General features: G+C 55.6%; 44 protein-coding genes (1 of these 44 only partly in view). 33 read left to right on the top strand and 11 right to left on the bottom strand.

The window, feature by feature from the left end; all coding sequences use genetic code 11:
- The 12 genes from PV407_RS08275 to PV407_RS08220 all read left to right on the top strand — a co-directional run.
- A partial coding sequence (locus tag PV407_RS08275; protein WP_332089438.1) for an IS3 family transposase occupies positions 1-577 on the top strand: 577 nt, incomplete at its 5' end.
- Positions 578-733: 156 nt separating this feature from the next.
- A complete protein-coding gene (locus tag PV407_RS08270) occupies positions 734-2377 on the top strand; it encodes a GMC family oxidoreductase (protein ID WP_332089437.1) in 1644 nt (547 codons plus the stop codon).
- A gap of 275 nt (positions 2378-2652) precedes the next feature.
- Complete coding sequence (locus PV407_RS08265; protein WP_332089436.1) at positions 2653-3780, top strand: hypothetical protein; 1128 nt, start codon at positions 2653-2655, stop codon at positions 3778-3780.
- A 212-nt stretch (positions 3781-3992) separates the two neighbouring features.
- Positions 3993-4553, top strand: a complete 561-nt coding sequence (locus PV407_RS08260; protein ID WP_332089435.1) for a dihydrofolate reductase family protein — start codon at positions 3993-3995, stop codon at positions 4551-4553.
- Positions 4554-4822: 269 nt separating this feature from the next.
- Entirely contained in the window at positions 4823-5254 is a 432-nt protein-coding gene (locus PV407_RS08255; protein WP_332089434.1) for a VOC family protein, read from the top strand.
- A 400-nt stretch (positions 5255-5654) separates the two neighbouring features.
- A complete protein-coding gene (locus PV407_RS08250) occupies positions 5655-6074 on the top strand; it encodes a GyrI-like domain-containing protein (protein WP_332089442.1) in 420 nt (139 codons plus the stop codon).
- A 127-nt stretch (positions 6075-6201) separates the two neighbouring features.
- Positions 6202-6594, top strand: a complete 393-nt coding sequence (locus PV407_RS08245) for a VOC family protein (protein WP_332089433.1) — start codon at positions 6202-6204, stop codon at positions 6592-6594.
- Positions 6595-6649: 55 nt separating this feature from the next.
- Entirely contained in the window at positions 6650-7075 is a 426-nt protein-coding gene (locus PV407_RS08240; RefSeq protein WP_332089432.1) for an NUDIX hydrolase, read from the top strand.
- A gap of 74 nt (positions 7076-7149) precedes the next feature.
- Positions 7150-7683 (top strand): cyclase family protein, encoded by a 534-nt coding sequence (locus PV407_RS08235; RefSeq protein WP_332089431.1) that lies wholly within the window; start codon positions 7150-7152, stop codon positions 7681-7683.
- Between the two features lie 53 nt (positions 7684-7736).
- Positions 7737-8762, top strand: a complete 1026-nt coding sequence (locus tag PV407_RS08230; RefSeq protein ID WP_332089430.1) for a hypothetical protein — start codon at positions 7737-7739, stop codon at positions 8760-8762.
- A 41-nt stretch (positions 8763-8803) separates the two neighbouring features.
- Positions 8804-9127 carry a DUF2834 domain-containing protein gene (locus PV407_RS08225; RefSeq protein WP_332089429.1) on the top strand — a complete coding sequence of 108 codons (324 nt, stop codon included), beginning with the start codon at positions 8804-8806 and terminating at the stop codon, positions 9125-9127.
- A 173-nt stretch (positions 9128-9300) separates the two neighbouring features.
- Positions 9301-10149: a GNAT family N-acetyltransferase gene (locus PV407_RS08220; protein ID WP_332089428.1), complete on the top strand. Its 849-nt coding sequence runs from the start codon at positions 9301-9303 to the stop codon at positions 10147-10149.
- Positions 10150-10291: 142 nt separating this feature from the next.
- Here the strand turns inward: PV407_RS08220 and PV407_RS08215 are convergent, their stop codons facing one another.
- On the bottom strand, positions 10292-12337 hold the full coding sequence (locus tag PV407_RS08215; RefSeq protein WP_332089427.1) for a hypothetical protein: 2046 nt from the start codon (positions 12335-12337) through the stop codon (positions 10292-10294).
- 258 nt (positions 12338-12595) lie between these two features.
- On the opposite strand from PV407_RS08215, the gene PV407_RS08210 reads away from it, so the two are divergent.
- The 3 genes from PV407_RS08210 to PV407_RS08200 all read left to right on the top strand — a co-directional run bounded on the left by PV407_RS08210 (position 12596) and on the right by PV407_RS08200 (position 16296).
- Complete coding sequence (locus PV407_RS08210) at positions 12596-12946, top strand: hypothetical protein (protein ID WP_332089426.1); 351 nt, start codon at positions 12596-12598, stop codon at positions 12944-12946.
- A gap of 215 nt (positions 12947-13161) precedes the next feature.
- On the top strand, positions 13162-14505 hold the full coding sequence (locus PV407_RS08205; protein ID WP_332089425.1) for an extracellular solute-binding protein: 1344 nt from the start codon (positions 13162-13164) through the stop codon (positions 14503-14505).
- Positions 14506-14856: 351 nt separating this feature from the next.
- The gene (locus PV407_RS08200; protein WP_332089424.1) at positions 14857-16296 is read left to right on the top strand and encodes an RtcB family protein; all 1440 of its coding nucleotides are present in this window, start codon (positions 14857-14859) and stop codon (positions 16294-16296) included.
- A 120-nt stretch (positions 16297-16416) separates the two neighbouring features.
- On the opposite strand, the gene PV407_RS08195 is transcribed toward PV407_RS08200, so the two are convergent.
- Positions 16417-17121, bottom strand: coding sequence for an aldo/keto reductase (locus tag PV407_RS08195; RefSeq protein ID WP_332089441.1), 705 nt, complete (start codon positions 17119-17121; stop codon positions 16417-16419).
- Complete coding sequence (locus PV407_RS08190) at positions 17102-17437, bottom strand: aldo/keto reductase (RefSeq protein ID WP_332089423.1); 336 nt, start codon at positions 17435-17437, stop codon at positions 17102-17104. Before PV407_RS08190 ends, PV407_RS08195 begins: the two co-directional genes overlap by 20 nt.
- A 21-nt stretch (positions 17438-17458) precedes the next feature.
- Here PV407_RS08190 and sigZ point away from each other — a divergent pair, with 21 nt between their 5' ends.
- Together sigZ and PV407_RS08180 are read left to right on the top strand one after the other, a co-directional pair.
- A complete protein-coding gene (gene sigZ, locus PV407_RS08185; RefSeq protein ID WP_332089422.1) occupies positions 17459-18145 on the top strand; it encodes an RNA polymerase sigma factor SigZ in 687 nt (228 codons plus the stop codon).
- Positions 18146-19103: 958 nt separating this feature from the next.
- Entirely contained in the window at positions 19104-19901 is a 798-nt protein-coding gene (locus tag PV407_RS08180) for a TetR/AcrR family transcriptional regulator (RefSeq protein ID WP_332089421.1), read from the top strand.
- Positions 19902-19981: 80 nt separating this feature from the next.
- Here PV407_RS08180 and PV407_RS08175 read toward each other — a convergent pair whose 3' ends face one another.
- The gene (locus PV407_RS08175) at positions 19982-21529 is read right to left on the bottom strand and encodes an MFS transporter (protein WP_332089420.1); all 1548 of its coding nucleotides are present in this window, start codon (positions 21527-21529) and stop codon (positions 19982-19984) included.
- 115 nt (positions 21530-21644) lie between these two features.
- On the opposite strand from PV407_RS08175, the gene PV407_RS08170 reads away from it, so the two are divergent.
- The 3 genes from PV407_RS08170 (at position 21645) to wsfD (ending at position 24813) form a co-directional block, all read left to right on the top strand.
- On the top strand, positions 21645-22334 hold the full coding sequence (locus PV407_RS08170; RefSeq protein WP_332089419.1) for an RNA polymerase sigma factor: 690 nt from the start codon (positions 21645-21647) through the stop codon (positions 22332-22334).
- Positions 22321-23247 (top strand): hypothetical protein, encoded by a 927-nt coding sequence (locus PV407_RS08165; RefSeq protein ID WP_332089418.1) that lies wholly within the window; start codon positions 22321-22323, stop codon positions 23245-23247. The genes PV407_RS08170 and PV407_RS08165 overlap by 14 nt, the downstream gene beginning before the upstream one ends.
- A 108-nt stretch (positions 23248-23355) precedes the next feature.
- Positions 23356-24813, top strand: a complete 1458-nt coding sequence (gene wsfD / locus PV407_RS08160; protein ID WP_332089417.1) for a glycan biosynthesis hexose transferase WsfD — start codon at positions 23356-23358, stop codon at positions 24811-24813.
- 70 nt (positions 24814-24883) lie between these two features.
- On the opposite strand, the gene PV407_RS08155 is transcribed toward wsfD, so the two are convergent.
- A complete protein-coding gene (locus PV407_RS08155; protein ID WP_332089416.1) occupies positions 24884-25183 on the bottom strand; it encodes a hypothetical protein in 300 nt (99 codons plus the stop codon).
- A 125-nt stretch (positions 25184-25308) separates the two neighbouring features.
- On the opposite strand from PV407_RS08155, the gene PV407_RS08150 reads away from it, so the two are divergent.
- Entirely contained in the window at positions 25309-25653 is a 345-nt protein-coding gene (locus PV407_RS08150; RefSeq protein WP_332089415.1) for a PadR family transcriptional regulator, read from the top strand.
- Between the two features lie 889 nt (positions 25654-26542).
- Here the strand turns inward: PV407_RS08150 and PV407_RS08145 are convergent.
- Positions 26543-27952 (bottom strand): extracellular solute-binding protein, encoded by a 1410-nt coding sequence (locus tag PV407_RS08145; RefSeq protein WP_332089414.1) that lies wholly within the window; start codon positions 27950-27952, stop codon positions 26543-26545.
- A 428-nt stretch (positions 27953-28380) separates the two neighbouring features.
- Positions 28381-29277: a helix-turn-helix domain-containing protein gene (locus tag PV407_RS08140; protein ID WP_332089413.1), complete on the bottom strand. Its 897-nt coding sequence runs from the start codon at positions 29275-29277 to the stop codon at positions 28381-28383.
- A gap of 132 nt (positions 29278-29409) precedes the next feature.
- On the opposite strand from PV407_RS08140, the gene PV407_RS08135 reads away from it, so the two are divergent.
- From PV407_RS08135 to PV407_RS08125, 3 genes are all read left to right on the top strand, one after another.
- A complete protein-coding gene (locus PV407_RS08135; RefSeq protein ID WP_332089412.1) occupies positions 29410-30708 on the top strand; it encodes an alpha-glucosidase/alpha-galactosidase in 1299 nt (432 codons plus the stop codon).
- Positions 30709-30792: 84 nt separating this feature from the next.
- Positions 30793-32019 carry a sialidase family protein gene (locus PV407_RS08130; protein WP_332089411.1) on the top strand — a complete coding sequence of 409 codons (1227 nt, stop codon included), beginning with the start codon at positions 30793-30795 and terminating at the stop codon, positions 32017-32019.
- A gap of 450 nt (positions 32020-32469) precedes the next feature.
- Complete coding sequence (locus PV407_RS08125) at positions 32470-33804, top strand: ABC transporter substrate-binding protein (RefSeq protein WP_332089410.1); 1335 nt, start codon at positions 32470-32472, stop codon at positions 33802-33804.
- Between the two features lie 115 nt (positions 33805-33919).
- On the opposite strand, the gene PV407_RS08120 is transcribed toward PV407_RS08125, so the two are convergent.
- Positions 33920-34372: a YhcH/YjgK/YiaL family protein gene (locus tag PV407_RS08120; protein WP_332089409.1), complete on the bottom strand. Its 453-nt coding sequence runs from the start codon at positions 34370-34372 to the stop codon at positions 33920-33922.
- A gap of 223 nt (positions 34373-34595) precedes the next feature.
- Between PV407_RS08120 and PV407_RS08115 the strand changes: the two genes are divergently transcribed.
- From PV407_RS08115 to PV407_RS08105, 3 genes are all read left to right on the top strand, one after another.
- A complete protein-coding gene (locus tag PV407_RS08115) occupies positions 34596-36698 on the top strand; it encodes a glycosyl hydrolase family 28-related protein (RefSeq protein ID WP_332089408.1) in 2103 nt (700 codons plus the stop codon).
- Between the two features lie 194 nt (positions 36699-36892).
- Positions 36893-37018, top strand: a complete 126-nt coding sequence (locus tag PV407_RS08110; RefSeq protein WP_332089407.1) for a hypothetical protein — start codon at positions 36893-36895, stop codon at positions 37016-37018.
- A 99-nt stretch (positions 37019-37117) separates the two neighbouring features.
- On the top strand, positions 37118-37924 hold the full coding sequence (locus PV407_RS08105; RefSeq protein WP_332089406.1) for a methyltransferase domain-containing protein: 807 nt from the start codon (positions 37118-37120) through the stop codon (positions 37922-37924).
- Between the two features lie 70 nt (positions 37925-37994).
- Here the strand turns inward: PV407_RS08105 and PV407_RS08100 are convergent, their stop codons facing one another.
- Genes PV407_RS08100 through PV407_RS08090 form a run of 3 tightly spaced genes read right to left on the bottom strand, consistent with a single transcriptional unit; the run spans position 37995 to position 40817 of the window.
- Positions 37995-38294 carry a DUF6171 family protein gene (locus PV407_RS08100; protein WP_332089405.1) on the bottom strand — a complete coding sequence of 100 codons (300 nt, stop codon included), beginning with the start codon at positions 38292-38294 and terminating at the stop codon, positions 37995-37997.
- A complete protein-coding gene (locus PV407_RS08095) occupies positions 38291-39769 on the bottom strand; it encodes an alpha-N-arabinofuranosidase (RefSeq protein WP_332089404.1) in 1479 nt (492 codons plus the stop codon). Before PV407_RS08095 ends, PV407_RS08100 begins: the two co-directional genes overlap by 4 nt.
- A 19-nt stretch (positions 39770-39788) precedes the next feature.
- The gene (locus PV407_RS08090) at positions 39789-40817 is read right to left on the bottom strand and encodes a GntR family transcriptional regulator (protein WP_332089403.1); all 1029 of its coding nucleotides are present in this window, start codon (positions 40815-40817) and stop codon (positions 39789-39791) included.
- A 237-nt stretch (positions 40818-41054) separates the two neighbouring features.
- On the opposite strand from PV407_RS08090, the gene PV407_RS08085 reads away from it, so the two are divergent.
- The 6 genes from PV407_RS08085 to PV407_RS08060 form a co-directional block, all read left to right on the top strand.
- Positions 41055-41948 (top strand): helix-turn-helix domain-containing protein, encoded by an 894-nt coding sequence (locus PV407_RS08085; protein ID WP_332089402.1) that lies wholly within the window; start codon positions 41055-41057, stop codon positions 41946-41948.
- Positions 41949-42067: 119 nt separating this feature from the next.
- A complete protein-coding gene (locus PV407_RS08080; RefSeq protein WP_332089401.1) occupies positions 42068-42484 on the top strand; it encodes a VOC family protein in 417 nt (138 codons plus the stop codon).
- Between the two features lie 360 nt (positions 42485-42844).
- A complete protein-coding gene (locus PV407_RS08075) occupies positions 42845-43813 on the top strand; it encodes a Gfo/Idh/MocA family oxidoreductase (RefSeq protein ID WP_332089400.1) in 969 nt (322 codons plus the stop codon).
- A gap of 210 nt (positions 43814-44023) precedes the next feature.
- The gene (locus tag PV407_RS08070) at positions 44024-44860 is read left to right on the top strand and encodes an HpcH/HpaI aldolase family protein (RefSeq protein WP_332089399.1); all 837 of its coding nucleotides are present in this window, start codon (positions 44024-44026) and stop codon (positions 44858-44860) included.
- On the top strand, positions 44857-45645 hold the full coding sequence (locus tag PV407_RS08065) for an SDR family NAD(P)-dependent oxidoreductase (RefSeq protein WP_332089398.1): 789 nt from the start codon (positions 44857-44859) through the stop codon (positions 45643-45645). The genes PV407_RS08070 and PV407_RS08065 overlap by 4 nt, the downstream gene beginning before the upstream one ends.
- Positions 45646-45667: 22 nt before the next feature.
- A protein-coding gene (locus PV407_RS08060; protein WP_332089397.1) for an SDR family oxidoreductase crosses the window boundary here: on the top strand, positions 45668-46015 show its beginning. The gene runs 423 nt beyond the window's last position; 348 of the gene's 771 nt are visible here — the first part of the coding sequence; its start codon is at positions 45668-45670; the stop codon falls past the right edge of the window.

The raw sequence follows: 46015 nt of genomic DNA, 5'->3' as shown, positions 1-46015 counted from the left end.
AGAGCTTGGAATCCGGTCAGTTATTCGCAAGAAGCGTCCGAATGCCGGACGTAAACCTTCTGTCGTGTTTGCAAATGTCCTGAACAGAGACTTTCACGCAGACGCTCCATTCACCAAGCTGGTCACAGATATTACCTATGTACGGATCGGCCACGATTTTAACTATTTGTCGACTGTAATGGATCTGCATAACAATGAGATTGTCGCTTGGGAGTTTTCAGAGCGTAATGATTTGCAACTTGTGCTCGACACCGTTAAGCAGCTCGGTACCCGTAAGGATGCGGTTCTACACTCCGACCAGGGGTTTCAATACACGCACAAAGCTTACGAGACTCAACTATCGGCTCAAGGACTACAGGGCAGTCACTCCAGAAGGGGCAACTGTTTTGACAATGCATGTATGGAGTCGTTCTTCTCTCATCTGAAGACCGAGCAACTGTACCTCAAGCGCCCGAACGATGGGCATGCAGCACGTCGTCTCATTGCAGAATATATAGAGTTTTATAACCATGAACGCTTTCAGAAAAAACTCGGCGACCGCTCTCCGGTTGAGTACCGAATGGCGATCGCCGTATAAATTAACCTCTTTTTTTACTGTCTACTTGACGGGGGTAAGACCACTTCCGAAAGGGAAGCTCGCTCTTTTTTTATGAAAAGCTGACACAACAGATCTCCGAAAGCAATACACTGCATTAGCCCAAGACAGACATAAACAACCAAGGAGATCAACGGAATGAGTCGCGTGCAGAGGAAAACGAAATGGATATTCGATTACATTGTGATCGGAACCGGTCCGGCCGGAGCCGTCATGGCCAAAACGCTGTCGGACGATTTCAAAACATCGGTCCTTGTATTGGAAGCGGGAGAAAATAAAAATAACGACGCTCCGATTAAGGACTCCGCCTTCGCGCTTGAGCTTGAAGAGCTTTTTTTTCCGCAATATTTCTGGCAAGGCGAGGGCGTACCTCAGGAGGAAGTTGACGATCGTACCTTCGAATGGACGACGGGACGGGTTTTAGGCGGCGGTTCTTCCATCAACACCCAGCAGTATGTAAGACCGACTTCGGCCGTATTCCGGGAATGGGAAACATTGCTCGGGCCCCTGTGGTCGCCGAAGCGGGCGATCAATCGGTTCAAGCAGCTGGAGAACTATAACGGGATAACCGAAAATCCCGGCGCTCGCGGATTTCACGGCCGGATCGATATAAGACAAGCGCCGGTCAATTCATCCGTTATAGCGGAGAAGCTGGTTTCGGCCATAGAACGGGCGACGGGGTTTCAGGAGATTGTCGACTATAACGATCCGGATACGCCCCTCGGTCCGTTTACCCGTTGGCAGCTATACCAAAAACCGAACGGTCGTCGGGAAAGCTCGTCTACGGCCTTTCTTTCGGCCGATATTATGAATGCAGCCGGACGCGGCGTTGACGGCCGAAAGCTGCGCGTATTGTTTAAATCGACGGCGCTTCGCGTCCTGTTTTCGAACAGACGGGCTGTCGGCGTAGAGTTTCTAAAGGAAGGGAAATGCGTCCGTGCCTACTGCCGCAAAAAAGTGATAATATCCGCGGGAATCAATAGCGCTCAGCTTTTGATGCTTTCCGGCATAGGACCTTCTTCGCTTCTTCGGAGAGCAGGCATACCGGTGATCTTCGACAATCCGAACGTGGGGAAGCATCTCCGTAACCATACGCTTAATTCCGCCGTATTTAGCGTCAACTTGAACGATCTCCCGGCGAATACCGACCCGAAAGCCTTATTTGCGGGCGGCGCTTTCCTGCCCGATCCGACCTCCGAAGCGAACCCGGACCGCAGGGGGGTCCAACTGATCGGCATCCCGTCGGGCGACACGTTGTCGATCGCGATTATTTACTTACGGCCAAAGAGCCGGGGCTCGATCACGATTCAGAGCAACGATCCGCTTCAAATCGTGCTGGCCGACGAAGGATTTTTATCCGATCCGCGCGATCTGGAAGCGATAAAGAACATATACCGGATCTATATCAAATCAATTGCGGAACATTTCCGATCCATTGATCCGGCGTATCGTCTCCTCTCGCCTTCGCCGGAAATCATCGATAGCGACTCCGAGCTCGAGGCGTTCATTAAGGAAAACTTCGGCCACAATCACCATCAGCAAGGCTCGCTTCGCATGGCTCCGCTTGGCCGGGGCGGCGTTGTCGATCGGCGGGGACACGTACACGGCGTCAAGGACTTGGTCGTTGCGGATGATTCGATCATCCCCTTTACGGTTGACGGCAATACGTCGGCTCCGGCTTATCTCATCGGTTTAACGATCGCGCGTCAATTAAGACTCGGCAGGAGGGCGCCTAAAAAGGTGAAGAGAATCCGTCGGTTTCATGAAAGCGAACATGAATAGGACTCATCCGCAACAACGGATGACCTAACATTGCAAATGCGCGCTTTCTTTGTGTAAATCCCCGTCTGCCGGCCGGACGGGGATTTTTTGGCGCGTACTAAAAAGAGCATCTTTACAAGCGAACATACATTCGTTATTCTGTCTATGGGTGAATTTACCATAAAGAACCGGAGGCGAGACGTCATGTCCGATGCAATCCTTAATCGAGTATCTCATGCAACGATTCCAGCCCGGTAAATTCGGTGTTATAGTAAAAAGAGGATGTGTCGGAAATTATGGGAAATCGGACGTTTTTGAGTGTGACTGAGGGGGCGGCAGATGGACAGTATGGGGATGTTGCCTTCGAGACGAACAATTTTCTCGCGCTTTTGTGGTTCAGCTTCGTCAGTCAGGAGCAATATCAGCGTTATCGCGAGCGGCTTACATCGACTTGGAATGCGGTTAAACCCAGTCTGGAAAACGAGGAGCTTGAGGATTCACCCGAATGGGAGGCATTCGCGGAGGCATTAAATTGGCACATTCCATGGGGAGAGGCTGCGGCGCAATTGCGACAGAGCTTGCCTGTTGCTTTGGCGCGTTTCCCGGGACTCGGTCCGTATATGTCGGAATGGTTGGAAACGTTATTTACACATGTGCAATCGCATCAAGCTCCCGTTGTTCATTTGGAACTGGCCCAGTTTTTTAACTTTTATACGGACCCGCTTCAGTACTTGGAGCAGATTGAGGATTGCCTTCATTTTTGGTGGCGTCCGGACGAATTATGGTTTGAGCGCCGGAACGAAAAAATGAATTCGTATTTATTGGGAGGCGAGCATTTACCAAAGGGAGAAAGGAACGGCGAAGACCGGAATAACGAAGAACCAACGGTTGCGCCGGGGATAGAAGAAACACGAATTGCTCATTCGCCTTCCGCAAAAAAACGTTCTTCGAAACGGCTGGAAGGGTTATATTTGTGGCTGCTTGCCATCCTATCGGCCGCACTTTGTTTAGGAACGTTGCTGTTGACCTCAAGCCAGTGGTTGGCCGTTCTAGCCTTCCTTCTTCCGGCGATCTGTATCGTTTTGCGGGAGCTGCTGATTCGTCCCAAGAAGACCCCTTCCACCAAGAAAGAAAGACCGGTTCCCTCGCCTGCAACAAGCAAAATCGCGTATTACGACGGAACTTCGCCAATAAAAGTTGAAGGTATCGAAGCCGTTAATGTGGATAAAACCGGTGGCTACACTGTACCATGGCATCATATTTTGCGTGCCCAAGTTAGTCTGCCGAATCAAGTCGCGCTTGTACTCCATGCCGAATATGAGAGTTTGTATCCGTCGCCTGCGATTGTTGTGCTTGACGACAAATTGACGGCTGACTCTGTTGCCTCAGCCGCCAATTCTATTGCCAAGCTTTCGCGGCTTTAGTCTAATCGGATGAAACATTGGAAACTGCGCTTAAAATACAGTTATTTTGAAATCGGCCCGCCGCACGAATCGGCGGCTGCATTTTTAAACGACGAGCATGAGCAGTATGCGACCGAACATTCATTTTTCGCGGATGCCCTTTTGCTAACGGAATGTATTCGTCGATCGAATGAATGGCGGAAGATAAAATCCATTTGGAGGGCGGTATTGAAATGGCTAAACTGATCTACGCTGCTAATGTATCTTTGGACGGGTACATGGAGGACGAGCGCGGCAATATCGATTGGTCGATCTCCGATGACGAGACGTATGCGTTCTGGACTGACTTCCAGCGGACGATTGGCACCTACCTTTACGGACGTCGATTATACGAGACGATGGTGTACTGGGAGACGGCGAGCGCCAGCGGCGATCAACCGGAGGTAAGGCGGGAATTCGGGCAGATCTGGCGAGCGGCTGAGAAGATCGTATATTCCCGGACGCTTCAGGCAGTGTCAAGCGCCAGGACGAGGATCGAGCGCGAATTCGATCCTGATGCGATCCGGAGGCTGAAGGAGTCCTCAGGAGCCGACATTACGATTGGCGGCCTCGAGCTTGCTGGGCAGGCGATGAGCGCGGGACTGATCGACGAGTGTCATCTGCTTCTTAATCCGATTGTCTTGGGTGGAGGTAAGCGAGCATTGCCGGATAACGTCCTCATGCGGCTCGAGTTGCTCGGCGAGCGCCGCTTCCGAAGCGGCGTTGTTCATCTTCACTATCGCGTGATCGTCTGACCCGACGCAACCAACCAAGTAGGCGCAGGAGTAGCGTTCTCGCAGTCACGGCGCCTGCGCCGTTTAGCAGCGACGTGAGAGGGCTCAGGTGATTGCGGTTGCGGAAGACCGCAAAGTCGCCTTAGCGGGAAATGGTTTGAATGGTATGATCCGGATGGGAACGTGGTTTACGTGCATTCGGACTAAATTCAACAACCTTGTCAGATTTGCGGTATCTTTTGGCATCGGATACTCGTAAGTCAAAAAAAATAGAAGGGAGAAGCATAACAGTGGAAGATGCATTCGCAGGAGAAAAAGCACGGATTGGCCATGCTTTACAGGTGAGACTTGTCTCCGACCTTACCAGAGCCAAACAATACTATAAGCAAGTATTGGGCTTTACGGTTGATGGCTGGGGCCATGCTGAACGTGATGGCGTAGGTTTTTTGCTGCAACAAGCGGAAAAGCCGGAAGATGTGCGACCTAATGCCAAGCCGGCAAAGGACCGTTTTCCTCATGATTGGTCAGGCCCGCCAACAAGTTGGGATACTTACGCTTATACTGATTTCGATGGTGTACAGTCCCTGTACGAGGAGTTTGTAGCAAAAGGGGCCGTTATTGCTTATACTCCGCAAACAGAAGATATGGGTAATACAAGATGGAAAGAGTTTGCGGTCAAAGACTTAGACGGTTATATTATCGTTTTTGGCGGGAGTAATTAAAGCTTGAAAGACGTGGCTGTCGGCACGGATTAGCAACTTTACTTTATTACGGTCATGAACACCTCAATTAGTGAAGGGTAAGAAAAATCGGGAAAAACGACCGGTATTCTTGCCCTTGTTTTTTGGGAAAACGAGAGCGGAGAGCTGCGGTTCACCCGCAACAAATTGTCCCGATGCTGGAAGGACATTCCTTATCCTGCCGCACTACCAACCTGTTAAGATGTCGCGCAGCTCTAATCTTCGTTTAGTGACACCGTTGCAAAAAAACGTATCAAGTTTCGTTAGTTTTCCCTAGTCAGTGGCATCATTATTTCGGGAAGTGATACGTACGCCATTTTGATTGTATCAATCCAAAAGAAAGCTGACGATAACCATAGAGGGAGGGATAGTTTTGCAATCAATGAAGATAGAGCACATACAAAGCTTTATGGTAATTGGCATTAGCAATGATTTATCACCTACTGGGATGAAAGATACGTGGGATCAACTATATGCAAGAATGAATGAAATTCCTTATATGATTAACCCAAAGATCGGATATGGTCTACTCGTTAATCGACGATATACGGCCTGTATGGAAGTTGCATCTGTGGGCAATCTTCCTGAAGGAATGGACGGTATGGTTGTTCCGGCGAATGATTATGCAATATTCATGCATAAAGGGAAAATCAAATATTTAAAACAAACTTGGGATTTAATCCTTAAACAGTACGCGTCTCAACTTGATATGCTCCAACCGAATTTTGAAAGATATGATGAAAGGTTTAATCCAGTATCGGACGACTCCATAGTGGAGATCTACATCCCATTGAAGAAGTGATAAAACGTGCAGAAATATGAAACACCCAGAGTATTTCTGAAGAAACGATTATTACTTAAGATGATGAAGAAGCCTTAAAAGTAATTCGAGTTTTTTTAATGAAGCGTCCGGGGAGGATGGATTATCAATGTTAGACTCAATACCAATCAATAAGGAACGAGCGGTTGGAATGCATATTATCAATTTTGCAGTCAATAATCTTGAGAAGTCATTTGAATTTTATGTCGATCGGTTGGGATTCGAGAAGACAGGTTCGAGGGAAGTACGCATAACCAAAAGCACCAAAATTTGGCTGCACCAAATAGAAAATGTTGAAGATAAGCCAAATGACATATCGATGCATTGGTTTGAAATTGGTACGAAAGACATTGAAGGATTTTATCGGAAATTAAAAGAAGAAAATGTACCAGTGGGTGATAGATACGATAATCCAGGATGTGGACGATATTTTGACGTATACGATCCTGATGGTCGTAAAATAACTGTTTGTCAGGATTGGTACAATCGGTTTGAAGTGTAATCTTGTGGCTCCGTATCAGTATAATTTTGTCAATTTAGGAGGGGAGGACGAAGGAATGGCGCCAAAACATATACTTTCCGCAGCAGCAATTGTTGTTAACGAGCGTAACGAAATATTGTTGATAAAAGGGCCCAGGCGAGGATGGGAAATGCCGGGAGGGCAGGTTGAAGAAGGTGAATCGTTGAAGGATGCAGCGATAAGGGAAACCAAGGAAGAGAGCGGTATAGATATAGAAGTGACAAAGTTTTGCGGTGTTTTTCAAAATGTAAGCAGTAGTATTTGTAACACTTTATTTTTGGGCAGACCGGTCGGGGGAGAATTAACAACGACTCCGGAGTCGTTAGAAGCAGGATTTTTTCCAATCGAAACAGCATTAGAGATGGTAAGTTGGGGAAATTTCAAGCAAAGAATCGAGCTTTGCTTGAACGAAGAGCTTCATCCTTTTTATGTTGAATTTTCCATTCCGCTTAAGGATTGCTAGAGCGCCGGAGTACGATCGTTCAAGTCAAGCAGAATGTAATTTGGATAATAGCTTGCAGGAAAGGAGGCGCCTGAGTGAGAGTGATCGATTTGTCGTTGCCGATTGCGGACGGCATGCCCGTTTATCCCGGCGATCCGGAGGTAAAGGTCAAGGTGGCGCATACATACGAGTGTCATACATGGGAACTGCGGCAGCTTTCGATGGGCAGCCATACGGGAACTCACGTGGACGCGCCTTCGCACATGCACCCCGGAGCCGCGACCTTGGATGAGCTGCCATTGGAGCGATTTTTCGGAGCGTCGCGCGTAGTACGGCTCGAAGACCCGGCTTGGCCGGCAGGCCGGGGCCTGTTTTTCGCCGAATCCGTCGGGTTGGAAATCTTGGACCGACTCGCTGTGCTGCGACCACCGTTCGTTGGCGGCGAACTGTCTGAACAACTGGAGCGGGCGTTGTTGGGGATCGGAATTGTGACGTATACGGGGCTGCAAGGTTTGGATCGTCTTCCCGACGGAACCGACTTTATGTTTTACGGATTTCCGCTGCGCATCGTCAGCGGCGACGGCTCCCCGGTTCGAGCCGTTGCGGTGGTGGAGGATGAGCCGGCTTGAAGGAGGATGGGTAGATCAAGTAGTTGCCTGAATATAGATCGGAGGGATCATCCATGAACATAGGCGTGGCTCGAGCGGCAGCAACGGAGTGGGTCATGCAGTATACCGGCCAGGAACCATGGTTCATGGGGGCGTATTTCAGCGGCTCGACGGTTGGTCAGCCGGATGATGCAATGATGTCGGTGGGCTCCGACATGGACGTTGTCGTTGTTACCTCTGAAGCAAATCCGCCTCTGAAACCGGGGAAGTTCATTTACCGCGGTGCGCTGATCGAAATAACCTTCTTATCGTGGAACCAGATCGCCTCTCCCGAGGAGGTTCTGGCATCGTATCACCTGGCCGGCAGCTTCCGCGTGGATACCATCATTGCCGATCCTACCGGACAGCTGCGCGTCGTGCAGCAGAAGGTGTCGCGCCATTTTGCCGAGAGGGATTGGGTGCGGCGCCGCTGCGAAAACGTCAGGCAGAAAATAGAGCATGGGCTAAGGAACATCGATCCGACAGCACCATGGCATGACCAGTTCATGGCATGGTTATTCATGACCGGAGTCACCACACACGTCCTGCTCGTCGCAGCTCTTCGCAACCCTACCGTGCGGCTTCGCTACCTGGCTGTGTACAACGTTCTTCGGGAGTTCGGTCGAACCGACATCTATCCGGAATTGTTGAGGCTGCTGGGCTGCGAGCATTGGACTCCGCAGCGCGCCAGCCATCATTTGAGCGCACTTGCCCGTACCTTCGACGCCGCCGCGGCGCACGCCAAAACCCCTTTCCTCTTCAGCAGCGACATCACCGTCGCTTCACGACCGATTGCGATTGACGGCAGCCGCAACCTTATCCGCGACGGATATCACCGCGAAGCGGTATTCTGGATCGGGGCGACCTTCGCCCGGTGCCACAAAATACTTTCCGCCGATGCCCCAAAATTACAAGTCGAGCTGGCTCCGGCTTTTGAGGAATTCGTTAAAGACCTCGGCATCCCCTCGTCCGACACCCTTGCGCGTCGTGCCGAGGACGTGCTGCAGTTTCTGCCGCGGCTCTGGGACGAGGCCGAATCGCTTATGTGCAGGCTCCATTAATAATAAGGGATAGTCCATGGCATTTTCGGGGAGGGTTTATATTGAAATACTTCTATGGAGTGCTGGCCGTTTTGGGAGTTGCGCTGCCCTATTCGCAGTTTCTTCCTTGGATCATCGCGAACGGTCTTGATTCGTCCCGATTCATAGAAGAAATAGCGCAAACGCGTATTGGATCTTTTGCGTGGATGGATGTTTTAGTATCGGCAATTGTACTTATCGGGTTCATTCTCTTTGAAGGCAAAAGAAGCGGTATGAGGCTTCTATGGCTGCCGATTGTCGGTACGCTTGCGGCAGGTGTTTCATTAGGCCTTCCTTTATTTTTGTTACTTCGTGAAATACATATGGAGAGAAAAGTACAAGGCTGACGATCGAGCAGGATAGTTTAGTTTATACATGTTCTAATCCGACTGCTTCTCCCGATAAGAATGGTATAATGCTTATGGAAAATGGAGGAATTGTGCGGATAGCTGATAGAGCTCTAACCGGCGCGCAACTGACAGAAAGAAGGTCTCAATGAAAACGGAGGGATCGAAGGCCGATGAACATCGCAAATATCCGATACGAACGCTTCAGTGAACAAGATTATAATACCGCATGCGAATTAATTAGCCATGACGTCGAAGCGGGTGAAACCATTCTTCGGGTGCTTGCGAAAGAACCGGAATTGTTTATGGCCGGGTTTATTGAAGATCGGCTTGTTGCGCTGGCCCAAGTGAACGAGCCTGCAACCCAATCCTATTTAACGGTGTTTGTCGCTCCGCCGTTTCGCAGGCAAGGAATCGGATCCGCACTGGTAAAGCGTGCGGAAGCCGAATTGCGGGCGGGCGGAACCCAGAAAGTCAGAAGCTCCTTTCGTGCCGGTCGTCCATCGTCTTTTGCGTTTGCGCGCAAGCTCGGATATGATACCTATTTTTCATCGGCTCTCATGCGGCGAACCGGCGATCCCTTCCCTATGGAGGAGCTTCCGGCGAGGCCGTATGCGGACGAAGACTATTTGGCCGCTCAGTCGTTGTATGCCACGGCTTTTCATGAAATGCGCGTCCGTGTCGGGAGCTTTCCCGATTCCGTAATTGCCCGGCCCAGCGAAAAAGAACGAAGAGCATGGAAGGACGATGCGGAAGACCGGTTCGTCTATGAAAGGAATGGGGAAGTCGTCGCCTATAGCCACATTTCCGGCAACGAACTCAGCAGTATTTCCGTCCGTACCGACGTTCAGGGGCTGGGGATCGGAAGAAAGTTTGCGATGTATATATGCAACGAGATTTATCGGCGCGGCCATGCAAACGTCGACCTTTGGTGCGTCGTCGGGAATTATGCCAGAAATTTGTATGACAGCCTTGGCTTTCAAGAAAGGTACATCATGGAATACGTACGGAAAACGCTGTAACTTCAAGGGAAGCTGGCTCGGTAGATTGGCGATGCCGGGCGGATTGCATTCGACGTAAGCCAGTTTCGCTAGTTTCAATACGCGAAAAAAGGTCGCCGGCGGGGCGACCTTTGTTCATCTTCCAACTACCGCCAAGGTTTTTTTAAAACGAATATCGCCAAAGCTCCCGGTCGTTATGTTTGTAATACAGGTTGCCGAGAGGGTCGGCCGTCAGCATGTCGGCGCCGTCCGATCTGAGGATCGTAACCGCTTGATCGCTCTTGTTTATTTTGAATAAATATTTGCTGCCGATGGTGCCATAGACGGAGTTCGGATCCTTCTCAACCGTTACGAGGTCGGCATCCCGATACGTCCCTCCGGCGTATTGCACGTCCGGGAACTTTTCCTCGAAGTATTCGAACGTCCGATCGGCAGGATTGAAGATGAACAAATAACCTTCGGCGAAGCCCCAAATTTTATTATCGATAACGATCAATTCCGTGATCGAGGTCGGTTTGTTGCCGTTGTTTTTTGTCGGCAGGCTAAGCTCCGCGACCTTCGTCTTCGTTTCCGGATCGTAGACGAACAGCTTTGCCTCGGTTTGGGTCGGTATGCTCGTGTACCCTCCGCGAATGGACGATCCCCCGTAAAGAAGGCCGTTGTGGTAAACGAGCGCAATAACGCTCTGATCGGCTACGATATCCTGATGGACGGTCGTGGTTCCCGTCTCGAAATCATGAACGGACAAGGCTCCCCTTCGTTCGTTGGTAATCCCTGTCGTGCCCATGAATACCCGATTGTCCCCGTAGGCAATCGCTTTGGGGCGATCCTGACGGAAGCCGGCCGTGCTTATGCGGGTTTTCGGATTGACGCCGGGGTTCCAAGGCTGATTCGGGTCATACTCGAACAAGGTGGCTCCGGGATAGACGCCGAGATACAGCTTGCCGTTGAATGACGCCATGGCGTCGATCTGATTGATGGGCGCATAGACGTAATCGGGCTGTTGGTCGTTGGAATCCCCTTCGAACGGGCGATACATACCCAAACCGCCGTATTGAAAGGCGCTCGTATAAATGTTTCCGTCCGGCCCCGTGCCGATGCTGTTAATAGCGCCCGGAATGCGCGGGGTTCCTTCGACTCTGGCCATGCGGAATGCGCCGTTTTGCGGGTTGTATTTCATCAGATACGTTTCGTTATTGGTGGAAGCAACCGCGACAAGCGTTTCGCCCGGATATTGGGTCTGATCCTTCAGCGTGATCCAGCCAAAGCGTTGGACTCGGCCGGAAACGGTGTGAGGAAGCAGCGAAAATGTTTTGGACGCAATGTCATAATGAGCCAGCTTGCCGCTTTTGATCAAATAGACGCCGCCGTCGCGCTCCGGTGACACGCGCGGCGTTGTGCCGGAGGTTGCCGCTTCTTCAGTGGCGGTAACCGACCCGTCCGGATTCACGGCAACATGCAGGACGACAATAGATCCCCCAATGGAAACGAAAACGCGATCGCCTTCGAATTCGACGGCTCCGGCCAATGCCGTCGACTTGTATTTTGCGGGCAAAATATCCGTCATCGTTCCGGAGGCATGATCGTACCGAATGACAGAGGCGTTGGAGCCGACCCCCAGGTAGGAGACGTTGCGCTCCGCATCGTGTGCCAGCGCGCGAACATATTGAATATTGTCTCCCGGCGCTTCGTAAACGGGCAAGCCGCCGATTTGGGTAAATCCGCGTCCCGGATCGTATTCAAAAAAACCGGCGTTTCGATACGTTCCTCCGTATATTTTACCGTTCTTGCCGGCGGCAAGATCCCATACGAATTCCTGTCTCGGAATCGGCTGGCCAAGATCGGTCAAAGCCTCTTCTCCCGGTATATACTTGTACATTCTACCGTTCTGGTAAGCTCCGAAATAGACGGCGCCGTCGGTCGCGGTCGCGGCTCCCCAGGCTCCGGTCGGGTTTGAAGCCGAAGCGGGCAGCGGCATTGCTTTGATTGCGCTTTCAGTATCCGCGTCGATGATTTGCATCATGGGCAAATCCGTTGCGTTCCCCGTAATGACGGAAAATATTTGATTCTGGTTCTCGCCGATTCCGAAGGTCGATCCGAGAGGGGCCGAGGTTCCGACCTGGGCGCCGAGATTGGTGAAGTCTTTCGTAATACGAATATGGTCCCAGTAAGCGGTTCCTTCGTTGTTTTTGCCGGAATAGAGCGCCACGGAAGCGGAAGCGGCTCCTTCGGGCGCGGCCGCACTCGCTTGAATCGTCCTCCAACGATCCGACGATTCCGCTGAAGCGGAGGCCTCCTTCAGAAGCCGGCCGTTGGCATCATAAAACCGGATATGCAATTCAGCTGCTCCTCCCTTGACTCTAACGTCGGCAAATGACACGTAGGTCGCACCGGCCTCGACCCCAAGCCTCCCGCTTTCCAAAGAAAACGCACGGGATTTCTTGTTGTCGTCCATCCGGACGCTATATTGACCGGCGGTAGCCTGTTCGTTCGTTGTCCGGGCGCCGCTGCCACGTTCGTCGGTGTCGTTGCCGTTATCCTTGTCGACGGTCAGCGTCCAACCGGAGAGCCCTTGCTCAAAACTATTGTTCTCGAATCGGATTTCCGCAGCGGAAGCGGAAATGTTGAAATTCATAATGGCGATGAGACAGATGATCAGGAAAGCGATCATTGCCCGGAGCGTGAGTTGATATCCCGCGGCATTCAGGCTCATGAGATCTCCTCCAATGAAGGTATGATGTTGTTGCCGAATTTGCCAAAGTCCTCCTTTCCGTTTCTCTTCATCCCCAATCATACAGCACTCTGGTTCAAATTGTAAATAGAATCCGCTTTATAATTTCAACTAGAGAGGGTATTTCGGAAAATAACGGAAACAAAGTGGCAAATTTACTGCTGGTTAACTGGTTCTGGTTGAAAAATTCAAGCTTGCGGCAATCTTTTTTGTGAACCACAATGAGATGAGGAGGTATGCTTGATAGCGGAACATGATATAATGAGGGTTATATCATAACGTGGCGGGAGAGAGCACGGAACATGAAAAAAACGGCCGACGCATTCAGAAAACAAATGGATCAGATGATACAAATGCTGAAGGATGACATATCCGCCAAGCGTTACGAGGCTGGTCACTATTTACCTTCCGAGAAAGTATTGGCAGCAAGATTCGGTCTGAGCAACAATTCGGTACGCAAAGGCCTTGAAACTTTGGTCGAAGAAGGCTGGATCGAGAAAATTCCCAGAGTCGGCAACCGGGTGAAATATAGAAAACCGCCCGTTACGCTGATCTTAACCTGCAACCCGAACTCGGTTCGCGACGTCCATTTGGAACCGTTGCTGACGGAATTTCAAAACCGACATCCTTCAATTGCCGTTAAAATCCGAAAGATCGAAGGAAATCCCGGCTTTGCGGATGTTCCAAGCGACGTCCTTCTGCTAAACGAGTATCAGTTTCAAACGATGGTTGAACGGGGAAGGGCCGGGATCCTGGAGCCGCTGCGGGGAAAGCCGGAGACCCTCCCTTTTTTGACGGAACGCTTTATCTATGGGGGCCATCTTGCCGCGCAGCCGGTCGTGTTCGGTCCTGTCGTCCTCTGCTATAACAAGAGGCATTTTCGCGAATGCGGCTTGCCGGAGCCTAACGGAAGCTGGAGATGGAGCGACCTGATCGATCACGCCGAACGGTTGACGGCGTTTGGCCATTTCGGATTTAGCTTTCATCTTCCGTCGCTTAATCGGTGGCCTATTTTTTTGCTTCAGAGCGGCGAAGCCTTTCGCTGGACGAACGGACGGATCGCCGACTTTCGCGGGACGCCGTTGATGGAGGGCATTCGTCTGTGCAAGGAGATCATCCGTAACCGGAACGTGTTTCCCTTCTATTGGTCGGACAGCAATCAAGAAATCAATCAAATGTTTTGGGACGGCAAGCTTTCGATGATCCTTACCAGCTATCTCGGTTTGAACGAATGGAGGAACACAAGCCTCGATTACGATGTGTCGCCGATTCCGTTCATCCACGAACCCCGGACGATGGCGATCGCTATAGCCGCAGCGGTTGACGGAAGATCGGAGCATCCGGAAGAAGCGCGACTGCTGGTCGCCTATTTGTCTTCGCCGGATGCCCAACAATCGATCAGGCAGCGTACGGTCGGCGTTCCGGCGCTTCAAGGCTTGGAGGATGCCGCCGGAGACGGAGCGCTCAAACTGCCGAGCCGGCATTCGCTATATCGGGAAATGATGTTTTCTTTTCGCAGCCACCGGGATTTGAATATCCCGGTCACGATGATCTCGGTATTGATTAAAGAGCTGAAAGCGTACTGGGCGGATATGATCACGGAGGATGAACTGTGGGAACGGCTTCATCGGCAGTTGACGGATTAATGGAATTTCGTTCAAACCGATTATTCCTTATATTGATTTTTTCCCGTCAAACGTATTGACAGCAAGCGGCGTACCCCGTTATGATGAAAACTATATTTTGGAAGGAGGTCGATGAAGATGATTCGCGCTATTCGCCCGTTGTCCCGCATTCGTTTGAATTCCGTTTCCAAAGCCGCTTATTGCCGTTCGTCGTCGTTCGTCGGCCTGTCCGGGTGTATCGTCGCATAACGGGTCGTGTTTGCGCTTCGCGCATCAGGGCCGACCGAGCGAGTTGACTGCCATGGACGTACGGTGTCCATGGTTTTTTGCGTTTTCATTTTTTTTAAAGTAGAAGAGAGGTTTATCGGAATCATGTTTACAACTACGGCTAATGCCAACCCGTCGTATTACCGGCAGGTCCAATTGCCGGCAGGGTCTCTGCACGTTTATGCTTCGGACGCGCTATTCGGCGCTTTGGACTATAAAGTGTTCGATATGGCCAACAACAATTTACAAATACCGGGGAACGTCTATATGAGCTATACGCCGGACGTTCACGTCGGGGTCGGTACGTGCATCGGCACGACGGCGGTATGGAACGCGCGGGACGGTTACGTCTCGCCGTCGATCGTCGGCAGCGATATCGGCTGCGGAATGCGCGTGCACGCAACGAATTTGGGCGGGGAGGAGCTTCGCGACGTCCGGGTTCGCCGCAGGCTGGTGAAGGCGATCGAAGCCTACCTTCCGATGGAGGAGCACGCGCGCGGCCATTTCTCCGACATCCGGCTCGAGCATGTGATCCGTAAAGGACTGCACGGACTGCCGAAAAAGTATGTGCCGGACAGCTATTCCCCGCGCAAGGCGACGTCGCTGACGCATGTCGAATGCGCCAAATTCGGCTTCGACGAGGAGCATCTGGACCGGTTCGCGGACACGGTATGGCATCGCTCGCATCGTCAGCTCGGAACGCTCGGAGGCGGCAACCATTTCGCCGAAATTCAGGAGATCCGGATCGACGAAGCGAGCCGCGGCGTCGCCGAAGCATGGGGACTGTACGACGGCCAAGTCGTCGTGATGATTCATTCCGGTTCGCGGGCGTGGGGCGGAGCGGTCAACCAGCATTGCTCCTCCGAGCTGGCGAAAACAATGCGAGCCCGCGGTCTCGGCACGGCCGACCCGAAGCTCGTCTTCGCTCCGCTCGACTCGGAAGCCGGGCAAGCGTATACGCATTTGCTGTACTCGGCGCTCAATTACGCCGTCGCAAACCGGCATCTGATCGCTTACGCCGTCCGGGAAGCGTTCCGCGACGTATTCGGGCCGAAAGCCGAGCTGCGGACGCTGTACGATCTGATGCACAATTACGCCTGGGAGGAAGAGCATGACGGCAACGCGTACTTCGTCCATCGAAAAGGCGCGACCCGGGCGCTTCCGGCCCATCATCCCGACAATCCGGAGCCGTACCGGGAAACGGGCCATCCGGCGCTCATCCCCGGCTCGATGGGGACTTCCTCATACTTGATGGTCGGGGCCGAGGGGGGCAAACCGAACTATTACTCGATTTGCCACGGAGCGGGCCGCATCCGTTCGCGCAGCGCCACCAAGCGTCTCGTCACGGTGGATGAATTCAAAGCGTCGCTGCGGGTCGGAACCGATTCGGAAATCGTCGTCAACCAGCGATCGCTGGAGTCGATCGTCGACGAATCGCCGCAAGCTTACAAAGATGTCGATCACATTATCGAAAGCGTCGTCGGGGCGGGACTGGCCCGGGTCGTGGCCAAATGCAAGCCGCTGGCGACCGTTAAAGGAGCGTGAAAAAGTTCTGGCGGAATGTTGGCGCAAACGAGTCCGGGGGCGGGGAAGCTCCCCCGGCCCCCGGCGTTGTTGACTCGTCAAACGAGCTGGGTTATCATACCCGACTCGCGCGATGGAGGATTAAGGTTGTTTTCTGACGATCGAGTCGTCTTGCGCCAAGAAAGGCCACGCCGGGTATTCGATCGGCAAGCGGCTGACCTCGTCCAGCCTCGCCAATTCGTCACGATTCAATAGGATGCCGCTCGCCGCCAGGTTATCCGCCAACTGCTCGGGACGCTTTGCCCCGACGATCACGCTGGTGACGGCAGGCTGGTTCAGTACCCAAGCTAGGGCGATTTGGGCCACCGTCGTTTCGCGCGCTTCCGCAATGTCGCGAAGCACGTCGAGGATGGCGAACGTCTTTTCCTTGTCGACGGGAGGAAACGACAGCTTGGCATGGCGGTCTCCGTTTGTCCCCTGATCATTCCGGGAGTATTTGCCCGATAAAAACCCCCCGGCCAACGGACTCCAAACGATCAGGCCCATTTTCTGGTCTTGCAGGACGGGGATGATCTCCCTTTCAATTTCGCGAGCCGCCAGCGAGTAGTACGACTGGCTGCTTTTGAATGCATGAAGGCCGTGAAGCTGCGACAGTCCGCGTGTTTTCATGATGCTCCAGCCGGTCATGTTGGAGCTGCCGATGTAGCGCACTTTCCCGCTGCGAACGAGGTCGTCGAGCGCCCGGAGCGTCTCTTCCCAGTCCGTCAGCTGATCCGGATTGTGGATTTGATACAGATCGATATAATCCGTACCGAGCCGCTTGAGGCTATCTTCGACTTGACGAATGATATGAAGCCGCCGACAAGCCGAGCTCGTTCGGGCCGGGGCCCATTCGTCCTCTCACTTTGGTTGCGATGACGGCTTGGTGTCTTTTGCCTTTCAGCGATTTCCCGAGAATTTCCTCAGACCTCCCATCGGCATATACATTGGCGGTATCGAAAAAATTCACTCCCGCATCCATCGCTTGATCGACAAGAATGCCTGCTTCTTTTTCATCCAGAGACCCGAAGATGCCCCATTTGTCTCCTCCGCCGAACGTCATCGTTCCGAGACCGATTTCCGATACCAGCACTCCCGTATTCCCCAGCAAATTGTATTCCATATCCTTTCCACCTTCCTGAAATTGTTTTACACTAATGGTGACGGAAGCAAAAAGAAGAGGACGCAAAATTGCGAAAAAAATGTTTGGGAAGGAGATCGTCGCCGGATGACTTTTGAACAACTTTGGGAGCAATACCACGATCACATCAGAAATTTCGTTCGGAATAAAACGCGTTCTCATCCCGATACCGAGGATATTGTTCAGAATGTGTTTGTAAAGGCGCACCGCCGAATGGGCGATGTAAGGGATGATCGGAAAATTCGTTCCTGGCTTTTCCAAATCGCCCGGAACAGCATTATCGATCATTTCCGCAAAGAGAAGCGGACCGAGGAACTGCAGGATCAGCATCCGATCGAAGACCGGTATGAGGAGCAGGATTCTGCCAAGGAGGCCGTCGTCGGTTTAAAAAACGTAATCCGGCAAATGCCGGATAAATATAGGGAAGTGCTCGAACTGTCCGAATTGAAGGGGTTGTCCCAGAAGGAACTGAGCGAGCAGCTGGGTATTTCCTACTCCGGAGCCAAATCCAGAGTTCAGCGGGGCAGGGAGATGCTGAAAGAAATGATGACCAGCTGCTGTGCCATAGAAGCGGATCGATACGGCAATATTATGGATTATCGGGTCGTATTGAAGGAATTGCCCCGATCGATAAAGAGAGGGAACGCGGCCGCCACTCGGAGGCTGAATTCCGGGACGACATTCGAATAGCGGAAAGGCAGCTAGATGGACCTAGTGCCGGCACGAAGCTGACGGAGAATGATGCCGTACGAATGACTTTTCGACCAAAAGAGGAGCTGCCGCGGCCAGCTCCTTTTGTACCTATTAAAGCGTTTATATGTTTTCGGGTTCTTTTTTTGGTCATCCTGCGGGGAGCGAGCAGCGCCTCTCGTTTCCGTATCCGGCGTATCCTAATCCAGCCGGGGGCCAACTGGAATCGAACGAACGGGAAAACCTCCCGTTAGCTCGCTCTCCTAGTGGCGTCGTATCGAAATACCTGGAAAAGCTCCGGTTAAAATGGCGCCGAATCGGCGAAAAGCGCGGTATGGACGAATATATCGGGACGTTTTCCTGTTGTTTTGCCCAAAAACGGGAAACGGCCGAAAATAGCGGTAGCATTTCCATCTCGTCTCCCGCTCCGCTGCCGTTTCGGCTTGCAAATAGGATCGGTTGTACAGAACGACTATCAGTTGTTCTGGAGGTCTTCTCTTAGGGATCGCCCGGCAACCGGGATCCGTGTCGGCCGATGCGGGATGGAACAAATCGTAGTATGCTTATCGGCGGAAAAAACGATCGTTTTTCAGGCTATCGAATCCGGACATCGCTATCCAGCCCAAAATGGAAGAAAACGATCCGATTTGCCGGCAATAGCGATACATACTGGAGTTCGTAAACCCATTCGCACCCCGCATTCGGCTCCGATAACGATAGCCGGGTTCGTCAGCCGTTTGTCCGAACAACTGAAGAACGATGACACCCATCATAAGAAACACACTCGCCGCGATGCCGAAAGCAACGGATCCGAGAGCGAAACCTTTATTATGCTATGCGGCGATCATTAACAGCAACGTGCCCGCTTCTTTTCCGATTTTTGCGCAGCTGTGATATACTGTTTATATAATAAACGATTTTGTGCAAGACGGCTTCGGACGACCAGGGGGTAGAACTGATGAGCAACCAAGATCTAACGCCGGAAGAAGCGGCGAAACTGCTTCCGGCCGGCGCGGCACTCGGCTGGGGATTGGTGAAGCCTCCGCAGCGCGGGCCCAAGCGGGAGATGAGCATCGATCAGATCGTGAAGAAGGCGATCGAAATCGCGGACAAAGACGGTCTCTCCGCCGTCTCGATGAACCGGATTGCGTCGGAGCTCGGTTTCACGGCGATGTCTATCTACCGCTACATTCCGAGCAAAGACGATCTGTTACTCCTCATGCAGGATGCGGCATGCGATATTCCGCTGCCTCCGGAGCGACCTCCGCATGAATGGCGGGAGAGCTTGCGCGAGTACGTGATGGGCACGATCGGCGTGTTTCGCAATCATCCGTGGTACGCGGACATCCCGATCTTCGGCATTCCGATCGCGCCCAACAATCTGCGCATCGTCGATTGGGCGCTCCGGCCTTTGCGGGACATGCCTCTGAACGATTACGAGAAAATGTCCGTCGTTCTGCTGCTGAGCGGTTACGCCCGTTCTTGCGGGATGCTTCAAAGGGACATCGACCGCGCCATTCAGGCCGGCTCCAGCGAGGAAGAGTTCAGCGGGCTCAATTATTCGGCGGTGCTTCGGGTTTTGGTCAAGTCGGACCAATATCCGGACCTGCATCCGCTCGTCATGTCCGGCGCCTATACCGGCGAAAACGAAGGCGAAAACACCGTCGGCAGCGATTTGGAATTCGGGCTGGAACGGATTTTGGACGGGATCGAGCAATATTTGAATCGGAAAAGGACGGAAGGAACGGGCAAATAAAGCTTCCCCCTCGAACGAATAAAATAGGCTGCTTCCAAGGTTGATTCCCTGGAGCAGCCTTATTCATTTCAGTCTCGGTCTTACGCCGCGGCGCTAACGGCCGTTTTCCTCTCGCGAAGCAGCACGACCGTTGCTGCGGCGGCCAGCAGCAGGATGACGCCGGAGACGAGACAGGTGACGTGCATGGCGGTCATGAACGCTTCCCGGGAGGCGTCCATCACCCGGGACGCGGCTTCCGCGGGCAAATGCCTCGCGGCGGCCGAAGCGCCGGCAATGGTTTGCCCGGCTGCGCGGGCCGCTTCCGGCGCGAGCTCCGCGGGCAGCAGAGGAGAGACGGCATGGCGGTAGACGGCCGCGAGGACGCAGCCGAGAATCGCGATACCGAATGCGCCTCCGAGCTCGCTGGACGTTTCGATGAGACCTCCGACGGCTCCCGCGCGGTCGGCCGGTGCGACGCTGACGACATAATCGGCGACGAGGGTCATGACGGAGACGATTCCCGCCGCGACCAAACCGGCTCCAACGAGCATGACGACAAGCGGCGAGAAGCTTTCCAGGCGAACCTGGGTCAGTACGCCGAATCCGATCGCCGACAACGCGAAGCCTCCGGCCATAACGCGCGGCCTCCCGTACGTGAGGGACAGCTTGGCGGCCATCGGCGCCGCCGCCCCGACGACGATCGAAGGCAGTACGCTCCAAAGGGACGCGACGAACGGGGAGTAGCCGAGAACCGACTGAAGGAACTGGGTATTGATCAAGGCGCTCGCCATGAGCGTGAACGTCGCGATCAGGTTCACGAGGATCGAACCGCCGGTTCGCCGCTCCGCCAGCGAACGAATATCGATCAAAGGGTTTTGGATGGCCAACTGGCGCCGCGCGAACACGATACCGGCGAGCGAGCCGGCCGCGAGCAGAACGGCGGGAACGATCGCCCAGCCGTCCTCCGCGAGTGTTTTGACGCCGTAAATAACGGGAAGGATGGCTGCGAGTGCGAGGATCGAGCTGAAAAGATCGACCCGGCTTCGCACGGCGCTGCGGGACTCCGGCAGCAGGAACGGCGCGGCGACAAGCAGCAGCGCCATCGCCGGAATATTGATAAGGAACACGGCTCCCCAGGAGAAAGAGTCGAGGAGCAGGCCGCCGATAATCGGCCCGACGGTGACGCCGCCGGCCATGACGGCGCTCCAGATCGACATCGCTTTCGTCCGCTGCGCCGGGTCTTGGAACATCGTGCGAACGAGAGCCAACGTCGACGGCATGAGGGTCGAGCCCGCAATCCCCAATATTCCGCGGGCCAGAATCAAGGTTTCGGCCGTCTGGGCGTACGCCGCGAACAACGAGCTTAGAGCGAAGCCGACCGAGCCGATCATCAACAGGCGTCGGCGTCCGATTCGGTCGCCGACGGCGCCCATCGTCAGCAGCAAACCGGCAAGGACGAACCCGTACACGTCGAAAATCCATAATTGTTCGGCGGCGGTCGGCTGCAGATCCGCGGCAATGGCTGGGGCGGCGAAAAACAGGACGGAGACGTCCATCGATACGATCATGAGCGGGAGACACAAGATGCCTAGTGCGGTCCATTCTTTGCGGCCGGCCGGTTTGGCCGTTGTAGGGGGCGTGGCGGTCATGAAATCCTCTCCTTATTGTTTATGATATAAACAGTAATTTTTGTACACAGTATATTATATAAACAGTATATGGTCAACACAAATATGTTAGAAGTGAAATTTGAAGCGGAACCGGATGGGCCAAGGCCGCAACGTGCATTTCCAAAAAAAACATGTCACAAATCGAGGACTTGGTTTGTTATACCGGGTGCAAGAGGGGAACGCGAAAGGAGTGCTTATGAAATCGGGTCACGACAACGCGCCGTTGTCCGAGGCGGAAATGGAGCGGATTATCCGGCGCATTCAAGACGGGCAGCAGGAGCCGTTCCGCCTTCTGGTTCAACAATTCCAGCGCCGGATTCACGTCTATTGTCATCATATGCTGGGCGATCGGCAGGAAGCGGAGGACGCGGTGCAAGATATTTTTATCAAATGCTATTTGCATATAGGCCGTTTTACGGAGAACGTTTCCTTCTCGGCCTGGCTGTACCGAATCGCCTATAACCACTGCATCAATTTGCTGAAAAAGCGCAGCGCCTGGTACAAGTTATTCCGTTTATACCGACAGCACCAGCAGCAGCAACAGCCGACCGCCTATGGCGCACCGGACTGCAGCGATGTTGTCGGACAGTTACTGGGCCCGCTTTCGTCCGAAGACAGGAATCTCATTTTGATGCGGGTCGTCGACGGATGCAGCTTTGAGGAGATCAGCCAAGTGATCGGTTGTAAACCGGCCGCCGCGCGCAAAAAATACGAGCGGCTAAAAAAACGGCTGAGGCCGCTCTGGTCTCGGTATATGGAGGGAATCGAGAATGAAACCGAATGATGTGTCGCCGGAAGCGGGCATGATGTGCCGTATCAAAGAGTCGGTCGTCGCGGCGAATCCCCCGGAACAAGACTTTTCCGACCGCGTTATGAAGCGGATCGGGCAGTCGGGGAGTATGCCGTCCAGCCCTCGCCAAGCTCCCGCCGTCGCCATGAAGCGGGCGGCTGTCGTCTTTTGCGTGGTCGGTCTGTTGAGCGGCTTTTCGTATGCCGCCATCGAATGGTTGGATTTAAAGGATAAATCGGGAAATTCCGTCATGGAGGTCCGAGGTACGGACGTGAAAATTCCCGCTTGGCAATCCGACGTTCTGAAGGAGGTAAAAAAGCAAATCGCTCCGGGCGAGTCGGCCGTCGTCCACTTCGGGAGCAAGGAGGAGATCGTCAAGCGGGAAACGGATGATATTTTGTGGGTGACTTCGCCGATCGAATACCGCGATCCTGACGCGTTTAGTGCCGCCGTACGAGGACCGCTCGCCGATAGCCGTCTTTCCGTTCGGCCGCCGGACGGTTTCGAATTCGAAGCCGGCTACCTGTATATGGATTCCGAACCGCAGAGCCCGAATGAGGACCGTCTCATATTTGCGAAAACGCCGGACGGCAAGGAGTATGCCTATGGCGTGAGGAAGCCCGGAAGCGGAATTCAGTCCGTTTCATTGAAGTTCAAGAAGGACGGGCGGGAAATCGACTACAACATCGCCTTTTTAGGAGAAGTCGGGAAGTCCAACTATTTTGTCGAGAAGCCTTCCAAGGAGCTCGTTGCGCAGGTGGGGGACACGGAAGCGTATTATGACAATCATTCTTTGATCTGGGTGGAAAAAAGCGAAGGGGGCTTTTTGAGATACAGTCTCGCCGGGTCCGCCGCCACGAAGGAAGAACTCGTCGAGTTCGCCCGCGCCATACGGCCCGCTGGATGATGCGGGTCGGAGCCGCGGGCCGTATGGAGGCAAAGCGGCGCCCGGCTCCCGAAATAGGCGGATGCAGCGTTCCGCCTCAAACCGAAATGGGGAAGTGTCGAAACGTACATGAGAAAAATGATTAGAGCCGAATGGTTTGCCGTACTGGCAGGCCTCAGCATACTTGTCTATTCGTTATTTACCGAACCGTTTATCGGCGTTGCGGACAACGGGGATTTTTTGCGGGTGATGGGGACCGTCGGATTGAACTACGGATTGCCGGACGAGTCTTACGAGGACCGCTTTTTCGGATATGCTCACCGGTATTTTTCGTACGACCGTTTTTTTCAAGGCTTTTATCCGTCCACGCAAATCATTTTGGTTGCCGCGGCGCGGCTGATCGGATCGGTTCGGGATCCGTCCTCCTTCGATATTCGGGTGCTCGGGGCTTTATTTTCCGTGCTTCTGCTCGCGGCAACTTATATCATCGTTCGCTACAATACATACAAATCGAGCGCAGTCGGCGTCGCGCTTGCGATTTGCATGCTGTTCGTATTTTTCGATATCGGCTATGCGGCCTATTTCAATTCGCTGTTCGGCGAGCCGGTCTCGTTTGTGTTTTTGCTGCTTTCGGCAGGCTTCGGCCTATGTCTGCTCAATCGGGAGAAGCCTTCGAGAACAATAATCTGGCTTTATTTCGTTTCGGTCTTTTTCCTGGCCTGTTCCAAAATCCAGAACGCCCCGGCAGGCATCCTGTTCGCCGCACTGGGTCTCCGCTTTATGACGCTTCGCCATGAGCCGAACTGGCGCCGTTTAACGATCGGATTGTCGGCTTCGATAGCGGTCGTTTCGGTCGTGATGTATGCGGCGGCTCCGAAGGGACTGAAGAACATCAATCTGTATCAGACCGTGTTTTACGGGATTTTGCACGGATCTCCCGATATAGACGGGGATCTGAAGGAGCTCGGTTTGCCCTCGCACCTGTCCGTGCTGGCCGGCACGAACTATTTTCAGACGGATACCGCGATTAAACAGGATGCGCCTTCAATGAAACCGGATTTTTATGACCGGGTTTCGCATCGGGATATACTGCTGTTTTATGTGAAACATCCGTCGCGCCTGATTGACAAAATGGAGTTTGCAGCGAGCAACAGTATGAGCATTCGGCCCTACTATTTGGGCAATTATTTGAAGCAGGAAAACAAACCGTCAGGCGCGATGGCTTACGGCTACAGCGTCTGGAGCGAATTCAAACATACGCAAATGCCCCGGTCGCTGCTGTTTATATCGGCGTTCTATGCGATCTATTACGCCGTCGCCATCTTCGAATACATTCGTCGCCGGGATCGGATCAGCCGGATTCGGACGGAATTGATGATGCTGATCGGCTTGGTTGGCGCAATCGGTTTTTTGATGCCAATCCTGGGCGACGGACAGGCGGATATCGGGAAGCATTTATTTCTGTTTAACGTCTGTTTCGATATGATGCTCGTCGTATCCGTCATCTGGTTGGTTTATCAGCTGGCGCATTGGAGCGCCCGAGCCTCCGGTCGCGCAGGCGGCGACGCCAGGGCGGTCCGAAGCTGAATACGGATATTGACGTCAGGATCAACGATCATGAGCTCTCCGAAATTCGGACGGGCTCATTTTCTTGTGTTCAATCGTTCGGGTTCACTTTCTCCGTACAAATTAGACTCATGGCCCAATTGATTGCCAGCAGAGCGATCCATATAAAGAAAAACTCGTACATGCCTTCCCTATCCCCGCTTGGGTGATACGTGTAATAAGCGATACGTTCGATCAACTCTCTGATTGATAAGAAACCGAATAGCACATGCAAAATGATGAAGAGTCCTCCTGCTTTCCATTTCGAATAAAACATCAAGCCCATCCCCGGGAAAATCATGGACAACGCTCTTGCCGTTCTTTTCGAAAACTCGATTTCTTTGTAGTCCATATCTTAATCCACCTCACGAGCTGAGCATTCATTTTTTAATACGCTTCCATGGCTTGGAAAGTTACGGGTACAAGCAGCGGTTCCTATTGACGCAATACGATATATCGTATTGGGGAGTGGTTGATATGAGATTTCACGATCATCGTACATGGCAAGGACGGCATCCGCACCGGAACAGGGATACGGAAGGCTTTCGGGATCTGTTCCAAAAATACCGTCATGGCGGACCGCGCGGCCGTTTTGGGAGGCGCGGGGAGGGGAAGCGTTTCTTCGAGCGCGGGAAGTTCAAATTCGCTTTGCTTGAACTGCTGGCATCGAAACCGATGCACGGGTATCAGTTGATTAAGGCGATGGAAGACAATACGGGCGGGTTGTATACGCCAAGCCCCGGCTCCGTTTACCCCAGGCTCCTTCTTCCAGGCAGGCGGCGGAATTTCAGGAGCTCATGGTTCCCTTTCAGGACGAATTGAAGCGAATTTTGGATTCGATGCCCAAAACGACGGAGGCCGGGGATCCGGCAGCCGTTCCTCCGGCGGATGCCCCCTCGCAAACGGACGACGACAAGTAATGTTCGGAAAGAAAAAGAAGCCCAGTCCGGGCTTTTTTTTATTAAAGTGTTATATCTTTCCGGGCAGCGCCTCTCGTTTCCGCGTCCGGCGTATTCGAATCCTGCCGGGCCACTGGAATAAAAGCGAACGGGAAAACCTCCGGTTCATTCGCTCTCTTGGCGGCGTCGGTTCGAAATACCTGGAAAAGCTCCAGGTAAATTGGCGTAGTATCGGCGAAAAGCGCGGTTTGGTCGAAATTAGCGGGACGATTTCCCGTTGTTTTGCCCGGAGACGGGAATCGACCGAAAATAGCGGGAGCATTTCCATCTCGTTCCCCGCTCCGCTGCCGGTTCGGCGTGCAAAATGTTCGGTTTGCACAGAAAAGACCGCCCGTCCCATTTAGCGCCGAAGCCGGAGCGGGTTTCCTGCTGTCCGGCGGCGGGATACGGCGGGCGATACCAGCTCGTACGATCTTCGCCGGCGTCGTAGGGAGTTGGAGCGGGGGACGAGCATGAGGCGGCGGCGAGACAGACCAGGTTCCAAATGAACGGACACGGCGGCCGCTAATGAGCCTCATTTCGGCCTATTTATTTTCTAACGGACATAGGCGCATCTATTTGGCGAAAAACCCCCTTTTGGACGGCGGTTCGGGGCAAATAAGGGCAATGATGTCCGATTGGAAAACGGCCGATTTTCGCGAAATAAGCGCCGTGGCGTCCGTTACGTTTCGGAAGCCGACCGTTTTCGCTCATCCTCGAAATACGTCGACAGCCGTTTTTCTTGTGGCGAACGGCGGCTTTCGAGCGGCTTCCTAGCCGTCTTCGGGCGGCGGAGCGAACGATTGCTCCAGCTTGGGCAAAATCGTTTCGAGCTCCTCGAGCTGAGACCAGTACAGCTTCAACGACTGCCCCATCCGCAGCAGCAGCTCGGTCGGAAGGCCCAGCGTCGACGCGAAACGGAACGTCGGAATGATGTCGCGGTACATATGAAACCGGTACGGCCGGTTCGCGACATTGTCTTTATCCGGTCCTCCGACCCATTCCGCCGCCCGCTTCAAGCCGGGAATGCTTAACGTATTCAATCGAATCAGCATTTGGTTCCGGTAGGATACCAGATGCCGAACGAACAGCTTGGCCGCCGCTTTATTGCCGGAACGGGCGTTTACGGCGAGCGCGATCGCTCCGAGCAGCGTTTTCGCTTCCTTGAACCGGGGCAGCGGCGCGATATCGTAGGCGAACGGGGCGTCGCGGAAGTCGTTCAGGCTGTCGTACGTGCACAAGATCATCGACACGTTGCCGTTCAAAAACAAAGCGTGGGCGTCGCTGTCGTTTTCCGACAAAAAGACCGGGAACAGCTTCGGGTCGCGGACAAGGTCCCTGCACAAGGACAACGCTTCCTTCGCTTTCGGATCGTCCAGGACGTACCGGTCTCGCCCGTCTTTGCCGAAGACGACGCCGTTTTGCAGCAAAAAAATCGGCCATCGGTTGCCGGACGGGAGATGGAAATAAAAGCCGAACCGGTCGACGCCGTTGGACAGCTTCCGCCCCGTTCCGCGCAAATCTTCCCACGTCCACCCGCTGTCCGGCTCGGGAAGCTCGTTTTCCAGAAAATGCTCTTTGTTGTAGCACAGGATGACCGGCGTAAAGACGAAAGGCAGCGCATAAAGCTCGTCTCCTCTGCGGAACGGCCCTTCGAGAAACGGATAAATCCCGTCGACCGGCGGAAGAGGCTCCAGCAGGCACGACGTTTCGTCCGGATCGGCGTAATATTCGAAATCGTGGGCGTTGATCGTAACGACGTCCAGCTTGTCCGTTTGAAGCCGTTCGTAGTTGCGCTCTTTGTCGTACTGGTGGGAATACGGGATCGCCTGAACGCGTATGGTCGGGTGAAGCCGATGAAAATCGTCGATCAAGTCCGGTAAATTGATTTCGTGCACGAGCTTCGGGTAATGGGCGAATCGCAGCAGGACGGTTTCGCGATGGACCGAGCCGACGATGCGCGCTCCGATGCGCGGAACTTTCTCGATGAAGCCCTCGTTCACGAGCTGCTCCAGTCCTTTGCGAACCGTTTTTTTGCTGAGCCGGAACTGCTCGCAGAGCGCCAGCTCGGAGGGCAGGAAATCGCCGACGGCCCGCGTGCCGGCGACGATCTCGTCGCGCAGCGTGTCTACCATATGCTCCAGTCTCGTTCTGGCGCCGGATCGTTTCGAAGGTGCGCTCACCGTAAAATCACTCCGATTGTGTCTGGTTCACTTTGGTTTACCGGCTAATTATACCCGATCCCTCATCGATTGTCATGTTCGTCGGCGGCGCTCTGCCGAAGCCGCAGCCGATCCTTGCTACGGACCGCAATAAATTGAACGTCAATCGAAACAATCTCCTATAGTTCTTTCGCATTCCGCTCGATATAATCCAAGTGTAAGGCGCATATCCGTACATGTTTCCGAGCTCCGGCATTATAGTCAGGTGCGTATGGATGAGCAATTTTATGCGATATGCGCGACAATATCGACCGCAGCCGAAATTGGCCCGAATCGATTGCGGAAGGGACGGTGTTGCGTTTAAACGGAACGTATGTTCGCCTATGGATAGGGGCATACATGACTGTAAGTCCGGCCCGATCGACTCATCCGACCGGCGCGCGCCCCCGTCATTTCTCGATGCGCAGCGCGTGCGCGGACTCCGGTCCGAGACTGCGCCGGTATTCGCTCGGCGTCATGCCGACGAGCGTTTTGAACACTCGGATAAAGTAATTGCCGCCCTCGAAGCCGGTTTCGCGGGCGATCGTCTCCATCGTCTTGTTCGTCTGGGCGAGCAGGGCGGACGCTTTCTCGATGCGGATTTTGCGCAAGTAGTGCATCGGCTGAATGCCGGTTTTGCTTAGGAAGACGCGGCTGAAATGGTATTTCGACAATCCGGCGGCCGAGGCGATATCGTCCAGCGACAGCGGGGCGGCGTACTGCGACTGCATGAGCCGGATGGCGGTGCGGACCGGTTCGGGCGAGTCTTTGTACGGAACGACGTCGCTGCCTTCGAAGATCCGGTTCAGCTCCAGCACGAACCGGTACAGCTGGGACGAGACGAAATATTTGTCGAGCTCGGCGTTGCGGCAAACGAGCGAATACAGCTCGCTGATGCACAAAAACGGCTCCAGCTGGCCGGCGAACGGCACGACCGGTCCGAACCGGTCGATGAGCGAGTTCCAATGCCGGATCGCATCCTCGCCCCGCACGGCGATAAACAGAAATTCCCAGGGGCCCGACGCCGCGTCGTAATAATATTCGTGGTCGCTCGGCAGCGTGCACAGGAAGCCGCAATGCTTCGGCACGACATATTCGCGGTCGCCGAAACGGATCGTACCCTGCCCGGACAGCGTGAACTGGAAAATCGTTCCTTCCCCGTCCGTCCGCTTCAGTCCGTCATACCGGTATTCGGTCGAAGAAACGCTCTGCCAGCCGATGCCGACGAGCCGCATGCTGAGCGTGGACGGAGTCAGGTAGCGGAACTGGAACGTCTTGCGGTCGCATTGCTCGTGCGGAAACAGCAATCACATGCACCCCGATTGTAACCGTTTGCTTAATGTCATCAACAGTATAGCAGATTCGGACGTTTTTGTAAGATCGTACGGATCGTAAAGAGAGAGCGATCCAAGGACATTCGTTTTCGGAGGAAAAGAGAAGTGGACAAAATTACGTTCATCGGGGCGGGCAGCGTGGCGTTCGCCAAAAATGTGCTCGGGGATTGCATGCTCGTGCCTTCCTTGCAGCATTTCGAATTCGCTCTGTTCGACATCGACGCGCAGCGGCTGAAGGACGCCGAGCGGATGCTCGTTCACCTGATCGGCAAGCTGGGCAGCGGCTGTTCGGTCAAGGCGTACGCCGACCGCAAGGAAGCGCTGCGCGGAGCGAAATACGTCATCAACACGATCCAGGTCGGCGGCTACGACCCTTGCACGATTACCGACTTTGAGGTGCCGAAAAAGTACGGCCTGCGCCAAACGATCGCCGACACGGTCGGCATCGGCGGCATTTTCCGCAGCCTGCGCACGATTCCGGTCATGCTCGGGATCGCTCGAGATATCCAGGAGGTATGTCCGGACGCATTGTTTTTCAACTACACGAACCCGATGGCCGTGCTGACGAACGTCATGAATACGGTCGGAGGGGTGAAAACGGTCGGACTTTGCCACAGCGTTCAAGTATGCGCTCCGAGACTGCTGAAGCATCTCGGCATGGAGGAGCGGGGCGTGCAGTGGAAAATCGCCGGCATCAACCATATGGCGTGGCTGCTCGAAATTACCCGGAACGGCGAGGACTTGTACCCCGAAATCAAACGCCGGGCCGCCGAGAAGCAGCGGGAAAAGCACCACGACATGGTACGGTTCGAGCTGATGCTGCGGTTCGGCTATTACGTGACCGAGTCGTCCGAGCATAACGCGGAGTACCATCCGTACTTCATCAAAAAAAGCTACCCGGAGCTAATCGAGCGGTTCAACATCCCGCTGGACGAATATCCGCGACGATGCGTCTGGGCGATCGACCGATGGAAGACGATGCGGGACGAGCTGGTCGGCAACGAAGGGCTGACGCATACGCGATCGCACGAATACATTTCGTACATTCTGGACGCCATCGAAACGGACGTTCCGTTCAAGTTCGGCGGCAACGTCATGAATACAGGGCTTATCACGAACTTGCCCCGCGAGGCGTGTGTCGAAGTATCCTGCATCGCCGACGCGAGCGGCGTAACGCCGACGTACGTCGGGCATTTACCGCCGCAATGCGCCGCGCTGAACCGGACGAACGTCAATACGCAGCTGCTGACCATCGAGGCGGCGACGACGCTGAAGAAGGACCATATTTACCAGGCGGCCATGCTCGATCCGCATACGTCGGCGGAGCTGTCGATCGACGACATCGTCGCGATGTGCGACGAGCTGATCGAGAGACACGGGGACTGGCTGCCGGTGTATCGTTAACCATTGGCGAAAAGCCCGAAAGGACGCTTGAAAAGGAGCTCTTTCGCCGGCCAATCTCGCCGGACCTCTAAGGAGGGACGCCATATGTCGGTAAGGCAATACGACCAACGGGACGAGCAGAACCCGTTTTTGGACCGTAGAAAAATGCTCCTATCAATCGGGCTGATCGGGACGGCCGCGGCGGCGTGCGGCGCGGACGAAAGTCATCTATATGGAGGAAGATGGATGGTCACCAATCAATCATACAACATTCAGACAAGCGAACCGTTTGTCGTCCATAAAGCCGAAGGGGAAAAGCTGTGCGCTTTTCCCGCGGCGGCGGCGTTCCGCATCGTCGGCGAAGGAGGCCGACCGTTCACGAGACTGTTCGTTTATTTCAGCCAAACGAAAGACGACGCGAACATTCCGCCTTCGGTCGGGCTTCGCATGTCGGACGATATGGGCGGTACGTGGCCGCATGTTCAGTCGCACACCTGGTTCCCGATAACGCTCGTCGAACGGCCGGACGGCGTAATCGGCGGCCCGTCGTTCGTCACGGAGATGATCGGCGGAGACGTTTCCCGCGAGCAGCGGATTCGTTGGGTACAGTCCGCCGACGGCGGGGCGTCCTGGACGACGACGGAAGGCAGGCTCGTAACGCCCGTTCCGATGAAATGCATCGTTGCCGGCACGGGACGCGGCGGCTTTGCGTTCACGTGGGCGCTGTCCATGGAGGACGGTACGCTCGGCGCGGCGTTGTACGGCCGCTACGCGACCGATACGAAGTACCGGACGATATGGGCGCGCTCGACAGACGGCGGCGCGAACTGGTCCGTCGTCTCGACGGTCGCGTACGATCCGGACGCCGGTCCCGAAGGCTATTGCGAGCCTGCCGTCGAGCGGGTCGCCGACGGCTCGCTGCTGTGCGTCATGCGGATCGGCAGCAACAAACCGCTGTATCAATGCCGCTCGTTCGACGAAGGAGAGACGTGGAGCAAGCCTGAGCCGCTGCCGGGACCGGCGCCGGAGCTGACGCACAGCGTGCTTCCGGCATTGCGGAAGCTCCGGGACGGCACGCTCGTCTTGAGCTACGGCCGGCCGGATACGCGCATGCTGCTGTCGCCCGACGGCTCCGGGCGAAGCTGGACGTCGTTCGCGACGACGTACGACGGTACGACGACCGGATACACCGGCATCGCCGTCGTCGGAAGCGGCCGGGTCTTTTTGACGGGAGACCGGGGCGCGAATTGGCAGTACGACTTTGCGAGCGGCTTCCCGAGTCCGAATCCGTTCGCGATATGGGGGCGATTCGTCGATATCGTCACGTCGTAACCCGAACGTGGGGGCGGGCGCATTTCCATTCCGAGTCGGGGAGGGTGGATCGTCGGCGAAACATGCAGACAAGCCGGAATTTCGCCGCGCGCCCTTTCGGGCGGACGATTGGAAGCGCTGTAATTTGTTGGTTTACAACCGGGAGAGTCTCTTATATAATGAGGTTAGCGTTAATCGGATACATTGTAACATAATAAGAGACAAATTAATCTCATATACGCGGCTTCGGTAAATATGCGGTAACGTTTACGGCTTCCAGTTTGAATTTGAGTTCGAGTTCGGTTTCAAGTTCGGCTTCGTATTCGTTTCCGCTTCAAGGAAGCGCTCTCGTTGTAAGCGGTTACTTATCCGCGGGCAATCAGCCGGCGGAACCGATCCGCTGCGAGCGAACATTTTTGTCCTTACTGGCGTTGGCATTTTTACATTCTTTTTTGGGGGGGTTACACAACTATGGAAAAGAAGCTGAAAATCGGACTGTCGCTCGGTTTGCCGGCCGTCATGATCGCGCTGACGGCGTGCGGGGGAGGCGGAGGGGGCGGAAGCGGCGCTTCCGAACCGAACGAAGCGAAGGCGCCGGAGGTCAAGAAAGACCCGATCACGCTGTCCGTGTTCGGTCTCGGCGTTGCCGAGAAGGAGTTTAACGAACGGTTTCGGGCCGCGCTCGAGAAAAAGTTCCCTTACATCACGTTCAAGTATATCCCGCCGGACAAGGGCAACTCGCTGCCGGAGCTCGTGGCGCGCGGCGAAACGCCGGATTTGATCCGTACCGACGTGCCGAATTTGAAAAACAACTATCTCGATCTGAATCTCGGCACCGACCTGAACGGATACGTCAAAAAGTTTAACGTCGATTTGTCTCGCTTCAATGCGCCGTTCATTCAGGAAATGATCGACGCGGGCCAAACCGGCGCGCTGTACGGCATCCCGTACCCGCCTTATTTTCCGATGGTGCTCACATACAACAAAAACTTGTTCGACAAGTTCGGGGTCGCTTATCCGAAGGACGGCATGACGTTCGACGAAGTATACGAGCTGGCGAAAAAAATGAGCCGAACCGACGGCGGCAACGAATACCGCGGCTTCAGCGCCAACATTATGGCGATGCTGCGTGACAATTCGTACGGCTACCCGATACTCGATCCGAACGCCGACGGACTGTACGATCCTGAAAAGTGGAAGCCGCTGTTCGCCAATTTTCTGCGGTTTTACGAGCTGCCGAACAACAAGATCGCCCCGACGCGCGTCGAAGAAATTGCGTCCGTATTCAACAAAGGCAACATCGCCATGCAAATTAACCAGTACAGCCAATATACGCCGATCCCGAAAGAAATCGAATGGGACATCGTCTCGTACCCGACTTTGCCCGGCGCGCCGAAAAAGATGGCTTGGCGCGGGCCGGCGTACTGGTCGGTTTCGGCGACCAGCAAGCATAAGGAAGACGCGTTTCAGGTGATTATGGAAATGGTATCCGACGATGTACAGCTCGCCGACTCAAAGAAAGGGATGCTGCCGATCGTGACGAAAGCGGCGATCCGGGACGCCTTCGGGCAAGAGCGGGACGACCTGAAAAGCAAAAACATCAAATCGCTGTTTTATTATACGGAATGGGCGCCGTATGCGCCGAAGCGCAAGCCGGGAACGGCCAACGTGCCGACGGTCGTCCAGCAGGACTCGATGGCACAAACGTTCCACGACGTGGCCAGCGGCAAGGTCGATACGAACACGGGGCTGCGTCAGCTGGACGAGAAGCTGAAGGCGGAGCTGGCGAAGGATAAGAGCAAGTAACGAACGCGGCGGGGGGACCGCCTCCCCCCCGGGTTCGCTGGAATATGCGGGCCTGCTTGCCGAATTCAAGCCGTTCGGATTGATCGAATGACGAATGAAGGTCTTACGCCGCCGTTCAAAGTTCAACTTTGACGACGATTTTTTTGACCGGAGCGGGCGCATCGTTAACGGCGACGCAAGGCATATGCACATCCTGCGGCGCGAAGAAGGCGAAATAGCCTTCGCTCAGCGTGAAGAAATGGCCTTCGGCCGCGAACAAAGCGTAATCGGCATCGTTCTTGTAAGCGGTTGTTTCCTTCGCCTGACCGATCGGCGCATGCCCCATCGTTTCGGCGCCTTCGGCCACGATTTGGATGTCGGCGTATTTGCGGTGCGCCTCCCAGACGCCGTCCGCCTTCGGTTTCGTGTCGTAATGCTGAACGAGGGCGAACAGACGGTCGCCGTCGATGTCGTACTTGCCCGGCGCAAGCTGTTTCAAGTCATGCGCGTTCAAAAATTCGACCGCCTGCTTGATGCGGGGATGTACGCCGGCATACCGGCCGAGATTGGCTACGGAATCAAGGATCACTTCGATCTCTCCCAATGAACAAAATGGACATGCAAAAAACGTCACGGCATTAGAGACATTGTCTTTTCCATGGATAATTGTAGTCGGCTTGGGCCTGCTTGTAAAGACAAAATGACGACAGCGGTCATGTTGGGGAGGAAGTGCCGCTGAACGAACCGATCCGTATCGGCTCGGAATCGAAATGTGTTAAGCCTAATCCATGTGAAGGGAAGGGTTGAATAGGATGGAAAATCGCGACTGCAATCGGATGAAGGAAGACGGGATCGGGGCAGCCGATCGCGGGCAGGGCCCGCTCGTTTCGCGCAGGGCGATGCTGTCGTCGCTCGGGATGGCCGGGGCGGCATTGGCCGCGGGCAGCGTGATCGGCGGAACGATGGGGACGGCGTTCGCGGCCGGGGGGCCGGTGAGCGGCGACGTTTACGGCCGCAAAGGGCCGCCCGATTTTTTGACCGCGGATTCGCTCGATTCGAAATGCTGTCTGTCCGTCACCATCGCCGAGCTACGCTCCTGGACGGCGCCCGATCCGGATATCGTCTATTTCGTCAAGGACGGCAAGCAGGCCGGCCCTTTCGTCTACGACTCCGCGGACGCGACGTCCGCCGATAACGGCGGAACGGTGCTCGTATCGTCGTCCGGCGCGCGCTTCAAGCGGCTGTATGACGGCTCGATCAACGTCAAATGGTTCGGCGCGAAAGGCGACGGCGTAAACGACGACGGCCCCGCGATCCAAAGCGCGGTCGATGCGGGGGGCGCCAGATGCAACATTTATTTCCCGCAGGGGACGTACCGGATTACGCAGCCGATCGTGATCCGCCAGCCGGAAGTAACGTTTTATTCCGATTTCAAAAGCGAGTATACGCCGCGAATCCTATGTACGACTGCGAATGCGTGGATGATTCAAGTCAAGCATTATTCGTTTTGCATGAAAGGGCTGCAGCTCGAGGGCGACGGCGATTTGAACCAAAATCCGTATACGCCGTCCGTGAACGGAATTTTAATAGACCGGTCCGACGGCTCCGGACAAGGCACGCTTTCCAATTTGGATTGCGATATTCAGTTTTGCGGATTTTTCAGGCTGAACGAATGCGTCAAATGCGTAGGCCGCAACGTCTTTTTCAACTATAATATATTCTCCAACAGTTTAAAGGGTATCGTCGTGGAGCCGTATTTGAACGAAGAATGCCGCGGGTACCGCATTATTCAGAGCCGGTTCCATTCCATGGGCAAGCACAGCTCCAGGCTTGCGCCCGGGGCCGAGTCGTGGTGCATCGAATTCAAATCAATCCGCGCGTTCGGCAATCAGGTGATCGGCAATATGTCCGATTTAAGCAAAGGGTTTTACAAAGGGCCGGTCGACCGGAGCTCGATCAACGACAACTACATCTACAATTCGTTCGGCGACGGGATCCGCATCGTTCACTCCGAGGGCGGCACGAACGTTTACCAGCAAGGGTACGAAATTTGCAACAATATTATCGCGGCCTCGCAAAATTTATATTGGGACCGAACGCTCAGCGATACGGTTCCGCAAATGGAGTACGGCATCGTGGCCGAAGGAGCGCTGCTGCAAAACGCTTATATCGCGGACAACGTCATCTCGTTTCCGAAAAAAGACGGCATTTGCTTCGCCAATTTGGGTCAATCGGTCATCGCGAACAATTACATTTTATCCCCCAACAAACGGGCCGATCTCGACGGCTCGCTCTATGCGGGCATCCGGATAACGACAGGCGCGCAAAACGTCGTCTCGGGCAATATGATCCGCACGACGGTGCCGAACGGGGTCCCGCACAAAAACGGGATTTACAACGGCGGCGTCAGCTCCCGGCTGATGGGCAATTTCGGCTTCAATCAGTCCGGCGACTTCATCGTCAACCTGGCGCCGGATACGACGGATGTCGTCGAGGCGGGAATCCCGCTTTACAGCGAAACGTACAAGAGGAACACGGCTGCGGCGACGTTCGGCATGAAAATGTACGCACATAACGCCTCGGCGCAAAAAACGCTGTACGCCGAAGTCGTCGCGATGCAGCAAAGCTCGGCGGCGGGGGCGGAAAAGGCGGATTTGCAGTTTAACGGGATGTCGAACGGAACGGTCAAGCCGCTTATGCGGGCTTCGTGGCAGGGCGCGCTGACGGTCGGCGACCGGGCGGGCAAGGAAACGCTGCAGAACGGCTACGTCAACGCCAAGGCGCTGAACGGCGAGTTCGTGTCGCTTCTGCCGAGCGCCGCGGCTTCGGTGCCGAACGGCGCGCTGTTCGTCGACGCGGCCGACGCGAAGCTGAAGTTCAAGGACGGCTCCGGCGCGATCGTGGCGTTAAGCTGAACGGATTTGGTTAACAAGCTGCTGCTCGTCTTCGGCATTCGGTGCCGGAGACTTTTTTCTTTTTCGGGTGATGACGCGCCGTGAAATGGGGGGCGTGCTAGCGGACGTTTGGGGCTTCTATGTTCGGCCAAGCGACAGCAAAATAGTTCAATACGGTCGAAACATCGTACGATTGTCGGCTCACGAACGCGAGCATGAACGAAGTCGATTTCAAATATTTCGATTGCGCGAAGACGGTCCGTTATGTCAAAGTAACGGTAACGGCATCTTCCGGATGGGCCGGGCTGAACGAAATCCAGTTGTTCGAGCTCGTACCTTGAGTTTTCCGCCGTTTCGGAGGCGAGGGCAGACGGATAGCGGATAACGTTAGCCGGCGAAAAGACGTTAAGCATAGCGAGAACGGAAAGGATGGATCTGCGATGAAAGCGGACAAAGCGCGCGAGCGGGCGGAGCTTTCGGGAAAAGCGACGAACGTGTTGGACGCCCGAACGCTGTCGGCCTCGCACGGACGGCTCGAGCAGTTGCTCGCGGAAGGCATGTCGGTGCTGGATGCGGGCTGCGGCACGGGAGCGATTACGCGGGGCATCGCCGGCGTCGTCGGATCGTCGGGACGCGTCGTCGGGACGGACAACAACCCGGAGCTTATAGCCAAAGCGCGGCAGGCGGGAGGGGACGTTCCGGGACTGAGCTTCGACGTTTGCGATATTTACGCGCTTCCGTACGAAGACGAGTTCGATATCGTCACCTCGTCGCGCGTGCTGCAATGGCTGGCCGACCCGCTGCAGGCGCTGCGCGCGATGAAGGCGGCCGCCCGGCCGGGAGGCCGGGTGCTCGTGCTCGATTACAACCACGAGAAGATCGTTTGGGAGCCGGAGCCGCCGGCGAGCATGCGATCGTTTTACGCCGCCTTTTTGCGGTGGCGGTCCGACGCGGGGATGGACAATTCGATCGCCGACCGGCTCCCGGGGCTGTTTCGGGAAGCAGGACTTCGCGATATAACGGCGACTCCCCGGCACGAAACCGCACGACGGGGGGACGGCGACTTTATGCCGCGCATCGGCATCTGGGCGGATGTGGCGGCAAGCCGCGGCCTGCAAATGGTCAAGGACGGCTACGTTACGGAAGACGAGCGCGCCGCCGCGGAAGACGATTACCGCGAGTGGGTTCGGGACGCCGCCGTCTCGCAGACGCTTTATTTGCTGGCGGTCGAAGGCGTTAAGGCGTAGCGTCGCAAGACATGCATGTCGGTCTCGAGCAACAGATCCTGCTCCGACCGTCTTCGGCCTGCTCCGCCGTTCACCAGCGGCTTCCTTCCGGCGCCGGACAGCGGGCCGCGGCGAGCTTGGCCTTCAGCTCCATCAGGCAGCCGCACCAGCGGCACGTCGTGCCGAACTGAAACGACTCGCAGCCTCGGCAGACGGCCAGCCGACGCGCATATTCCGCTTCCGTCGCAAGCTCGGCCGCGCGGACGCGGTTCGTTTCGCCGAATCGCCCCGCCATCTTTTCCGGCGCGACATGGACGCTTGCCGAGCATCCCTTGCATTCGGGCGTCTCCGCGCGGCCGTCGTTCGTTCCCGTCATCGGCCGGCTGTTCATCGGACCTCGAGAACGACGACCGAACGGGCCGGGAGCCGGCCGACAAGCCGGCCGCCTTCCATTCGGAAGCCGTCGAACGACGCCGGTTTCACGGCTTCGGGCTCGTCGAACGTATTGTGCGCCTGCATCGCATCCGCCGTCAAAATCGTTCCGGCTGCCTCGGAAACGGCGAGGCCGCGTATGTCGCAGACGATGTCCGCGGAGTCGGCGTGATGCAGGTTGCAAAGCGAAACGTGAAGGCGGCCCGACGAATCGACCGAGGCGGAGACGCTCAACTGATCGATCCGTTCGCCGTCCATTTCGTAAACGGGGCCGTCCAGCTCGGCGGCGACGAGAGCGGCACCCTGATGCACGTTGTACATGTCCATGACGTGGTAGGTCGGCGTCAGGACCATTCGCGCGCCTTCGGTCAAAATGACCGCTTGCAGCACGTTGACGAGCTGGGCGATGTTCGCCATGCGCACCCGATCGCAATGGTTGTGGAAAATGTTCAGATTGATGCCGGCGACAAGCGCGTCGCGCATCGTGTTTTGCTGGTACAAAAACCCGGGATTCGTGCCCGGCTCGACGTCGTACCACGTTCCCCATTCGTCGACGATGAGCGCAACCCGCTTTTCGGGGTCGTAAGCGGTCATAATGGCGTCATGGCGCCGGATGAGCTCGTCCATGAACAGCGTATGCTTGAGCGTGGCGAACCAGAGCTTTTCGTCGAATTCGGTAGCCGAGCCCTTTTCGTTCCACCGTCCCGTCGGAATCGTATAGTAATGAAGGCTTAGGCCGTCCATGAAGCGGCCGGCTTGACGCATGACGACCTCCGTCCAATCGTAGTCTTTGGAGTTGGCGCCGCAGGCGATTTTGAAAATGCGATTGTCGCCGTAGTTCCGTACATAGCACGCGTACCGCCGGTACAGATCGGCGTAATATTCGGGCCGCATGTTGCCGCCGCAGCCCCAGTTTTCGTTACCCACGCCGAAATAGGCGAGCTTCCACGGCTTTTCGCGGCCGTTCCTTCTTCGCCAATCCGCCATCGGCGATTCGCCGCCGAACGTCATATACTCGACCCATTCGGACATTTCCGCGACGGTACCGCTGCCGACGTTGCCGCAAACGTAAGGCTCCGCGCCGATCAATTCGCAAAATCGCATAAACTCGTGCGTCCCGAACCGGTTGTCCTCCACGACGCCGCCCCAGTGCGTGTTGATCATCCGCTTCCGCTGTTCGGCCGGGCCAACGCCGTCCTTCCAATGGTATTCGTCGGCGAAGCAGCCGCCGGGCCAGCGCAGCACCGGCACCCGCAGCTTCCTAAGCGCCTCGACGACGTCGCTGCGCATGCCGTCGATGTTCGGTATCGGCGATCGTTCGCCGACCCAAATGCCTTCGTAAATGCACCGGCCCAAATGCTCGGAAAAATGGCCGTAAATGTTGCGGTCGATCGTCCCTTTCGGGATATCCGCGTTTACGATCAGCTTCGCCATACGTTTCCCGCTCCTTCGTTCATCGAATGGTTTTGTGGGCTAGCGACTCTCTGCCAATGAAAACGGCCGGCAGCACGACCTCGTTCCGCTCGGCGGACCGTCCGGCATGGTGCCGATGAATGGCGGCGAGCAGCTCCTCGACCAAATGCTTCATGTCCAGCTTGAACGTGGCGAGACGCGGCGAGCATTCGGACGCGAGCGGAATGTCGTCGCAGCCGATGACGGCCATATGCGCCGGCACGTGCAGCCCGTGCTCGCGCAGCCGCTGGATGAATCCGACCGCCATCCAGTCGTTCACGGCGAAAACGGCATCGGGCCGATCGCCCGGGGAAGCGGCCACGAGATCGGCCGCGCGGACGCCGCCCTCCCAGTTCATTTTGTCGGTCATGACACGCACCGGCACCCCGCAGCCGCGGGCTTTGTCCAAAAATCCGAGCTTGCGCAAATTCGCCGATGCGTATTTGTCCGGTCCGCCGAGCAGCGCCAAATTCCGGTACCCGTGATCGAACAGCGTTTTGGCCGCCTTGCTGCCGATCCGGTAATCGTCGAAATAAACCTGCGCGATGTCGTCCCGATGCGCGTAGCGCTCCACGGCGAAAAGGGTGCCGTACGCGGCGGTCAGCTCGTCGAGCCGGCTGTCGTCCAGCATGCCGATCACGACAAGCGGGGAAGCCGCATCCGTGCCCGGCGGTCGGTCGGGATGAACCATCGCCAGCTTGATGCCCTGCTTTGCCGCCAAATTCGTGATTTCGACGAGAAAATGGTTGTAAAACGGGTCGTTGTCCTTGATGTCCGGCGAGCGGAGCAAATAAAGCGTTTCCAAACGAACGGCGGGGACGATATAAGTGCCTTTGCCGCGCAGCTGCACGAGCAGCCCTTCGCCCGTCAGTACGCGGATCGCGGCCCGCACGCTGACCCGGCTCGCCTGCAAGCTTTCGGCGAGCTGCCGTTCGGACGGAATTTTCACGAGAGAGCCCGTTTGCAGCGGGGCGATTAGGCGGCGCAGCTGGTCGACAAGCCTCTCCTTCACCAACGGGGACGCCTCCACCGTAACGATCCGCCTCCTTTACGGAACCAATATATTCCAAAGTAATACCAATATAATACCGCTATCCGTTCGATGCCGTCAATCGTCCTCCGCAACTCCCGAACCCGGCTAACCCGCTATACTTTGAGGGTTGAAATTGTCTTTTTTATAGGGATATACTGACCACAGAGAATATTGGAGTAAAAGCGGGTTCCGCGGCCGAGGGCGATGCGCGGGACCGTAGCTTCGGAGGCGGCCATGACGATCAGAAGACCGGTCCAGTCGATGCGGGGACATATGTATTTCGGCCTCGATCTGCCCGTATTCGTCAACCGATCGAGCGAAACGTTTTCGCTCGGCGAGCATTCCCACGATTTCGTGGAAATTTCTTACGTTTATGAAGGAAAAGGCTTTCATTACGTGGACGACCGGGTGATTCCCGTCGGCAAGGGCGATCTGTTTTACATCCCGGTCGGCATCTCCCACGTGTTTCGGCCGTCCAACGCCGACGGCAAGGAGCCGCTGATCGTTTACAATTGCATTTTCGCTCTGGAGCTGCTCGACCGGATTATCGAAAGCCATTCGATTTTGCTGCCGGCGGAACGGACGGTCGCTTTGGACGAGATTCGCGCGTCGACGACGCTGCTTCAGGTTGGAGGACAGAAAACGGCCGATGCCGGCAAAATCATGCTGCGGCTCCATCAGGAATACGCGATGAGGCAGGAAGGCCGAGGGCTGATGATCGTCGCGAACGTCATTCAGCTGCTGCTGACGCTCGTTCGTTCGCTGAACGATGGGGGAGGCGAGCATCCGGCGGCCGTCGATTCGCGCGTCGAAACGGCGATCCGTCTTGTCCGGCAGCATTTGGAGGAGCCTTTGCAGCTTTCGGATATCGCGGAGCGGGTAGGCGTCGGCACACGACAGTTCAATCGGCTGATCAAAAAAGCGACCGGCCAAACGTACACCGATTACGTCCATTCCGTGCAAATCGAAAGATGCTGCGAGCTGCTCGATACGACGGACCGCAAAGTGTACGAAATTGCGGAAACGGTCGGCTTCAAAGACATGAAGCATTTTCACGCGATTTTCAAACGCAAAACCGGGTTGTCGCCGCGGGAATATCGCAACCGGAACCGGAGTTCGTTGCGGTAGCGGAACCGTTTGCGTTCGTAGATCCGGGCAGTGCCCGTTCGTTGGCAAGTCAGGTTTGCGGCCTCTTGCGGCATCAACAATAACCGTAAGCCAAAAAATAAAGCAGGGAGAACGAAAACATGGAAAATACTGCGCCAAAAGTCGCCATCGAAGGAGCTTCTTTGGTCTTGTTAGCGAAGAATTTGGAGCAAACCGTTCAATTTTATTCCGGAATCGGCTTTACCCATGAAGTGATTGGTTCCAAAGTCAAGCACCATCATGTATCCAGGGACCATTTAACGTTCATTCTTGTCGAAGCCGCGCGGGAAGATGAGGTGAAGCCGATCAGCTCCTGTTACGAGGAGCAATATTTCGACGTATATTGGTACTCCAATGCAGTAGATTTGCTGGCTCAAGAAATGACGGAAAAAAACATAACGATCGTTCGAGAACCGCACTATACGGAGCATTGGAGCGAGTTTACATTTCGGGATCCTAACGGCTATCAAATTACGGTCGGCGGTGGCGTTGGAAATAGAGAAAGAGTTTCGGGTTAATGGTTGTAACGAAGCGATTTCTTGGGCATCCCGAACATACAATCGAAAGTGTTTGAGAAGAGCGGCATGAAAATTGATGACCACAGGCGACACCCTTCGCTTGTGGTTCTTTATTTCTTATTGGAATTGGCGTAGATGAACCCGGAACCGACCCGGCCGCGAGCAGGCCGGCAGCCGCTGTCCGTGCCGTTTTTTAGCCGAAGGAAGATGAATTGAAGATTTACAGCACCGGCAAACTCATATATAATGAAAGCGTAATTATAAGATACAATGTCTCATAATAAGAGACAATATTTGTGCGGGAGATGGGAAACCGGCATGACAGAGCTGGGAACAGACGGTACACGCAAGGGAAATCCTTTGGTAAAGCAAGGCGCCATCCGTCTTGCCATGCTTGGCATGGTGGACGGCAACGGTCATCCGTATTCGTGGAGCGCCATATTTAACGGCTACGATCCCGAAGCGATGAAGCTTTGTCCGTATGCGGCCATTCCGGCTTATTTGAACAAGGAGCCGGCGGATAAGTTCGGAATCCGGGGAGCGAGCGTGACGCATATTTGGACCGACGATCCCGACGATGCGATCCGGGTATCCCGCGCGTCGCTCGTGCCGAACGTCGTTGCCCGGCCCGAGGACGTAATCGGCGAGGTGGACGCGGTCGTCATCGCGACCGACAAAGGCCACGAGCATGTCGAGCGGTGCCGTCCGTTCGTGGAGGCGGGCATTCCCGTCTTCGTCGACAAGCCTCTCGTCGACAACGAGGCGGATCTGCTCGTATTCGCCGATTGGGTGCAGCAGGGCAAAGCGATTATGTCCTCCAGCTGCATGCGCTACAGCAAGGAGTTCATGCCGTATCGGATTTCGACGTCAAGCCTGGGCGAGATTCGTTTCGCGTCGATTACGACCCCGAAGTCGTGGGAGCGGTACGGCATACATGCGCTGGAAAGTATTTACCCGATATTCGGCCCCGGCTTCGTTTCCGTACGCAATACGGGAAGCGCGGAGCGGAACGTCGTGCATTTGAAGCATCGCTCGGGCGCGGACATCGTCGCGGCCGCCTCGTCCGACATGTACGGCGCGTTCGGCCTGCTTCAGCTGTGCGGCACGGCCGGCCACGCTTTCGTTCAAAATCAGGATACGTTCTATTCGTTTAAAGCGCAGCTGCAAGCCTTCATCGATTATTTGCGCACCGGCGAGCGGCCTTTTCCGTGGGAGGAGACGGTCGAACTGATGAAGCTGGTCATCGCCGGCATCCGCAGCCGCGAAGAAGGCGGCCGGGAAGTCGCGCTGTGCGAGATCGCTCCGGCGCTCGCGTCTGGCGGCGAATAGCGCGAGCCGGCGAACGACCGGGGGAATAGTGCTCGAAAGAGCGCTATTCGGGCGCAGGACGGCGCGTCACGGGCGATATAGTGTTCGAAATAACGCTATCGCCGCCGCATCGACCGGCCCCGCGCGCCTCCCCCGCCGCCCCAAGCCGCGCCGAGCCGAACGCGCAAAGCCGAAAACCGCTTCACAACCAACATAAGGGAGGACGACAACTTGTCGGAGACGTACGCGATGCGCCCGAGCCGGGTGCTGCGCAAGCTGAGAAAGGGCGAAGTCGCCTATGTGACGAAGTTGAATTTGGGAGACGCCCGCGCGGCCGAAATCGCGGCGATGAGCGGGTTCGACTGCATCTGGACCGACATGGAGCACGTGCCGAACGACTGGTCCGCCGTCGAGAAGCAAATTCTCGCGGCCAAGGCGCACGGCGTCGACACGGTCGTCCGCGTCGCCCGCGGCAGCTACAGCGATTTGGTGCGGCCGCTCGAGATGGATGCGACGGCCGTCATGATCCCGCACATTATGAACGCGGCCGACGCCAAAACCGTCATCCGCGGCACGAAGTTTTACCCGCTCGGCATGAGACCGGTCGACGGCGGCAACGCCGACGGCGCCTACTGCGGCATCGAGATGGCCGATTACTTGGCGCAGGCGAACGCGGAGCGGTTCAACATTTTGCAAATCGAGGACGTCGAACCGCTCGACGAGCTGGAGCAAATTATCGCCCTGCCCGGAATGGACATGATCTTCTTCGGCCCCGGCGACTTCAGCCAGTCGATCGGCGCCCCCGGCCGGATGGACCATCCGCTGATCGCCGAGACGCGCAGACGGATCGCGGAGCTTGCCGTGAAGCACGGCAAATACGCCGGCACCGTAGGGTCGACCGGCAACGCGGAAGAGCTGATCGCCATGGGCTACCGGTTCATCAGCGTCGGAGCGGACGTCGTAGGGCTGACCCAATATTTCCGCGGCATCGTCGGCGAGCTGCATAAACGGGACGCGGCGCGCATAAATGGCGTGTATGCGGACCGGAAGGAAGAGGTGTCGCCATGATCCGCAACGTCATGGAATCGTTTTCGCTGCAAGGCAAGGTGGCGCTCGTCACCGGCGGGGCCGGCCTGTACGGCCGGCAAATCGCGATCGCCCTCGCCCAGGCCGGCGCCGAGACCCATATGACGACGCGCAGCGGCGAGAAGCTGGCGGAGCTGGAGCGCAGCTTCGCGGACGAAGGCGTCGCCGTTACCGCGCTCCGCTTCGACCAGGAGCGGGAGGAGTCGGTCGACGAGCTGCGCGACCGGATCATGGCCGAGCACGGACGGATCGACATTCTCGTCAACAACGCGGTCGCCCGGACGATGAGCTCCTGGAACGACCCGCTGGAGACGTTCGACCGGAGCATGCGCATTAACGCCACGGGCTTGTTCGCCGTGACGCGCGCGTTCGGGGACATCATGGCGGAGCGGGGCGGCGGCTCGATCATCAACGTCGGCTCGATCCAGGGCATGGTCGGCGCCGACGGGGCGCTTTACAAAGATATGGGCTTTCACGGCTTCGTGCCGGACTACTTTTTCCATAAAGGCGGCATGCTCAACTTCACCCGCTTCGTCGCCAGCTACTACGGCCCGAAAAACGTCCGCTGCAACTGCGTAAGTCCGGGCGGACTCGCGTCGCATCGGACGCCGCCGGCGTTTATCGAACGGTATTCCGAGCGCACGATGCTCGGACGAATGGCCGGCGACACCGATCTGATGGGCAGCATCGTCTTTCTCGCCTCCGACGCCTCCGCTTATGTCACGGGAGCGAACTTGGCGGTGGACGGCGGCTATACGGCGAAATAAAGCAGCGAGGAGGCTTGTGCCCATGTTTGCGAACATGTTCGGCTTACAGCATAAAACCGCCGTCATTACCGGCGGCAACGGATATTTGGGCGGCGCCGCCGCGCGCGCGATGGCCGATTTCGGCGCGAACGTGGTCGTCGCCGACCTGAACGTCCGGCAGTACGACAGCGAGCGCATGCTCGCGATCGCCTGCGACGTATCCGACACCGGCTCGATCCGCCGCATGCTGCAGGAAGCGGCCGCCGCGTTCGGCGATATCCATATTTTGGTCAACTGCGCCACGTATGGGGCCGGTTACGGGCCGCTCGGCACCGTCGAGCGGATGAGCGACGAAGACTGGCACAAAGGGCTGGACGGAGCGGTCGGCACC

The organism is Paenibacillus sp. GYB003, assembly GCF_036577625.1.
Lineage (GTDB): Bacteria > Bacillota > Bacilli > Paenibacillales > NBRC-103111 > Paenibacillus_AB.
This window is presented reverse-complemented; position numbering and strand designations above follow the sequence as displayed.

Coding starts and splice junctions, on each gene's coding strand:
- PV407_RS08270 (WP_332089437.1), top strand. CDS start 734: ATGAGTCGCGTGCAGAGGAAAACGAAATGGATATTCGATTACATTGTG.
- PV407_RS08265 (WP_332089436.1), top strand. CDS start 2,653: ATGGGAAATCGGACGTTTTTGAGTGTGACTGAGGGGGCGGCAGATGGA.
- PV407_RS08260 (WP_332089435.1), top strand. CDS start 3,993: ATGGCTAAACTGATCTACGCTGCTAATGTATCTTTGGACGGGTACATG.
- PV407_RS08250 (WP_332089442.1), top strand. CDS start 5,655: ATGAAGATAGAGCACATACAAAGCTTTATGGTAATTGGCATTAGCAAT.
- PV407_RS08245 (WP_332089433.1), top strand. CDS start 6,202: ATGTTAGACTCAATACCAATCAATAAGGAACGAGCGGTTGGAATGCAT.
- PV407_RS08240 (WP_332089432.1), top strand. CDS start 6,650: ATGGCGCCAAAACATATACTTTCCGCAGCAGCAATTGTTGTTAACGAG.
- PV407_RS08230 (WP_332089430.1), top strand. CDS start 7,737: ATGAACATAGGCGTGGCTCGAGCGGCAGCAACGGAGTGGGTCATGCAG.
- PV407_RS08220 (WP_332089428.1), top strand. CDS start 9,301: ATGAACATCGCAAATATCCGATACGAACGCTTCAGTGAACAAGATTAT.
- PV407_RS08205 (WP_332089425.1), top strand. CDS start 13,162: ATGAAAAAAACGGCCGACGCATTCAGAAAACAAATGGATCAGATGATA.
- PV407_RS08200 (WP_332089424.1), top strand. CDS start 14,857: ATGTTTACAACTACGGCTAATGCCAACCCGTCGTATTACCGGCAGGTC.
- PV407_RS08190 (WP_332089423.1), bottom strand. CDS start 17,437: ATGGAATACAATTTGCTGGGGAATACGGGAGTGCTGGTATCGGAAATC.
- PV407_RS08180 (WP_332089421.1), top strand. CDS start 19,104: ATGAGCAACCAAGATCTAACGCCGGAAGAAGCGGCGAAACTGCTTCCG.
- PV407_RS08175 (WP_332089420.1), bottom strand. CDS start 21,529: ATGACCGCCACGCCCCCTACAACGGCCAAACCGGCCGGCCGCAAAGAA.
- PV407_RS08170 (WP_332089419.1), top strand. CDS start 21,645: ATGGGCCAAGGCCGCAACGTGCATTTCCAAAAAAAACATGTCACAAAT.
- PV407_RS08165 (WP_332089418.1), top strand. CDS start 22,321: ATGAAACCGAATGATGTGTCGCCGGAAGCGGGCATGATGTGCCGTATC.
- wsfD (WP_332089417.1), top strand. CDS start 23,356: ATGAGAAAAATGATTAGAGCCGAATGGTTTGCCGTACTGGCAGGCCTC.
- PV407_RS08155 (WP_332089416.1), bottom strand. CDS start 25,183: ATGGACTACAAAGAAATCGAGTTTTCGAAAAGAACGGCAAGAGCGTTG.
- PV407_RS08150 (WP_332089415.1), top strand. CDS start 25,309: ATGAGATTTCACGATCATCGTACATGGCAAGGACGGCATCCGCACCGG.
- PV407_RS08130 (WP_332089411.1), top strand. CDS start 30,793: ATGTCGGTAAGGCAATACGACCAACGGGACGAGCAGAACCCGTTTTTG.
- PV407_RS08125 (WP_332089410.1), top strand. CDS start 32,470: ATGGAAAAGAAGCTGAAAATCGGACTGTCGCTCGGTTTGCCGGCCGTC.
- PV407_RS08115 (WP_332089408.1), top strand. CDS start 34,596: ATGGAAAATCGCGACTGCAATCGGATGAAGGAAGACGGGATCGGGGCA.
- PV407_RS08110 (WP_332089407.1), top strand. CDS start 36,893: ATGAACGAAGTCGATTTCAAATATTTCGATTGCGCGAAGACGGTCCGT.
- PV407_RS08105 (WP_332089406.1), top strand. CDS start 37,118: ATGAAAGCGGACAAAGCGCGCGAGCGGGCGGAGCTTTCGGGAAAAGCG.
- PV407_RS08100 (WP_332089405.1), bottom strand. CDS start 38,294: ATGAACAGCCGGCCGATGACGGGAACGAACGACGGCCGCGCGGAGACG.
- PV407_RS08095 (WP_332089404.1), bottom strand. CDS start 39,769: ATGGCGAAGCTGATCGTAAACGCGGATATCCCGAAAGGGACGATCGAC.
- PV407_RS08085 (WP_332089402.1), top strand. CDS start 41,055: ATGACGATCAGAAGACCGGTCCAGTCGATGCGGGGACATATGTATTTC.
- PV407_RS08080 (WP_332089401.1), top strand. CDS start 42,068: ATGGAAAATACTGCGCCAAAAGTCGCCATCGAAGGAGCTTCTTTGGTC.
- PV407_RS08065 (WP_332089398.1), top strand. CDS start 44,857: ATGATCCGCAACGTCATGGAATCGTTTTCGCTGCAAGGCAAGGTGGCG.